The sequence below is a fragment of the Streptomyces sp. NPDC057136 genome (genome assembly GCF_042670885.1).
In the GTDB taxonomy this organism is placed as follows: domain Bacteria; phylum Actinomycetota; class Actinomycetes; order Streptomycetales; family Streptomycetaceae; genus Streptomyces.
On sequence record NZ_JBHUUV010000047.1, the window covers coordinates 1 to 47,858 of the forward strand.

Annotated in this window: 36 protein-coding genes and 12 pseudogenes; 18 read left to right on the top strand and 30 right to left on the bottom strand. The window is 66.9% G+C overall.

Features of this window, described 5'->3' with window-relative positions; genetic code table 11:
• Both ACFT7S_RS34240 and ACFT7S_RS34245 read left to right on the top strand, forming a co-directional pair.
• Positions 1–4,826 (top strand): annotated as a pseudogene (locus ACFT7S_RS34240) (RHS repeat-associated core domain-containing protein); the annotation flags it as partial.
• Positions 4,827–5,542: 716 nt separating this feature from the next.
• Positions 5,543–5,818 carry a hypothetical protein gene (locus ACFT7S_RS34245; protein WP_382738938.1) on the top strand — a complete coding sequence of 92 codons (276 nt, stop codon included), beginning with the start codon at positions 5,543–5,545 and terminating at the stop codon, positions 5,816–5,818.
• A gap of 288 nt (positions 5,819–6,106) precedes the next feature.
• Here ACFT7S_RS34245 and ACFT7S_RS34250 read toward each other — a convergent pair.
• Together ACFT7S_RS34250 and ACFT7S_RS34255 are read right to left on the bottom strand one after the other, a co-directional pair.
• Positions 6,107–6,822 (bottom strand): annotated as a pseudogene (locus ACFT7S_RS34250) (response regulator transcription factor).
• A 68-nt stretch (positions 6,823–6,890) separates the two neighbouring features.
• Positions 6,891–7,449, bottom strand: a pseudogene (locus ACFT7S_RS34255) (VanZ family protein).
• Between ACFT7S_RS34255 and ACFT7S_RS34260 the strand changes: the two are divergent.
• Entirely contained in the window at positions 7,394–7,828 is a 435-nt protein-coding gene (locus tag ACFT7S_RS34260) for a hypothetical protein (protein WP_382739031.1), read from the top strand. The pseudogene ACFT7S_RS34255 and the gene ACFT7S_RS34260 sit on opposite strands and share 56 nt — an antisense overlap.
• A gap of 86 nt (positions 7,829–7,914) precedes the next feature.
• Here the strand turns inward: ACFT7S_RS34260 and ACFT7S_RS34265 are convergent, their stop codons facing one another.
• The 11 genes and pseudogenes from ACFT7S_RS34265 to ACFT7S_RS34315 all read right to left on the bottom strand — a co-directional run bounded on the left by ACFT7S_RS34265 (position 7,915) and on the right by ACFT7S_RS34315 (position 17,161).
• Positions 7,915–8,037 (bottom strand): hypothetical protein, encoded by a 123-nt coding sequence (locus ACFT7S_RS34265; RefSeq protein ID WP_382738941.1) that lies wholly within the window; start codon positions 8,035–8,037, stop codon positions 7,915–7,917.
• Positions 8,038–8,162: 125 nt separating this feature from the next.
• Positions 8,163–8,882: a GntR family transcriptional regulator gene (locus ACFT7S_RS34270; RefSeq protein ID WP_382738943.1), complete on the bottom strand. Its 720-nt coding sequence runs from the start codon at positions 8,880–8,882 to the stop codon at positions 8,163–8,165.
• A gap of 138 nt (positions 8,883–9,020) precedes the next feature.
• Positions 9,021–9,872, bottom strand: a complete 852-nt coding sequence (locus ACFT7S_RS34275; protein ID WP_382738946.1) for a fumarylacetoacetate hydrolase family protein — start codon at positions 9,870–9,872, stop codon at positions 9,021–9,023.
• 67 nt (positions 9,873–9,939) lie between these two features.
• Positions 9,940–10,446, bottom strand: a complete 507-nt coding sequence (locus ACFT7S_RS34280) for an amidohydrolase family protein (protein WP_382738949.1) — start codon at positions 10,444–10,446, stop codon at positions 9,940–9,942.
• A pseudogene (locus tag ACFT7S_RS34285) lies at positions 10,370–10,870 on the bottom strand (fuconate dehydratase); the annotation flags it as partial. The pseudogene ACFT7S_RS34285 and the gene ACFT7S_RS34280, both read right to left, overlap by 77 nt.
• A 56-nt stretch (positions 10,871–10,926) precedes the next feature.
• A complete protein-coding gene (locus tag ACFT7S_RS34290) occupies positions 10,927–11,250 on the bottom strand; it encodes an L-rhamnose mutarotase (protein WP_382738952.1) in 324 nt (107 codons plus the stop codon).
• Positions 11,247–12,791 carry a sugar ABC transporter ATP-binding protein gene (locus ACFT7S_RS34295; RefSeq protein ID WP_382738955.1) on the bottom strand — a complete coding sequence of 515 codons (1,545 nt, stop codon included), beginning with the start codon at positions 12,789–12,791 and terminating at the stop codon, positions 11,247–11,249. Before ACFT7S_RS34295 ends, ACFT7S_RS34290 begins: the two co-directional genes overlap by 4 nt.
• A complete protein-coding gene (locus ACFT7S_RS34300; protein WP_382738957.1) occupies positions 12,788–13,864 on the bottom strand; it encodes an ABC transporter permease in 1,077 nt (358 codons plus the stop codon). Before ACFT7S_RS34300 ends, ACFT7S_RS34295 begins: the two co-directional genes overlap by 4 nt.
• Positions 13,861–14,943 carry an ABC transporter permease gene (locus tag ACFT7S_RS34305; RefSeq protein ID WP_382738960.1) on the bottom strand — a complete coding sequence of 361 codons (1,083 nt, stop codon included), beginning with the start codon at positions 14,941–14,943 and terminating at the stop codon, positions 13,861–13,863. The genes ACFT7S_RS34300 and ACFT7S_RS34305 overlap by 4 nt, the downstream gene beginning before the upstream one ends.
• Positions 14,940–16,028, bottom strand: a complete 1,089-nt coding sequence (locus tag ACFT7S_RS34310; protein WP_382738963.1) for a mandelate racemase/muconate lactonizing enzyme family protein — start codon at positions 16,026–16,028, stop codon at positions 14,940–14,942. The genes ACFT7S_RS34305 and ACFT7S_RS34310 overlap by 4 nt, the downstream gene beginning before the upstream one ends.
• A gap of 38 nt (positions 16,029–16,066) precedes the next feature.
• Positions 16,067–17,161: a sugar ABC transporter substrate-binding protein gene (locus ACFT7S_RS34315; RefSeq protein WP_382738966.1), complete on the bottom strand. Its 1,095-nt coding sequence runs from the start codon at positions 17,159–17,161 to the stop codon at positions 16,067–16,069.
• Positions 17,162–17,523: 362 nt separating this feature from the next.
• On the opposite strand from ACFT7S_RS34315, the gene ACFT7S_RS34320 reads away from it, so the two are divergent.
• On the top strand, positions 17,524–20,376 hold the full coding sequence (locus ACFT7S_RS34320; RefSeq protein WP_382738969.1) for a glycoside hydrolase N-terminal domain-containing protein: 2,853 nt from the start codon (positions 17,524–17,526) through the stop codon (positions 20,374–20,376).
• A gap of 87 nt (positions 20,377–20,463) precedes the next feature.
• Positions 20,464–21,192 (top strand): AIPR family protein, encoded by a 729-nt coding sequence (locus tag ACFT7S_RS34325; RefSeq protein ID WP_382738972.1) that lies wholly within the window; start codon positions 20,464–20,466, stop codon positions 21,190–21,192.
• 146 nt (positions 21,193–21,338) lie between these two features.
• On the opposite strand, the gene ACFT7S_RS34330 is transcribed toward ACFT7S_RS34325, so the two are convergent.
• Positions 21,339–22,501 (bottom strand): IS3 family transposase gene (locus ACFT7S_RS34330; RefSeq protein ID WP_382738975.1). Its coding sequence is split into 2 segments (ribosomal slippage): positions 21,339–22,214 and positions 22,217–22,501, totalling 1,161 coding nucleotides; the frame shifts between segments, so codons are not numbered across the junction.
• A 39-nt stretch (positions 22,502–22,540) separates the two neighbouring features.
• Positions 22,541–22,897, bottom strand: coding sequence for a hypothetical protein (locus ACFT7S_RS34335; protein ID WP_382739034.1), 357 nt, complete (start codon positions 22,895–22,897; stop codon positions 22,541–22,543).
• Positions 22,898–22,904: 7 nt separating this feature from the next.
• On the opposite strand from ACFT7S_RS34335, the pseudogene ACFT7S_RS34340 reads away from it, so the two are divergent.
• Positions 22,905–23,768 (top strand): annotated as a pseudogene (locus ACFT7S_RS34340) (IS630 family transposase); the annotation flags it as partial.
• A gap of 19 nt (positions 23,769–23,787) precedes the next feature.
• Here ACFT7S_RS34340 and ACFT7S_RS34345 read toward each other — a convergent pair.
• The 3 genes from ACFT7S_RS34345 to ACFT7S_RS34355 all read right to left on the bottom strand — a co-directional run bounded on the left by ACFT7S_RS34345 (position 23,788) and on the right by ACFT7S_RS34355 (position 26,028).
• A complete protein-coding gene (locus ACFT7S_RS34345; protein WP_382738978.1) occupies positions 23,788–24,177 on the bottom strand; it encodes a hypothetical protein in 390 nt (129 codons plus the stop codon).
• A gap of 221 nt (positions 24,178–24,398) precedes the next feature.
• Positions 24,399–25,181 carry a YihY/virulence factor BrkB family protein gene (locus ACFT7S_RS34350; RefSeq protein ID WP_382738981.1) on the bottom strand — a complete coding sequence of 261 codons (783 nt, stop codon included), beginning with the start codon at positions 25,179–25,181 and terminating at the stop codon, positions 24,399–24,401.
• A gap of 451 nt (positions 25,182–25,632) precedes the next feature.
• Positions 25,633–26,028: a VOC family protein gene (locus ACFT7S_RS34355; RefSeq protein WP_382738984.1), complete on the bottom strand. Its 396-nt coding sequence runs from the start codon at positions 26,026–26,028 to the stop codon at positions 25,633–25,635.
• 173 nt (positions 26,029–26,201) lie between these two features.
• Between ACFT7S_RS34355 and ACFT7S_RS34360 the strand changes: the two genes are divergently transcribed.
• On the top strand, positions 26,202–26,333 hold the full coding sequence (locus ACFT7S_RS34360) for a hypothetical protein (RefSeq protein ID WP_382738987.1): 132 nt from the start codon (positions 26,202–26,204) through the stop codon (positions 26,331–26,333).
• Positions 26,334–26,689: 356 nt separating this feature from the next.
• Positions 26,690–27,153 (top strand): annotated as a pseudogene (locus ACFT7S_RS34365) (IS5 family transposase); the annotation flags it as partial.
• Between the two features lie 97 nt (positions 27,154–27,250).
• Here ACFT7S_RS34365 and ACFT7S_RS34370 read toward each other — a convergent pair.
• The 4 genes and pseudogenes from ACFT7S_RS34370 to ACFT7S_RS34385 all read right to left on the bottom strand — a co-directional run bounded on the left by ACFT7S_RS34370 (position 27,251) and on the right by ACFT7S_RS34385 (position 31,886).
• A pseudogene (locus ACFT7S_RS34370) lies at positions 27,251–28,019 on the bottom strand (ATP-binding protein).
• Positions 28,020–28,077: 58 nt separating this feature from the next.
• Entirely contained in the window at positions 28,078–29,277 is a 1,200-nt protein-coding gene (locus ACFT7S_RS34375; RefSeq protein WP_382738990.1) for an IS21 family transposase, read from the bottom strand.
• A 150-nt stretch (positions 29,278–29,427) separates the two neighbouring features.
• Entirely contained in the window at positions 29,428–30,507 is a 1,080-nt protein-coding gene (locus tag ACFT7S_RS34380) for a hypothetical protein (protein ID WP_382738992.1), read from the bottom strand.
• 473 nt (positions 30,508–30,980) lie between these two features.
• Entirely contained in the window at positions 30,981–31,886 is a 906-nt protein-coding gene (locus tag ACFT7S_RS34385; protein ID WP_382738995.1) for an NADP-dependent oxidoreductase, read from the bottom strand.
• Between the two features lie 416 nt (positions 31,887–32,302).
• Here ACFT7S_RS34385 and ACFT7S_RS34390 point away from each other — a divergent pair, with 416 nt between their 5' ends.
• Positions 32,303–32,659 carry a MerR family transcriptional regulator gene (locus tag ACFT7S_RS34390; RefSeq protein ID WP_097289521.1) on the top strand — a complete coding sequence of 119 codons (357 nt, stop codon included), beginning with the start codon at positions 32,303–32,305 and terminating at the stop codon, positions 32,657–32,659.
• Positions 32,660–34,178: 1,519 nt separating this feature from the next.
• The gene (locus tag ACFT7S_RS34395) at positions 34,179–34,781 is read left to right on the top strand and encodes a hypothetical protein (protein WP_382738998.1); all 603 of its coding nucleotides are present in this window, start codon (positions 34,179–34,181) and stop codon (positions 34,779–34,781) included.
• A 44-nt stretch (positions 34,782–34,825) separates the two neighbouring features.
• On the opposite strand, the gene ACFT7S_RS34400 is transcribed toward ACFT7S_RS34395, so the two are convergent.
• Positions 34,826–35,494, bottom strand: a complete 669-nt coding sequence (locus ACFT7S_RS34400; RefSeq protein ID WP_382739001.1) for a hypothetical protein — start codon at positions 35,492–35,494, stop codon at positions 34,826–34,828.
• A 480-nt stretch (positions 35,495–35,974) separates the two neighbouring features.
• On the opposite strand from ACFT7S_RS34400, the pseudogene ACFT7S_RS34405 reads away from it, so the two are divergent.
• A pseudogene (locus ACFT7S_RS34405) lies at positions 35,975–36,815 on the top strand (IS5 family transposase).
• A 592-nt stretch (positions 36,816–37,407) separates the two neighbouring features.
• Here the strand turns inward: ACFT7S_RS34405 and tpg are convergent.
• Positions 37,408–37,698 (bottom strand): annotated as a pseudogene (tpg, locus tag ACFT7S_RS34410) (telomere-protecting terminal protein Tpg); the annotation flags it as partial.
• Between the two features lie 155 nt (positions 37,699–37,853).
• Between tpg and ACFT7S_RS34415 the strand changes: the two are divergent.
• Entirely contained in the window at positions 37,854–38,144 is a 291-nt protein-coding gene (locus tag ACFT7S_RS34415; RefSeq protein ID WP_382739037.1) for a hypothetical protein, read from the top strand.
• Here the strand turns inward: ACFT7S_RS34415 and ACFT7S_RS34420 are convergent.
• The 4 genes and pseudogenes from ACFT7S_RS34420 to ACFT7S_RS34435 form a co-directional block, all read right to left on the bottom strand.
• A pseudogene (locus tag ACFT7S_RS34420) lies at positions 38,118–38,265 on the bottom strand (IS5/IS1182 family transposase); the annotation flags it as partial. The gene ACFT7S_RS34415 and the pseudogene ACFT7S_RS34420 overlap by 27 nt on opposite strands.
• Positions 38,266–38,550: 285 nt before the next feature.
• Complete coding sequence (locus ACFT7S_RS34425) at positions 38,551–40,143, bottom strand: alpha/beta hydrolase (RefSeq protein WP_382739004.1); 1,593 nt, start codon at positions 40,141–40,143, stop codon at positions 38,551–38,553.
• Between the two features lie 130 nt (positions 40,144–40,273).
• On the bottom strand, positions 40,274–40,933 hold the full coding sequence (locus ACFT7S_RS34430; RefSeq protein ID WP_382739007.1) for a helix-turn-helix domain-containing protein: 660 nt from the start codon (positions 40,931–40,933) through the stop codon (positions 40,274–40,276).
• A 34-nt stretch (positions 40,934–40,967) separates the two neighbouring features.
• Positions 40,968–41,114: pseudogene (locus tag ACFT7S_RS34435) on the bottom strand (IS5/IS1182 family transposase); the annotation flags it as partial.
• 105 nt (positions 41,115–41,219) lie between these two features.
• On the opposite strand from ACFT7S_RS34435, the gene ACFT7S_RS34440 reads away from it, so the two are divergent.
• Positions 41,220–41,768, top strand: coding sequence for a hypothetical protein (locus ACFT7S_RS34440; RefSeq protein ID WP_382739010.1), 549 nt, complete (start codon positions 41,220–41,222; stop codon positions 41,766–41,768).
• A gap of 261 nt (positions 41,769–42,029) precedes the next feature.
• Here the strand turns inward: ACFT7S_RS34440 and ACFT7S_RS34445 are convergent, their stop codons facing one another.
• Positions 42,030–42,572: a DDE-type integrase/transposase/recombinase gene (locus tag ACFT7S_RS34445; protein ID WP_382739013.1), complete on the bottom strand. Its 543-nt coding sequence runs from the start codon at positions 42,570–42,572 to the stop codon at positions 42,030–42,032.
• Positions 42,573–42,733: 161 nt separating this feature from the next.
• Between ACFT7S_RS34445 and ACFT7S_RS34450 the strand changes: the two genes are divergently transcribed.
• The 4 genes from ACFT7S_RS34450 to ACFT7S_RS34465 all read left to right on the top strand — a co-directional run bounded on the left by ACFT7S_RS34450 (position 42,734) and on the right by ACFT7S_RS34465 (position 46,434).
• Positions 42,734–43,120, top strand: coding sequence for a hypothetical protein (locus ACFT7S_RS34450; RefSeq protein ID WP_382739016.1), 387 nt, complete (start codon positions 42,734–42,736; stop codon positions 43,118–43,120).
• Positions 43,121–43,280: 160 nt separating this feature from the next.
• Positions 43,281–44,090 (top strand): polysaccharide deacetylase family protein, encoded by an 810-nt coding sequence (locus tag ACFT7S_RS34455; RefSeq protein ID WP_382739019.1) that lies wholly within the window; start codon positions 43,281–43,283, stop codon positions 44,088–44,090.
• A gap of 173 nt (positions 44,091–44,263) precedes the next feature.
• Positions 44,264–45,346: a tetratricopeptide repeat protein gene (locus ACFT7S_RS34460; RefSeq protein WP_382739022.1), complete on the top strand. Its 1,083-nt coding sequence runs from the start codon at positions 44,264–44,266 to the stop codon at positions 45,344–45,346.
• Positions 45,343–46,434 (top strand): polyprenyl synthetase family protein, encoded by a 1,092-nt coding sequence (locus ACFT7S_RS34465; RefSeq protein WP_382739025.1) that lies wholly within the window; start codon positions 45,343–45,345, stop codon positions 46,432–46,434. The genes ACFT7S_RS34460 and ACFT7S_RS34465 overlap by 4 nt, the downstream gene beginning before the upstream one ends.
• Before the next feature lie 321 nt (positions 46,435–46,755).
• Here the strand turns inward: ACFT7S_RS34465 and ACFT7S_RS34470 are convergent, their stop codons facing one another.
• A complete protein-coding gene (locus tag ACFT7S_RS34470; RefSeq protein ID WP_382739028.1) occupies positions 46,756–47,136 on the bottom strand; it encodes a hypothetical protein in 381 nt (126 codons plus the stop codon).
• 282 nt (positions 47,137–47,418) lie between these two features.
• Here ACFT7S_RS34470 and ACFT7S_RS34475 point away from each other — a divergent pair.
• Positions 47,419–47,766, top strand: a pseudogene (locus tag ACFT7S_RS34475) (transposase); the annotation flags it as partial.
• Between the last annotated feature and the right edge of the window lie 92 nt (positions 47,767–47,858).

Genomic DNA, 47,858 nt, shown 5'->3' on the forward strand with positions numbered 1-47,858 from the left:
CGGCCCGGCACGACTGGAACGTCACCTCACTCGCACAGTCCTGGGTGAGCACCCCGACGTCCCAGAAGGGCGTCGCCATCAAGATGGCCAACGAGACCCTCCAGCAGGAACGCACCCTGTTCCTGTCCTCCGAAGGTGCCGAGCCCAAGCTCCACCCCAAGATCGTGGTCACCTACGTCGACTCGACCACCGAGTCCACGTACCACGCGCCGGGAACCCCGGCCCGGATGACGCCGAACTCCACGTACACGGTGGACTTCACCCTCACCAACAACACGGCCTCGGCATGGGCGGCCGGCGAGCGGGAGCTCTCCTACACCTGGAAGCTGCCTGACAGCACGGACGTCACCAACGGCGGCAACCAGATCGCCACGCCGGTCCCGGCGCTGGATCCGGGCGAGTCCGCCGCCCTCCGGGCGCAGGTGAAGACCCCGATCAACTCGGACTCCGGGAACAAGCGCACCGACTACGTGCTGGGCTGGGACGTCCGCAAAATTTCCGACGGCACCTGGCTGTCGGCCGGCGTCGGAGCCATCCCTTCCCTCAAGCAGAACGTCGCGGTCGAGGACCCCACCTCCAACTCACTCGGGATGGAGAAGTTCTACTCCTACAGCGGCAAGAACACCGGTGCCGGCTCGACGGTGATGAACAACCTCTCGTCCGGTAACAGCGTCTGGTCCTACAACGCGTTCACCAACCCCGGCCGCGGGCTCACCACGTTCGCCCGCTTCGCCTACAACTCCCTCGACACCTCCGACACCGTTCTCGGGGCGGGCTGGTCGGGGCAGGCCGCTGGGCCCATCCGGATGGGGGCGCCGCTGGACTTCCACCCGAACCCGCATCCGACCGAGGTCCGTCTGCCGGACGGGGACGGCACCACCCACGTCTTCAGCAAGCAGCCCGACGGCAGCTGGAAGGCCCCGGCCGGTGTCCACTACAAGCTGGAAGCCAAGCTCGGGCTGGACTGCACGCCGGACAAGGACCCCATCCCCGACGCCTGGACGATGACCCGTCCGGACGGCACGCGCTTCCTGTTCGGCTGCGACGGCTACATGACGTCGACCCTCGACAAGAACGGCAACGCGCAGACTTACACGTACGAGGAGCGCAAGTCCAACAACAAGCCGACCAAGTTCCTGACCTACATCACGGACCCGGTCGGCCGGCAGTCGCTCACCGTCGACTACTACAAGAAGGGTGACGCGTCCTACGAGTACATCAACGACTCGGGCGCGAAGGTCACCGGCTCGAACCTGAACAACTCCAAGATCTACGACCACGTGAAGTCCATGACGGACATCTCGGGCCGCAAGATCTCGTTCTACTACACCGACAAGGGCCTGCTCGGTCAGTTCACCGACGGTGTCGGTTCGAGCCAGCCGAAGCACTTCAAATTCACCTACGACGCCACCCAGGGCAACAAGAACGTCAAGCTGGTCAAGGCGACCGACCCCCGCGGCAACGGCACGTCGCTGGCCTACAACACCCCGCAGGCGGGTGACGACCCGAAGTTCCACTGGTGGACCAAGAGTGTCACCGACCGGCTGAACAACGCTTCGACGTATGCCTACAAGGCCAACGCCTCGAACACGAAGTTCATCGACGCCAAGGTCACGGACGCCGAAGGCCACGCCACCGACTACGTGGTCGACGACTTCGGCCGTCACATACAGATCACGAACGCGAAGTCCGAGACCACCAAGCTGAACTGGGACGCGGACAACAACGTCACGTACATCGAGGAGGCGAACGGAGCCAAGTCGGCCTACTGCTACGACCAGAAGACCGGCTACCCGCTGCGTGAGTGGAACGCCGAGACGACCAAGGGCTGGACGTCCGAGCAGCTGATCGCCACCTACTACTGCAACCCGGCCAACGCAGGCAGCCTGCCGGGCGCCGCCGCGTTCGACTACCTGACGCACGTGGACGGCTTCGTTGCGGACCTGTCGGCCAAGACGTCGCCGGAGGGCCGCAAGTGGGAGTTCGTCTATGACACCTTCGGCAACCTGAAGTCGGTCACCGACCCCAAGGGTGTCGCCACCGCCACGGTGGGCGACTACACCACCACGTACGAGTACAACGTCTACGGCCAGCAGACCAGGACCGTAGACGCCAACGGCAACCCGAGCGTGAACGCGGACTTCGAACCCAGCGGGTATCCGAAGACGATCACGGACGCGGAGAGCCACGCCACGAAGTTCGTCTACGACGAGCGGGGCCAGGTCACCTCGGTCACCGACGCGCTGGACAAGACCACGACGCAGACCTACGACACCTTCGGCCGACCGCTGGTCAGCAAGGTGCCGAAGGATCAGGCGGCGGGGGTCTTCATCACCACGCAGGCGCCCGACTACGACGCCAACGACAACGTCACCAGGTCCACCGACCCGGCGGGTGTGCCCACCACCGCGGTGTACGACGCAGGGGACCAGGTCAGGGAGTCCACGGGCCCGGACAACAACGTCATCGGCCGTAAGACCGCCTACACCTACGACAAGGTCGGCAACCTCAGGACGACGGCCGAGCCCAAGGGCGTGGCCACCACCGCGGACGCCACGGACTTCGTCACCACCAATCACTACGACGCCGCCTACCAGCTCACCAGCGTGGTGGACGCCAAGGGCGACAAGCTCTCCTACGAGTACGACAACGTCGGCAACATGGTGACGGTCGTCGACCCGAAGAAGAACGCCACCGCCGACACCACCGACTACACGTCCAAGACCACGTACGACCTCAACCACCGGGTCGTCAAGGGATTCGACTCGGCGGGCAAGTACACCACCACGGTGTACGACAAGGACTCGCTGGTGGTCGCGGCCACGGACAAGGAGCGCAACAAGACCGAGGTCCTCTACGACGAGCGTGCCATGCCCGTCGAGAAGAAGTCGCCCTACGACGGCACCACGGTCCGCAGCACCAAGATCGAGTACGACCAGGTCGGCAACCAGACCAAGGTCATCACCCCGCGCGGGGTGAACACCTCCAGCACCGAGGATTTCGCCCTCCGTACGGAGTACGACAAACTCGGCCGGGCAGTCAAGCAGTACCAGCCGTACGACCCGGCCGACGCCCGCTACAACAGCCCGAACGTCTACACCCAGACGGTGTTCGACGCGGTCGGCCAGGTGTCCAAGGTGTCGGCGCCGCCGTCGTCGGGCGAGTCGGCCCGCAACGAGACCGACTACACATACTTCGACAACGGCTGGGCCAGAACGTCCACCGACACGTGGGACATCCGGACCGCGTACGAGTACGACAACAACGGCCGCCAGACCAAGCGCACCCTGACCGGGGCGGGCGGATCGCCCTCGCGGACCATGACCACCGGCTACTGGTCGGATGGGTCCATGAAGACCCGTACGGACGCGCCTTCCGCGGGCGCGGACCGTAAGTCCTTCGCCTACGCCTACGACGCCAACGGCAACACCACGTCGATCGACGACACCTCTGTCGGTGCCGGGATCGACGCGTACACGATGACGTACACCGGCCTCAACCAGGTCGAGAAGGTCACCGAGGCGCTGGCCGGCGAGGCGAAGAAGACCACATCGTACGTCTACGACGTGAACGGCCAGCCGGACAGCGTGACGCATCCGGACCAGTACTCCCAGTTCACGTACGACCCGCGCGAGCTCGTCAATACGGTGAAGGTCGGCAAGTCGGCAACCGACGCCACGCCGGAACTGACCGAGTACACCTACACCGACCGCGGCAAGATGCTGCGGGAGACCAAGGCCAACAAGAACACGGTCGACTACACCTACTTCCTCGATGGGGCGCTCAAGAGCACCACGGAGAAGAAGTCCGCCGGCACGCTGGTCGCCTCGCACGCCTACACCTATGACGCCAACGGCAACAAGGCGCAGGACGTCGCGAAGAAGATGAACGCCGACAACCACTCGGCGTACCTCGACAGCACCAGCGACTTCACCTACGACCCGGCCGACCGGGTCGCAAAGCTCACCAAGACGGGTAACGGCGCCGGCACCGAGACCTACGTCCACGACAGCAACGCCAATGTCATCAGCCAGACGGTGAGGGGCGTCTCGACGACCTTCGACTACGACCGCAACCGGCTGACCAACGCGACCTCCGGCGGGACCACGGCGGCGTACAACTACGACGCCTACGGCCGACTGGACAACGTCACCTCCGGCGGCAAGACCGTGGAGGACAACACCTACGACGGCTTCGACCACGTCACGGAGCACACCAAGCTCCAGAAGGACGGCACGTCGAAGACGACGAAGTACACGTTCGATCCGCTGGACCGCAAGACGGCCAAGACCGAGGGCACCAAGACCACCGACTACAACTACCTCGGTACCGGTGGTGAGGTGCTCGACGAGCGAGTGGCCGGTGAGATCACCAAGTCCTATCAGTACAGCCCGTGGGGCAAGCGCCTGTCGCAGATCAAGCACAGCAGCGACGGCACCGAGGAGCTCGGGGTCTACGGCTACAACAGCCACACCGATGCCGAGATCCTCACGGACAGTGCGGGTGATGCCAAGGCGACGTACGGCTACACCGCCTACGGCAAGGATGACGAGGCCGAGTTCACCGGCATCGACAAGCCCGAGGCGACCCAGCCGGACAAGGAGGCGTACAACCCCTACCGCTTCAACTCCAAGCGGTGGGACGCCGGTTCGGGTACGTACGACATGGGCTTCCGGGACTACAACCCGGGCCTGAACCGCTTCACCACGCGGGACATGTACAACGGTGCCCTCGCCGACATGCGGCTCGGCAGCGACCCGTACACCGGTAACCGGTACGCCTTCTCGGGCGGCAACCCGGTCAGCAATGTCGAGCTCGACGGGCACTGCTTCGGAATCGACTGGTGCGAGAGCGCGGTCGACGCCACCGGGGACGCCATCGCGGATACCGCCAGCGGTATCTACATGGGCACCGGTGAAATCTTCTACGGCCTGGTGTCGAACGTTCCGGACACGGCGTCGTACGGTGGCTGGCTCGTCGATGGCGACTGCTGGAACGGCGGGGCCGGTGCGCCCGGTTGCGACTACGGCGCTACGTTCGACAACTGGGCTGCGGGTCAGGGCTACAACACAGACAAGTGGACGTACACCCTTCCCAGCATGGTGGCCGATCTGGTCGGCAGGAAGCCCTCCAGCATGCCGTCGCCGGGCGCCATGCCCAAGAAGAAGACGCCGCCTGCGCCCAAGCCCAGCACGCCGCCTGCGCCCAAGAAGGAGAAGTACGGCGACAGTGACGGCTACATCTCCCTCTTCAAGGCACCTCAGAGCGGGAAGGGAGCAGGCCAGTACAAGAACGGATACCAGGCGGCGGACTTTCCTTCTTCGGCTAAGGAGGAGGGTATGGCGTACTTCGGAAGGAAGCACAGCCTGGTGGAGGACAAGTACGCTCGGTACTACGGGGATGGTGTCATCGAAATTCGAATCCCCGAGGACGACTACAATCGCTACTTCAAGGGCTACGAGAAGCAGTATGAAGGTAGCGATGAAGTAGAAGTACCGATCCCTACCGCAATGTTCGGTCAGCTGAACTCGTACGAGAGGCTGTGGCACAGATGACAGGTGACGAATGGGCTGCCGCCAAGCGGAAGTTCCCCTACGGGTCCACGGTCAACGGCACCGTCGAAGAGATCGCGCCCTTCGGAATCTTCATTTCGGTGGAGGGTTTGCAACTGAGTGAGGCTTTCGCGGATGTGGCGGGAATGCATCACGGCGGCGTCGATGGTTATACGGTGATCTGGCCCGAGGTGGGTGATTCGGTCACCGGAGTCGTAGTCGAGCACACAGAACACAACCATCAGCTCAAACTTCATCTGAGGTAATCGAGCCGAAGGTCGCTGTTCATCAATCCGCACACCAAGAGGGGCCGCCTCCCAGATTCCGGGAGGCGGCCCTTCTCGACTCCAGCAGCGCTTCGCTATTCCTGCTGGCCAGCAGTCGATCCCTTGTGTAGTGGGCTGGCGTTCCATCAGTTGTGGGATCGGTGGAACCGTTACGGGCAGCTGAACAATCGCTGCCACGGGTCACCCTGGCCTGCACCGAACTTCCAGTCAACGATCTAGTGGGCATAGCTGAGGGTGAGTTTCAGTCGGGCGCTGAGCCCTGGGCGTCTACGCATGCGTACTGCCGGGGTCTGTGGTGCCCCTGCCGGGGGCGACGGTGTCCCTACCGGTGTCGATCCGGTAGCCGACGCCGGCACCGTGGCGATGATCCATGGTTCGCCGAGCCGTTTGCGCAGTGCGGAGACGGTGATGCGCACGGCGTTGGTGAGGGGGTCGGCGTTCTCGTCCCAGGCCCGTTCCAACAGCTCTTCGGAGCTGACGACTCCGCCCTCGGCGGCGACGAGTACTTCGAGCACTGCGAACTGTTTGCGGGTGAGCGCGACGTAGCGTCCGTCGCGGAAGACCTCGCGGCGGAAGGGGTCCAGCCGGAGGCCCGCGATCTCGCTGACCGGAGGGCGGGAGTACGCGCGTCTGCGGTCGAGTGCCCGCAGCCGCAGGACGAGCTCCCGCAGATCGAACGGTTTGGTGAGGTAGTCGTCGGCGCCGAGCCCGAACCCGGAAGCCTTGTCGTCGATCCGGTCGGCAGCGGTGAGCATGAGGATCGGGGTGCCGCTGCCGGAGGCGACGATACGCCGGGCGACCTCGTCGCCTGAGGGGCCGGGGATGTCGCGGTCGAGGACCGCGAGGTCGTAGGGGTTGACGCTGAGCAGTTCCAGGGCGGAGTCGCCGTCGCCGGCAATGTCGGCGGCGATCGCCTCCCGCCGCAGACCGTCGCGGACGGCTTCGGCCAGGTAGGGCTCATCCTCCACGATCAGTACGCGCATGTCCGAAGCTTAAGCAGCACAACATATCGCCGACGTATGCCAAGGCGTGTGCGCACCGGACACGCGACTCAGCCTGCCGGTGTCAGCGCGGCGCGAAGCCGGTCCGACGTCGCTTCCGCCGTACTGCGCCACCAGCGGCGCGACGCCAGCGCGGCCAGCACGGCGCCGGCGACGTTGACCAGTACACCGTCCACGGAGGACACCCGGTCCAGCCGCAGGACGTACTGTGCGGTTTCGACCAGGACCGAGCAGCCCGCCCCGAGCGCCAGGATCCGGGGCACGGACGCCAGCGCCGCGAACCGCATCGGGGCGAAGAACCCCAGCGCCGCGAAGATCAGCAGGTTGCCGACGATCCCGAGCGGCCCCATCGTGACCAGGTCCCGCAGCGGCACCAGGCTCACCCGGGCGGGAACGGTGCCGGCCCCGGCGCCCGGCATCATGGTCATCCACGGGAACGGCACCGTCCCGTGGACCATGCCCACCTCGGCCAGCGACATCCGCCACGCCGATGTGACGCCGGCGGCACGCCACAGCCCACACCACCAGCGCGGCCAACGGCAGCGCGACCAGCATGATGAGCACCACACCGTTGAACGTGTCGAAGCAGCCGTGCCACCGCCCGGCCATGCACCTCGGAGCGGACATCATGAGCGGCCGCCGCACGACGAACAGGGCGCTCGCCATGCCGAGGATCGCCAGGCTGAAGAGCACGATCCTGCGCGTGCGGCGGGGCGGTGCTGACAGGGATGCGTTGCGGTTCATGCCCCCATTGGAGACGGAGGGCCGTTGTGGTGGCGTATGCGATTTTCGATACGCCCGCGATACACGGAATCCCGGCATAAAGGAACTGGCGCAAGCTGGCAGTGAGATGGTCCCGCCGCTGGTGATCGCTCCAGCCCAGCTACTCCAGGTGCTGGACGACTCGTCCGCGAACATCGCACTGCCAAGCATCCAGGACGAGCTCGCCGTCACGCCCGCACATCTCCCCTGGACCGTGTACGCCTAAAGGCTGTCACGTATGGGGCGAGAGTGATCCCGTGAGGGCGAGATTGTGAAGTCGGGCGATGCCGAGCATGGGCTCGAACGACGACATCAGGGCTGCGCGGACGGAAAGGTCACCATCACCCCGAGGCGTTCGAGCAGCTTGACGGTGGCGATGGCCGTGGACGGATAAAGGGCGTCGTTGACGCAGGTGACAAACGGATCGGCGCGCATCGGAACCTCTCCTTCCAGTGGTTGAGGCGCGGGGCCGCCCCCAGGACCACGTGCCGGCAGACCTCCCTGCTCGGTGGGAGGGCAGTGAGGGTGCCGCGCGAGAGCCGTGGCTCCTCCACGACAGGTCAGCCCTTCGTCTCCTGGCTGAGCTGGCGCTCGAGGCTGTGCGTCAGGTGGTCCGCCATGGCTTCGGCGGCGCGCTCGGCCTTGCCGCGCAGGATGGCGCGTAGCACACGCTCGTGTTCCTCCAGCGTCGGGTCCTCGGTCGCCTTCGCGCTGGCGAGCCGGAAGACGTGCAGATGCGCGTGGAGGCGTTCCACCGCGTCGGCGAGCAGTGGCCGGTGCGAGGCCAGGGCGATCGCGTCGTGGAAGCGCTGGTCCAGAGCGGCGAAGTCACGGTAGTCCGCGTAGCGTCCGGTCGGCCCCGGATGCGCCCGCATCTCCTCCACTATCCGCTCGATGGAGTCGAGTTGTTCCTCGGTCGCGTTGACCGCGGCCAGTGCGGCTGCCCTCGGTTCGAGCAGGAGTCGCATCTCGAAGAGTTCCTCGAGGCCCTGGCGGGTCAGCAGTTCGGTCGCGCGGTATCCCGAGAGCGAACGCTTCACCACCAGACCGTCGGCCTCGAGTCGGGCCAGCGCTTCGCGCACCGGGGTGGGCGACACGCCCAGGGTGCGTGAGAGGGCCTCGATGCCGACGCGGGCACCGGGTGCGATCCCGTGGTCCATGACCATGGCCTTGATGGTTTCGTAGACGCTGTCGGAGAGGACCTGACGGGCAGGAGGCGCGTCTCGTGGCTTCTCGTCCGGCTCCCCTGCCCCGGCCGCGGAAGGGTCGTGCTGGGGCATCCGCTCTCCTGTGGCTCGGGGTTTGTGAGGACATCGGTAGTTTAGCGAGAGGGCGGCGGCGCCCGGGGCAGCCTCTGGCGCGAGGCGCCCCGGAGGCCCGTCGGACACGGTCGGACTCCGTCGAACACGTGACATCGATCAGGCCTGATCGAGCGTCTGTCGCTGTGTCCCGAGACCGTCGATCTCGAGTTCCACCACGTCCCCGGCGCGGAGGTAGGGAGTGCCGGGGAGCCCCAGTGCAACTCCCGCCGGAGTACCGGTGTTCACTATGTCTCCGGGCTCGAGGACCATGTACTGGCTGAGGTACCAGACGATGTGGGCGACGCTGAAGACCATGTTCTTGGTGGTGCCGTTCTGTCGCTGCACGCCGTTGACGCTCAGGCGCAGCCCCAGGTCCTGGGGGTCGTCGATCCGGTCACGGGGGACCAGCCACGGGCCCAGCGGGTTGAACGTCTCGCAGGACTTTCCCAGGTCCCACTGCGGGGAGAGCTCGAGCTGATACGCGCGTTCCGAGACGTCGTTGCTGATCGTGTAGCCCGCTATGGCAGTGAGAGCGGCGTCCGGGCTGTCCAGGTAGCGTGCCCGTGCACCGATGACCACGGCCAGTTCCACCTCCCAGTCGGTCTTCTCCGATCCGCGCGGGACGAGGACGGTGTCATACGGGCCCACGACGGTGTCGGCCGCTTTCATGAAGACGACGGGCCGCTCGGGAGCGTTCGCACCCGTCTCCTCGGCGTGGTCACGGTAGTTGAGCCCGATGCAGACAACCTTGCCGGGTCGGGCGACGGGTGCCCCTACGCGCAGTCCGCCGCCGTCGAGCATCGGCAGGTCGCCTGCGGCCAGCGCCCGCTCGGTGCGTGCGATCCCGCCCGAGGCCAGGAACGCGCCGTCGATGTCGGTGGTCAGCGGCGCGAGATCGTACAGTCGGCCGTCGTCCGCGAGGACCGCCGGACGTTCACTGCCGACCGGGCCGAGGCGCATGAGCTTCATGGGGTGGTTCCTTTCTTGGTGCGCTTTCGCGTGGAGCGCTCCTGTGCTGTGCCTGGGGTGGGGACTGCTACGGCAACGTCAGCCGATAGGCTTCGCGGGCTGTGCCCCCGAGAACGCATGCCTGTTCGTAGGGGTCGAGTCGAGTGGTGAGCCCACATGCGGTGCCCAACACGGTGGCGTAGTCGGCCGCCAGGGTGCACACGGGCCAGTCCGATCCGAACATCACCCGCTCAGGGCCAAAGGCGTCGAGAACCGTGTCGGCGAAGGGGCGCAGGTCTTCGATTCTCCAGTGCTTCCAGTCCGCCTCGGTGACCAGACCCGACAGCTTGCAGAAGACGTTCGGTCCAACAGCGAGGTCACGCAGGTGCGAGGCCCACGGTTCGGCTTCCATCTTCGCGATGGCCGGCTTGCCCGCGTGGTCGAGTACGAATCTGAGGCCGGGCAGACGGCGGGCCGCCGCAGCGGCTGCGGGCAGCTGGTGGGGAAGGACGACCAGCGAGCGCGTCCTGCTCGGTGAGCGCGTCCGCGATGTACCGGAAGTCCACCTGGCCGACCAGCCACTCGGGATCCGCATCGGCGAGCAGCTGCCACAGCGGCTTGCCCTGACGCTTGGCCGCCAGGTCCCAGACGGCGTTGACGAGGGCGTCCACCGCCATGTGCATGACACCCTTCTCGGGTCCGAGCCAGCACAGTTGGCTGTCACCGATCAGGTCACGACTGATCGCACCGGGATCGGTGCACAGCTCGTCGACGGAACGGCCGATGTGCGGGCGCAGTGCTTCGATCGCCGCCACCTGCACCTCGTTGCCGCGGCCGATGGTGAAGGCGAAGCCGTGGCCTGCCAGGTCGTCGGCAGCGTCGGTACGCAGGGTCAGATACGCCGCGGAGTAGTCGGGATCGGGGTTCATCGCGTCCGAGCCGTCCAGCTCCCGGGAGGTCGGGAAGCGGATGTCATAGGTGTCCAGAGCGACGATCCGCGCAGTGGCCTCTGCAGACAACGGAAGTCCTGTTCGGTAGGGAGTACGGGGGGAGGCGAGGGACGGACTCCGGACGGTCACTCCATGAGGAACACTTGCTCCATCGATGCCCAGCGCTGTCCTGGCACCGCCTCCTCGACGGGCTCCTGGCACGGATCGGTGAGCCGCCACCAGGCTTGCGTCGCCTCGTCGGCGGCCATGCGGGCCGAGTCCGCCGCCAGATCCTCGCCGTGGTACTCGAAGTAGCCGAACAACCGGTCGCCGAGAAGGTGGATGGAGTAGTTGGCGATGTGGCAGGCCTGGAGCCGGTCCAGCACCGGCTGCGGAACGTCGCGGTGCAGATCGCGGTACTCGTCGATCTTCTCCGGACGGACCTGGATCACTTGTGCCACGCGCTTCATCCGGCGTCCGTCTTCGCGGTCACGGCCGAGATCGCCCGGTCGTGGATGATGCGGATGATGTCGCCGCTCATCCTCTCGTAGTCGCGGTCGTTCGCGACCTCGCCGCGGATGCGGTGGTCGGCCATCACCACGACACGGTCGGCCAGTGTGATCATCTCGGTGAGGTCACTGCTGATCAGCACGATGGGCAGGCCCTCGCCGGCCAGCCCCCACAGGAGCTCGTGGAACGCGTGCTTGGTACGGACGTCGACGCCCACGGTGGGCTCGTCGACGATGAGCAGACGGGTGTCGGCCGCGAGCCACTTCGCCAGGCTCACCTTCTGCTGGTTGCCTCCGGACAGCTCGCCGGCGTTCTGCCCGAGCCCCGAGACGCGGATGCCCAGGCGGTCGACGAGATCCTGCGCCACGTCCCGCTCCTGTCGGGCGGAGACGTAACCGAGTGCCTTGGCCAACTTCCGCCACACCGTCACGGTGATGTTCCGGTGGACGGGCTGCTCGAGGAAGACGCCTTCTTCCTTACGGTTCTCGGTCAGATAGCCGATGCCGTACTCGTGGAGCGCCTGACGTGGGGAGCTGATCCGGGCCGGGTTGCCGTGCACCCGGATCTCACCGCCGGTCACCCGGTCGAGACCGAGCACCGCCTTGACGAGTTCGCTGCGCCCGGCGCCGACCAGACCGTACAGGCCGACGATCTCACCGGGCCGTACGTCGAGGGAGATGCCCTCGTGCCCGTCGGCAGTGGAGAGCCGGTCGAGCGAGAGCACCGGGGCGGCGGTGGCGTCGACCGTGCGGGGTTCCATCGCGGTCGCGGCGTGCGCGCGGCCCACCATCATGCTGACCACGTCATCGTGGGTGTGGTCGGCCAGGGACGAGGATTCGAGCACGGACTTGCCGTCGCGGAGCACGGTGACGGTGTCACAGAGGGCGAAGACCTCCTCGAGCTTGTGGCTCACGAAGACTACGCAGGTTCCCCTGGCGGTCAGCCGCCGGACGACCTCGAACAGACGCTCCGCCTCCTGCGGGGAGAGGGAGGCGGTCGGCTCGTCGAGGAGCAGCACCTTGCTTTCGGTGTACAGGGCCTTCGCGATCTCCACGAGCTGCTGCTGTGCCACGGACAGTTCACGAACCGGCATGTGCGGATCGATGTCCAGGCCCAGTTCTCCCAGGCAGTTGAGTGCGGGAGCCGTCATCGCGTCCCGGTCCACGAACCCGCGGCGCGACGGCGGGTCCTGAAGCGTGATGTTCTCCGCGACCGAGAAGCCGGGGATGAGGTTTCGTTCCTGGTGGACGACGCCGATACCGGTGCGGGTGGCCTCCAGGGGGGAGCGCAGGTGCACATCATCGCCAAGCCAGGTCAGACGCCCGCCCTCGGGCGCGTGCACGCCGGTCAGGACCTTGATCAGGGTGGACTTCCCCGCGCCGTTCTCACCGAGCAGGGCGTGCACCGAGCCTGCCGTCAGGCGAAGCCCGACGCCGTCCAGGGCCCGTACTCCGGGGAAGATCTTGACGATGTCCTGGCATTCCAGGAGAACGTTGCTCATCGCGCACCTCCCGCGCTCGGCAGGGCTGTGTCCGCCTTGCCGCCGGTACCCACTGGCGCCGGCGGAGTACGTCCTTGAGCCTTGCCCTTCTTCTCAAGATGTGACTGATGTACGCGCCCACCGAGCACGGTGCCCAGCACGACCAGGCCGATGAGGAAGTTGACCCAGCTCGGGTCGAGTGAGTACTGAGCCCGGGCCGAGTCGATCAGCCGCATTACGAAGGCCGCCAGCACGGTGCCGAACACCGCGACGGAACCGCCGGTGAGAGCGACACCGCCAATGATCGGCGCTGCGAAACTCGGCAGCAGCCAGTCGCCGCCGACGCTGCGGTTGACGCCCGGCAGCGACGCCGTCGCGACCACCGCGGCCACGCCGACCAACAGGCCCGAGACGGTGTGGGCGAGGACGATCTGCCGGTCGGTGGAGATGCCGGACAGTCTGGCCGCCAACGGGTTGCCGCCGGCAGCAAGCAGGCGGCGGCCCGCTGTGGTGCGGTACATGAACGCCGCGAGCAGGGCGGCCGAGGCGAGTGCGACCACGAACACCAGTGGAATGTTCAGCGGGGCGACCCGGCCGAGATCCCTGAGCGTCTCGGAGTAGCCGTCGATCGTGCGGGTGCCGGACAGCCGGTACTGCGCCCCCAGCAGAATGGTCATCGTGCCGAGCGTGACGATGAACCCGTTGATCTGCGTCGCCACGATGAACAGGCCGGTCACCAGACCGACGAAGGTCGCCGTCAGCACACCCACCAGCACGGCGACGGGGGCCGGGACGCCGCTGTCGGCCATCAGCACGCCCATCAGGCAAGCGCTGAAGCCGCCGAGGGCGCCGACCGCCAGGTTGAGCTGTCCTACGCACAGAGCGACCATCTGGGCGAGGCCTATGAGGATCGGCGTGGCCAGGTACTGCAGGAAGGTGCGCACGGAGGGACCGCTGAAGAACGAGCCCGACGAGGTCACGCCGAGGGCGATGTAGCCGGCCACAGCGACGCACAGCAGGGTCATCGTCGTCGAGCGGGAGAATCGGCGCAGAGCCGCACCGGTCGTCACTCCCCCATCGTTGATCGTGATCATGTGGAGCGCACCACCTTGCGATAGGACACGACGGTGCGCACGCGGTCGGCCGACAGGGCCAGCAGCAGAACGCAGCCGAGGTAGATGTTCAGACTCTCGAGGCCGACGCCCAGCAGGTCGAGGCCCTTGCGGATGACGCCGACCAAGGACGTTCCCAGCAGCGCGCCGATCACCGAGACGACACCGCCGGTGAGCAGGGTCCCGCCGAGCACCGCGCCAAGGAACGAAGGCAGCATGAAGTCGTCACCGATGGACGCGCGGAACGTTCCGGTGCCGACGGCGGCCATGAAGCCGGCGAGCGCGGCAAGCAGTCCGGAAAGGGCGTGCGCAAGGATGACGCGGCGGCCCGTGGGAATGCCGGACAGCTCTGCCGCCGCCGGGTTCGCGCCGGTAAGCAGCAGTTCCCGCCCAAGACGGGTGCAGCCGTACAGGAAGCCGAGGCCGGCCATCGCGAGCACAGTGAACTGGATCATCTGCGGTATCGCAGGGGAACCGCACACGGGCCCGACGCAGATGTCGCCCAGCGAGGCCGAACGCAGTTCGGAGAGCCCGGCCGGTCTGGTCGTGAAGGCGGCGTTCTCGGTCAGAGCCGAGTACATCAACGACACCAGCCCCAGCAGTGCGAAGTCCATGGCAAGCGTCACCACGAAGGCGCTCACACCCGTGCGGGCGATGATCCAGCCGGTCACGGCTCCGATACCGGCGCCGGCGACCAGGCACAGCAGCAGGCCGAGCGGAAGTGGGAGGCCCAGCCGGTCATAACCGAACCCTGCGAAGAGGGCGCCGAAGGCGGCCATCCGGCCGACGGCCAGATTCATGTGTCCGACGGAGAGGACCACCATCTGCGCGAGGGCCACGACGGTGAGCGTCGCGATGTCGCGCAGCAGCGGGAACAGTACGAGCCGCTCGTCGAAGAAGGCGGGGCGCAGGACACCGAACAGGGCGCACAGGGCGACGATAAGCACGAGCAGGCCGAGCCGCTGGTTCACCCAGAACGGAGTCTTGTGCGCCGTGCGCGGCGAAGTGGGCGGCTCTGCGGTGGCTATGTCGTCCTCGGGGGGAGCGACGGGTGTACTCACGACACCCTCCGATTGTCGATGGCGTCCATGTCCCAGTCGATGCCGATACCCGGCTCGTCGGGGGCGAGGGCCACGCCGTCGCGGACCGTCATTTCGGACCGCGTCACCGCACGCAACTGCGGGATGTACTCGACGAACTTCCCGTTGGGCACGGCAGCGACGAGGCTGACGTGCAGTTCCATCAGGAAGTGCGGACAGACCATGACGTTGTGGCTCTCCGCCATGTGCGCGACCTTCAGCCACGGAGTGATGCCGCCGATACGAGCCGCGTCGACCTGCACGATGGAAGCGGCGCCCGCCTCGAGGTAGTTGCGGAACTGCATGATCGAGTACATCGACTCGCCGACGGCCACGGGAATCCTCGTGGACCTCGCCAGGCGGGCGTGGCCACTGAGGTCGTCGGCCGGCATGGGCTCCTCGAGCCAGTACGGGTCGTAGGGCTCCAGCGCAGCCGCCAGCTGGAGCGCCGAGGAGATGGTCTGCGACTGGTTGGCGTCCGTCATGATGTGCAACGACGGGCCCACCGCCTCGCGCACGGCGCGCAGTCGCTCCGCGTCTTCGAAGACGTGCGGCTTGCCCACCTTGATCTTGACGCCCGCCCATCCGGCCTGCTGGGCCGCAAGCGCCGACTTGACCAGATCGTCGGTGCCCAGGTGGAGCCAGCCACCCTCGGTGTCGTACACCGGCACCTCGCGGCGATGGCCGCCCGCCAGCCGCCACAGGGGTTCGCCCGCGCGCTTGCATCGCAGGTCCCAGACAGCGGTGTCCACGGCGGCGAGCGCGAGGGAGGTGATGGCCCCGGTGGTGGTCGCCCGGGTCGTGGCGAACAGTCGTTGCCACAGGGCCTCGACGTTGCGTGCGTCCTCACCCACGAGGAGGGGCAGCAGATGCTCCTGGAGCAGAGAGAGGACGGAGGTCCCCCCGGTGCCGATCGTGTACGCGTAGCCGGTTCCCTGGAGACCGTCCGCGGTGGTGATCTGGACCAGGATCGTCTCCTGCTTGACGAAGGCCTGCACCGCGTCGGTGCGGTCCGTCTCCACGGCGATGTCGGCCAGCAGGGCCGTGGCGGTCGTGATGATGCTCATCGTGCGAGGTCCGGTTTCTGTAGTGCCGGGCAGCAGTGTCAGTTGCAGTCGAGAAGCTCGCCGGCGAACTGCGTCTTGAGCTGCTTGGTCTTCGCTTTCCGGTCGCCGTCGTACGTCGTTGCGTTCTCCTTGGTGACGACGAAGGAGCCGGAGTCCACGATCACGCCGGGCTTGCGCATGGTGCACTGCTTCGTCTGCAGGAGCGCGAGCGCCCACGCTCCGAGGTCTGCCTGCCCCACCGGGTTCTGCACAACGGTCGCCGCGACGGAACCCTTGCGGATCGAGTCGAGGATCTTGGCATCGTCGTCGATGGCAACCACCTTCGCCGCCGATCCCGAACTGTTGACCGCATCGGCGGCGGCGACCGCGGGGTTGTAGGCGGTGGCGACGATGCCCTGGATCTGGTTGCCCTTGGCCGCGAGCAGGTCGGACACCGCCTTCTGGGCGGTCTGGAGGTCCTTGTCGATATCGGTGATGGTCTGGAGCAGCTTGACCTTGCCTCCGGACTCGCTCACCGCCTTGGCGACGCCCTTCATCCGCAGCTGTGTGTTCGCGTCGACGTTGTTGCCGGTGAGGTGGACCAGCGTGCCCTTGCCGCCCATGGCTTCGATCGCCGCCTGAGCCGCCTTGTACGCGGCGAGCTCGACGTCCGTCGACAGGCAGAAATCGGCCTCGTTCCTGCCGCCGGCGGGACACGATGCCAGCGAAGCCACCGCGAAACCCTGCGACTTGAGATCCGCGAACGTGGTGTTGATGTCCGTCGGCGAGACCCCGAACACCCCGAACGCGTTGTACCCACGCGCGCCGAGGGTGAAGAGCAGGTTGTTCTGCTTCTGCTGGTCCCACTCGGCGGTCTCGTCGAAGGTCACGTCCCCGAGGCCGTACGACTTCTTGGCGGCGGCTCCGGCTGTCTTCCACGGCTGGAAGTAGGGGTGGGCGCCACCGGGCACGAGTGCCACCTTGGTGCCGGACGCGTCCGCGAGCTCCGCCGTGCCGGCACCGCTCTTGCCCGACGCCTGGGTACGGTCACCCATCGGTTCGTCCGAGGACTTCACGGTGCACGCCGCGGAGCCCGCCATGAGAACGACCACGGCGAGAATCCCCGGCAGCGCAGCTCTGGTTCGGAGGACCATCTCCTCCACCTCCTGAAAATCAAATAGGAAATTGATGAGCCGATACTCAGCGAACGATGCCGCCACGTCAAGAGTTTGCTCGACGACTCTTCCTCAAGGTGCGCATCACTCCCCCTCCCCCAAGAACTTACGCAAGGTCAGGGGCAGGTGGAGCGCAACTCTACGAAGCGGGGGCGGCGGCGATGACTCCCTCTGGGCGCAGCGTCCGGGATGCTGACGGTCACCAGATCTGGACCAGATCATATAGGAAATCTCTGCGCAAGTCATTGACAGCGCTTCTCCGTGCCACTGAACTTCTGCCCCAGGCGACGTCCTGCTGCCGTCGGATCCCGAGTACTGCCCTCACAAGGAGCCGCACGCCCATGTCCCGTCATTCATCTGCCCTGCCACCCGCCGAAGACCCCGGCGGAATGACTCGCCGCGGTGTACTGCGCACCGCGGCATCGCTGGGTGCGCTGTTCGCACTGTCCTCGTTGCCGGAGTTCTCCACGAGTGCTGCCGCTGTGCCACGAGCGGCCACGCTGTCGCTGGTGCCGGAGAGCGACGCCGTGACCCTCTGGTATTCCAAGCCGGGCGCCGAGAACCGGATCATCGAGGAGGGGCTGCCCATCGGGAACGGCCGCCTGGGTGCTCTCGTCACCGGCGACCCGTCCCGTGACGTGATGATCCTGTCGGATGCGACACTCTGGACGGGGCATGCCAACGACGCCCTCCAGTCGGACGGGCAATTCCCTTACGAAACGGGGAACTTCGGTACGTTCGGGATGCTGGCCAAGGCGTTCCTCGACATCCCCGCGCACACGACCGGGGCGATCAGCGGCTACCGCCGCACGCTGGACATGAGCAACGGCCTGGTCACCGCGTCCTACAAGCTCCGTGGCGTGACGTACCGGCGCGAGGTGTTCTCCAGCCACCCGGACGACGTGATCGTCGTGCGGCTGACGCAGAGCGGCGGTGGTTCGTACACCGGGTCGATGACCCTGGCGGGAACGCGCAGCGAGAGCGTGACGGCCAACGCGGGCGCCGCGGAGGCGTCGTTCGCGACGGCACTGCCCAACTCCCTGAAGTACGCGACGTTGGTGAAGGCTGCCGGCAAGGGCGGCTCTGTTTCGGCGTCCGGCACCAAGGTGACGTTCAGCAACTGCACCGAGGTGGTGCTGATCATCTCGGGCGGCACCAACTACAAAGCCGACGCGTCCATCGCGTACAAGGACACCTCGCTCGTTCCCCTGGACGTGGCCCGTACCAAGGCGTCGCAGGCGGCGGCGGTCGCCGGTACGGCACTGCTGGCCACACACGCGTCCGATTTCCAGCGTCTCGACCGGCGGACGACGGTCAAGCTGGGCACCTCGTCCGCCGCACAGCGGGCGATGGACACGCCCGCACGGCTGGCCGCCCGTGCGGCGACCGGTTCCGCACCCGACCCGGAACTGGAGACGTCCTACCTGCAGTACGGCCGCTATCTGACCATCTGCGGCTCCCGCGACAGTCTCCCCACCAACCTGCAGGGCCTCTGGCTCGACAGCAACACCCCGGCCTGGATGGCCGACTACCACAGCGACATCAACGTCCAGATGAACTACTGGCTGCCGGACCGGGTGGGCCTGTCCGAGTGCTTCGACGCGTTCACCGACTACTGCGTCGCTCAGCTGCCCGGTTGGCAGGCAACCACCAAGAACCTCTTCCAGGACTCCCGCAACCGGTTCCGCAACACCTCCGGCAAGGTGGCCGGCTGGACCATGGGGATCTCCACGAACATCTGGGGCGGCAACGGCTGGTGGTGGCACCCGGCCGGCAACGCCTGGATGTGCAACTCCCTGTACGAGCACTACGAGTACACCCTGGACATCGCCCACCTCGCCAAGATCTATCCCCTGCTCAAGGGCGCCTGCGAGTTCTGGGAGTCACGGCTGATCACCATGACCGTGCCCGACCCGGCGACCGGAGGCACGCGCCAGGTCCTGGTCGACGACCACGACTGGTCACCCGAACACGGCCCGCAGGACGCCCGCGGCATCGCTTACGCACAGGAACTCGTCTGGCAGTTGTTCGAGAACTACCGGGCCGCAGCCTCGGCCCTCGGCACGGACGGCGCGTATGCCTCGACCGTCGCGGGGCTTCAGAACCGGCTGTACATGCCCGAGGTCAGCGCCACCAGCGGCTGGCTCGAGGAGTGGATGAGCGACGACAATCTGGGCGAGACCACCCACCGCCACTTGTCACCACTCATCGGTCTCTTTCCCGGCGACCGCATCGCCCTAGATCACTCTCCGGCGGCCCTCATCTCGGGCGCCACCAAGCTGCTCGAAGCGCGCGGCATGGCTAGCTTCGGCTGGGCCAGCGCCTGGCGGTCCATGTGCTGGGCCAAGCTGAAGCATGCGGACAAGGCGTACCAGCTCGTCCTGGACGTGCTGAGGCCGTCGGTGAACTTCAGCAACGGCAGCGCGATCAACATGTTCGACATGTACAGCTTTGGGAGCAGCTCGGTCTTCCAGATCGACGCCAACTACGGCGCGTCGGTGGCCATGATCGAGATGCTGGTGCAGTCCCGTCCCGGACGGGTCGAGCTCCTCCCGGCCTTGCCCAAGGCGTGGGCAACCGGCTCCGTCAGCGGGATCGGCGTACGCGGCGGCTTCACGCTCGGCATGCGCTGGAAGGCCGGCCAGGTCACGAGTGCCACGCTGCGTGGAGCCGCGGGCAGGACCACCACGGTCGTGTTCGGTACCTGGAGCAGCAAGGTCACCATCCCGTCCGCCGGGTCCGTGACCGTCGCGCCGCCTGCGCAGCACACCGTTTTTCAGCTGGTCAACCGTAAGACGGGCAAGGCGCTTGACGTACCCGGCGCCTCGACGGCCAATGGCACAGGCTTGATCCAGTACACCCCGAGCTCCGCGGCGAATCAGCAGTTCCGGTTCATCCCGGTCGGAGGCGGCCTGTACGAGATCTACACCACCCACAGCAGCACACCCCTGACCTTGTCCGTGTGGGGTGGCACGACGGACGCCGGAGCAAAGATCACACAGTGGACGCCCGAGCACACCACCAGCCACCAGTGGAAGATCACGGACACCGGTGACGGCTACGTCACCATCACCTGCGTCCGCGGCGGCAAGGCCCTCGGCGTCACCGGGGACTCCACGGCGAACGGGGCAACGATCGAGCAGCAGACGCCCAACGGAGGCACCGGCCAGCAGTGGCGTCGCGTCGGCGCGTAATCCGGTTCCTGCCCTGGCCAGGTGACCAGGCCAGGGCGGGAACCGACGTAACGGCCACCGGTCCGGGCGACGCCTTTGCTCGCTCCGATGGGAACGGCATCCCTGCTGGTCAAAATCGTGGTGGCCCCGGAACACGGCACCACTCGTGACCGGATCATCCGAGCCACCAACAGCCAAACACAGCTCCCCGCTGGCGCTCTGCGGGCCACCGAGTCCATCCAGAAGGACATTGAGGAAAGCCTCACCCACTCCGGTGGCTATCACTACGAGCGCCGGGCAAGCTACTACCGCAACCTCGGATTCCCTCTCGACCAAGTCGTTAGCATGGCCCGCCTGGCCAGGGAATTTACCGCCTTCGCGCTGCGGGAACCACACACCGCGCTCAGGCACTCAGAAGCCCTACTACTGGACGACAAGCATTACAGCCAGATCTTCTCGCCCCGGAACGACCTGGACATCTACCGTCTCTCCCTGGATGTGCACGTGCGGCTCCGCCGCTTCCTGTCCCAGTACTCCCAAGACCGGCCCCTGCTCGGCAAGACCGTTGAGAACTGGTTATATCCCCTGGCATGCGTCTCCGCGTACACGCTCACCCGGCTGCGTCAGCCCACTACCCGGGATCTGCTCAACATCGATCTGGCCCACCTCAGCAACGACCTCATGGAACGCATGGCTGGAGCCCTCGACCAAAACTTCAAAGCAGCCCTCCGGCAGAACAAGGCCGGAGGCGTTGACCGCATCGCCCGCAGTCCCGACTTCACCACGAAACTCCGCCAGTCCGTCATCTCCCAAAGCCGCTTCCACATCGAACGCTAACGACCCCGTGCACGATAAGCGTTGACGCCTTCCCGCGGCTGGATCCATCCTGGTCACAGCCTCGCCCCTTGACAGCAGGCTCCGCTGGCGCGCTCGAATGCTTATCGTGCACGAGGGTCTGATGCAGGGTTGGGTGACAGGTTCGGTCACGCGGCCTGGCGGGCCGGTGTGGTCATGACGGATTCGAATTCGACGGGGGTCAGTCGGCCGAGTGAGGTTTGTCTGCGTCGTCGGTGGTAGGTCTTCTCGATCCAGGTCACAATGGCGATCCGCAGTTCCTGGCGGGTGGCCCACGTGCGGCGGTCGAGGACGTTCTTCTGCAGCAGGCTGAAGAAGGACTCCATGGCCGCGTTGTCGCCGGCCGCTCCGACCCGCCCTATCGAGCCGACGATCTGGTGATGGTCGAGTGCGCGGACGAACTTCCGGGACCGGAACTGCGACCCGCGATCGCTGTGCAGGACGCACCCGGCGACACTGTCACGCCGGGCAACAGCGTTGTCCAGGGCGGCGACGGCCAGGCGGGACTTCATCCGCGCGTCGATCGAGTAGCCCACGATCCTCTTGCTGAAGACGTCCTTGATCGCGCAGAGATACAGCTTCCCTTCCGCTGTGGGATGTTCGGTGATGTCGGTGAGCCACAGCCTGTTCGGACCATCTGCGGTGAAGTCGCGGCGGACGAGGTCGTCGTGCACTGGCGGACCTGCCTTCTTGACCCTGCCGCGCTTCTTACCGAAAACACTCCACCAGCGGTTGTCCCGGCAGATCCGCCACGCGGTCCGGTCCGCCATGCCGGCTCCGGTGACTCGTGCTTCGTCGGCCAGGAAGCGGTAACCGAACTCCGAGTCCTCGCGGTGGGCGTCGAACAAGGCGTTTGCGCGATACGCCTCCTCGACCGCGGTGTCGGCCACCGGCTTGTCGAGCCAGCGATAGTAGGGCTGTCTGGCGAGCTTGAGGACCCGGCACGTGACCGTGACGGGAACCCCGTCCACGGCCAGCTCTCTCACGAGCGGGGAGATCCTTTTCCCGGCAGATATGCCTGCGACAGGTAGGCCGCCGCCCGGCGCAGGACCTCGTTCTCCTGCTCCAGCAGCTTGATCCGCCGACGTGCTTCCCGCAGTTCCGTGCTCTCCTGACTGGTCGTACCGGGCTTTGCCTCGGCGTCGATGTCCGCCCGGCGCATCCACTTCCACAGCGTCATCGCGTGGACTCCGAAGTCGGCGGTCACCTGCTCGATCGTCACGCCCGGGCCGCGGTTCCTCGCGACCCGTACGACATCCTCGCGGAACTCTTCCGGATATGGCTTGGGCACAGCGACATCCTTCCCACCTGCCCTACAGGGCAAGCCAGTTCAGATGTCACCCAACCCTGCATCAGACCCGGCTGCTGTGGTGAGCCGCTCGGTGACGACGGTGGTCAGTTCATCGAGCCGGCCGTGGACTTCGCGCAGCGCCCGCTGCGACAGTCCCAGATCGATCAACCCGGTCGCACCGGTGTCACCCGCGGGTGACACCGTGGTCAGGACACCGGCTGCGCCGATCGCCCGGCTCAGCCCTTCGGCCGACTCCGCGATGTCGATCAGCCGGTACGCGTGCGCCCTGCTGATCCCGAGTTCGGCTTGCGCGTACTCACCCCACCTGCCGCTATACCCAAGCGGTATCCACACCCGCGCCCGGCGCGCGTTCCGTACCCGCTGTGCCAGGACCACTGCGGCCCGCCAACTCGGTCCTGAGGACGAGGACTTCGTGGTTCAGACGGCAACCACCCGCCCGACCAAGCTCGCCCAGCCCTTCACCCGCTGGTCGATCCGTAAGCTCGCCGCATACCTCCGCAGAGTCCACGGGCGGGTGATCCGCATCGGTCGCGAGGCCCTGCGCTGCCTGCTCGCCCGACGCGGTGTCACTTTCCAGCGGACCAAGACCTGGAAGGAGTCCTCCGATCCTGACCGCGATGCCAAGCTGGACCGGATCGAGCACGTCATGGACCATTTCCCTGACCACGTTTTCGCGTTCGACGAGTTCGGGCCGCTCGGCATACGCCCGACCGGCGGATCCTGCTGGGCCGAGCAGGGCTGGCCCGACCGGGTCCCGGCGACCTACCACCGCACCCACGGCGTGACTTACTTCCACGGCTGCTACTCCATCGGCGACGACACCCTCTGGGGTGTCAACCGCCGCCGCAAGGGCACCACCAACAGCCTGGCCGCACTCAGGTCCATCCGCGCCGCCCGCCCCGACGGCGCCCCGATTTACGTGATCCTGGACAACCTCTCCGCCCACAAGGGCGCCAAGATCCGCCGGTGGGCGTGGAAGAACAAAGTCGAGCTGTGCTTCACCCCGACGAACGCCTCCTGGGCCAATCCGATCGAGGCGCACTTCGGGCCGCTGCGGCAGTTCACCCTGGCCAACTCGAACCACCCCAACCACACCGTTCAGACCCGCGAGCTGCACCGCCATCTGCGCTGGCGCAATGCCAACGCCCGCCATCCCGACCTCCTGGCCGCCCAACGCCGCGAACGAGCCCGCATCCGCAGCGAGAAGGGCCTCCGCTGGGGCGGCCGACCGTTGGCCGCGGCCTGAGGCTTCCCGCCACGACGGCCTACTCGGCCATCTCCTCGGGAGAAAGACGAGTGATCTTCTTTCCCGCTTCGGTCTCGACCAGGGTCAGAGCGCCAATCCAGTTCCCGTCTTCGGGATACTCCCAGTTGGCCGCGTTTTCGAGAATCGCCGGAAGCTGATCACGAGGCACCAGCTCGCCGGGCTGGAACCCGCTCTCCCCGGCGGGGGAGGTCCACGGCGCGAGTCGGCAGACCTCGATCCACCCACGATCGATGAGAGCGAGCAAGATTCCCGCCAGCTCGTTGACCGGTCGGGACTGGTCGGCTTCGTCGAGATCGCCCCAGACACCAGCCAGGATGTCGATCTCATAGGAATTGACCATGAAGGCTTCTTCAGACTTGGTCAATGTGTCCCACTCTTGCTTGCTCACTCAGCAATCGTCGCAGAACCGGGGGCACGACAGGCTCCCCACACCGCTGACCAGACCATCCCAACTCGGAGCTCACCCCGACCGCCCGAACCCGGTGAACCATCCCGGTCACAGCACTAGCGACACTGTCGGCATTCTCCAGTCGGACCCCCTTGATGCCCCTTGGTCGAACCGCCCAGCCATCGGGTTTCCCTGGGGCGTGAGAGAGGTGCAGGTTCTTATCAGCGGTGGATCTTGGCTAGTTCGGCGTTGAACTGGGCACCGATGAGCAGGGCGAGGTTGGACAGCCAGACCCACACCAGGAAGACGACGATCCCGGCGAGGGAGCCGTACAGCCGATTGTAGGTGCCGACCTGCGAGGCATAGAGGGCGAAGCCGGCGGAGGCGGCGAGCCACAGAATTATGGCCAGAGCGTCTCCCAGAAGTCTTTGCCGCACGCCGCGCGTCTGGGCCGGGCCCGAGCGGAACAACACCAGCACCAGGACGGCGACCAGGCCCAGCAGGAGTGGCCACTTCAGTACGTTCCATGCGGTGCCGGCCATGCGGTCCATGCCCACGAGCCGACCGAGGGCGGGGGCCGCTTCGGCGGTCAGGATGAGCACCAGGGCGCTGCTGACCAGGAGCGCGAGCAATACCAGAGCGGTGATCACCAGTCGTGGTGCTGTCCTCCATGCGGGGCGGAGGTCCTCGACGCCGTGCATGGCGTGCAGGGCTCGGCGGAAGACTCCCAGGTAGCTGGAAGAAGACCACAGAGCGCCGATCGTGCCGAAGACCGCCAGAACCCAGGCAGCTGTGCGCTGGTCGGCCATGCTCCTGAGCGTGCTGTGCATTACCGGGCGTGACTCGGCCGGGACAACAGCGATCACATTGCTGATGAGGTTCTCTGTGGCCGAGGCGCCGGCGATCCCGATCAGCGAGACCGTGACCAGGAGGGTTGGGAAAAGCGCGAGCACCGCGTAATAAGTGAGCGCGGCGGCGCAGTCCGTCACATTGTCGTTCCACACCGATGCTGGTGTCCGCCGCAGCGCGGTGCCGATGTCATGCCGGCCGGGCAGGTTACGCGCATACGTCGTGGCGGCATGCGGTGTGCAGGAGGCGGTGCTCCGGAGCTGGCCGATGGGGTGCAGCCAGCACCGTCCGGCTTCAGCGCAGGTGTCGGCGAATTGCTCACCGCGCTGCCTTCCACTCGTACCCAAGGTCCACCGCTCTTGTACGTAGGTTCTCCGATGCGCCGCTGACCAACGTTACGGGCACGGTGAGCCGCATCGCGCTCTCGTGGAGGCCTGGTAGGGGTTACCGAACACGGCGCTTGCCGTTGCCCCTGCGCCCCAGGCGCAGACCGAGGAGGAGGAAGTCGGTGACAAACACGATCACGCCGATGATAAGCAGGTAGAACAGTGAGGTCTTCTCGGCAACGTGATGGTTGCGGAGTGTGACGGGGTGCCCGCTCGCGGCCTAGTTCTGCGGTGCCAGGGTGCGCAGGACACAGAACTCGTTGCCCTCGGGGTCTGCCATGACCACCCAGTTTCGGTCTGAGCCCTGGCCCACATCCGTCTTGGTGGCGCCGAGGCCGAGCAATCTGGTCACCTCGTCCTCGGTGCTGCCGTCGATCGGGCTGGCGTCGAGGTGAAGCCGGTTCTTCACGGTCTTGCCCTCGGGCACCTGGATGAACAGCAGGGTGGGCGGCATCTGGCGGGCCCGAACATCCTCGACGGTAGGCACCCAGGAGCCGATCTCGACCTTGCCCTCGCTCCGGTCGATCACCTTGAAGTCCAGGACCTCGCACCAGAAGGCCGCGAGCCTCTCCGGATCGTGGCAGTCAACGGCCAACTCGGTGAACCTACTTGTCATGACTCTCCCAGATAGTTTGGACGGGGCTCAGGGTATGCCGCCCGTCCGACGGATCCGAGAGCTTCCTGATTAGGGACATCAGACGGGCTTGACCCGGCATCAGATACGCGAGAAGCCCCTGGTAGGAACAGGTCTGCGAAGAACAGGTTCCGGGTACCGAGAGGCTTCACGCGTTGACCAGTATCACCTACACCGGCGTGCTCGATGTCAGCCGGGTCACTGCTGAGGCCCTCGCGAAGCTGCTGCTCGAACACCGCGAGCGTCTCGGGACCCGCAAGGGCACCCGCACCCTAGAGCCTGTCTGACAAATGATCACCATCGGGCCGCCTCGAAACTTGATCAATGACCTTGCTGTGGTGGTGCCGAGCCAGCGATGCTGGGCCGGTGCCAGGACAGCGGAAGAGGAAACGCCAGCAGCAGGCGGCAATTCGCACCAGCCCCGGCGCGGGTCACTGGCAGGTGATCTTCGAGACCCAGGACGAGTCGGAGTGGCGTGCTCACCTACGTCGTCTGCGTGCCGGGCCGGAGCGGGTCGACTGGGAGACGACTCGGGTGGACACCCTCTGCGGGCGCCTGGTGAAAGCGACCACATACCGGTTGAGTTTGTTCGTGCCCGACCCCTCGTACGATTCCGACCGTGACCAGCCCGATCATTGATCTCGTGGCGAGTCGCGGTGAGTTGACGGATACGGCGTGGGAGCGGATAGCGCCGTTGTTGCCGGGTGTTGACGGGCAGGGTCGTCCGTGGCGGGATCACCGTCAGGTGATCAACGGGGTGTTGTGGCGGTTGCGGACGGGTGCTCCGTGGCGTGACCTGCCGGACCGCTTTGGGCCGTGGCAGACGGTGTATGAGCGGTTCGCGCGCTGGGAGGCGGACGGTACCTGGGCCCGCTTGCTTGAGGAGGTCCAGGTGCGGGACGACTCGGTCGGGTCGGTGGAGTGGACGGTGTCGGTCGACTCCACAGTCAACCGGGCCCATCAGCACGCAGCAGGTGCCCGTAAAAGGGGGTGGCGGCGGGGGACGAACTGGAAGATCCGGCACGTACGGCGGCTGGCCAGGCACTCGGCCGGTCCCGCGGCGGGCTGACCACCAAGGTTCATCTTGCGTGTGACGGCCGGGGTGTCAGCGGCCATTGAGATGCCCAGGTGAGTGGCCGCTGGTGTCCAGGCTGATGGCCATTAGAAGCCCAGGCGTGTGGCCAGTGGTGTTCCCGTCTGGAGGTCAGTTCAAGGGGACCACTCCCTTCCCGGCGAGGGCCTCGGCGAGGCGATGCGAGTCGCCCGTGGTGGTCACGAGGTGAGCGTGGTGCATGAGGCGGTCGGTGCTCGCGCCCGCGAGGGTCTTCGGCATGATCGTGTCGAAGCCCGAAGGATGGATATTGCTGGTCACCGCGATGCTGCGACGTTCGTAAGCGGCGTCGATGATCCTGTAGAACGCTTCGGCGGCGTCCCCGTCGACCGGCAGCAGGCCAATGTCATCAATGACGATCAAATCGGCCCGGCAGATCCGGGCGACGGTGAGGGCGGTGGACCCGTCGACCTTCGACTTCCCGATAGTGGTGCTCAGCGTCTCCAGGTTGAACCAGGACACCCGCAGGTCTTTCTCGATCGCGGCCTGGGCGAGTCCCTCGGTGAAGTGACTTTTCCCTGCCGCTCGGCCCGGCGATCACCAAGTTCTCAGCACGGCCAATCCATTCCAAGGTGACCAGGGAGTTCTGGGTGGGCTCGGAGATGGTGGAGTCCTCAGCCCGCCAGGAGCCCAGGGTCTTGCCGGTGGGGAAGTTCGCCGAGTGCCGTAGACGCCGGGTGGCCGCGTCGCGTCCAGTGACCTCCTCGGCTATCAGCAGCCGCAGGACCTCGGCGGGGTCCCAGCGTTGTGCGCGGGCGGTGGCCAGGACGTCAGGGGCTGCTTTGCGCATGTAGGGCAGGCGCATGCGGCGCATGAGCTTGTCGAGCTCTTCGGGGATGGCGGGCGAGTTGGGGAAACTCATGAAGGCGCCGATCTCTTGGTGGCTTGCGGTCAGGATGCTGCGCGAGCAGGGGGGCGGGTCAGCGGCCCAGGGCCTGCCAGCCGATGGTTCCGTTCTGGACGGAGTGAACTTCGTCCGCGCGGACGACCTCGCCCGCGGGCTTGCTGTCCGCGATGTGGCCCAGGATCGAGAGCAGGTCGGCGTCGGCGAAGCGCCCGGCCGTGGCTGCAAGTCCCAGGGCCTGGTCGACTTTGTCGTTGCCCAGGACGGTGGTCAGCTCAACCGCGCGGGCCATCTTGGCGCGGATGCGGGTGGCGCCGGCGGGTCCGGCTTCCTTGAGCCAGCGGCCAGCTCCGGGGCCTATGCCGACGAACGCGATCTCGGCTTCCGACCGCGGTTGCAGTCTGGGCTGGTGGACGGCGCGGCCGTCGGGGTGGTCGGGGTAGTGCGCGTCGGTGATCTGCGGAACACCTGGGGTGGAGAGCTGGTGGCGCCAGATTTCCGACAGGTCCCCGGAGTTGGTGCGGGCGGTGATGGACAGTTCCTCACCGACCACCCGGCACCACACGCGGGTGCCGGTATAGCCGGGCGGGGTCGAGTAGCGCACCGAGTTGAAGCTGATCGTGCGGTCCGAGCCGACCAGCCGCTCCTCGCCGAGCGCGAGCGCGAGCGGCTCGACAGGCAAGACATGCAACGTGGTGCGTTCGATGTCCAGGCGGTCGGCGGGTATCTGTCCGGTCGCCCGGTGGCGTCGGGAGTTCACCGTGTCACACCAGGTGCGGCAGGCGTCGGCGAGCTCGGCGAAGGAGTCGTAGGCGGGGAGCAGGTTTGCGTCCGTGGGCACCAGGTCGGCCTTCGCGATACGGACCGTTGCCTCTGCGCCGCCCTTTGATTCCGGGTCGTACGGCACGCAACTGACCACTTGGCAGCCGTAATGCCGGCCGGCGGCAACCATCTGCGGATGCCGCACTGGGATCCCGGCGATGTGCTCGACGGTGACCGTCTTCGCGTTGTCGGTCAGCGCATAAGTCGGTGACCCGCCGATCCGGCGCAAGGTCGTGTCCAGACAGGCCACCAGTGTGCCCAACGTGCAATCCCAGACCGGGATCACCACCCGGAACTGCGACCACGACAGCCATGCGCAGAACAGCCAGGTCCGACGCCCACCGATGCGGGGGCCCTCTCCCCAGTCGAACTGCAGCCAGCGGCCCGGCTCGGGAACCCACGGCCGGTAGGTGCGGCGCTTGCCCGCCTTCCACGCCATCTTCGCCGAGTTCACCGCCCGCCTCGTCGAGCGTGCGCTGCCCAGGTAGCCCATCGTCACTAGTGCCGCATCAGGCAGCGTTCGCCCTGTCGGCGATCGCGAAGAGGGGACAAGAAAGCGGCCTCGCCCCTGTGCACAGGGGCGAGGCCGTCCGGTTCACTCGTCTCAGCCGTTGGCCTTGGCGAGGCAGTCCCGGTAGGCGTCACGGGCCGGACGCACGGACTTGTCCGCCTCCGCCTTATCCGCGATAGCAGTATCCACGTCGCCCTTGCGTGCCTCGACGTCTCCAGCCTTCGTCGCCTTCCGGGCCTTCTCGGCCACGGTGCGCAGGTCGGTGACCCCTTCCTTCATGAGCTCCACGACACCGCTACTCGCTGCGCCGTCAGCCTTGGCCGTGTCGCTGGCCTTATCGAGCGCGTCAGCCATAGCCACGGCCGCGTCTGCAGTCCCTGTTGCGTCGTGACGCTCTACCGCATCCTTCAGGTTCTTGAGCTCCGGCAACAACACATCGGGGTACTTCCCGCGCGTCATGTTGTGGAAGAAGCCGTGCTCGGCCTCGCCCCGCTTCTGTGCCTCGTCGAGTGTGGCCCGGTCGGCCTTGGCCTCGTCGAGCGCCACCTCGGCAGCGCGGATCTTGGGGTCAGCGTCCTCCTGCTTGTCCTGCGCGTCGAGGTAGGCGACGTTCTCGGTCGTGCACGCCGGAACTTCGGCAGCGACTGCCTGGGAGGGAGCGAGGACGGCCATGGCGGAGGCGGCCAGAAGGACGGCCTTGGTAGTAGTGCTGATCTTCACGAATTTGGTCCCATGATCGGTGATCAGATTGCGAATGATCAACGATGCGTCGCTGCCGGTGATGCGCACGCCGGGGGAAGAACGTTCGTTCGCGGACTCCCTGCGGCGGCTCCCGGTGCGGCGCCAACCATGGCCTGGTCCGAACTGCGAGAAGCCCCTCGCCCGTCGCACCAGGGCAAACGTTGCCGGTTGCGGCACTAGCTTCTCGTGGACCACATCGGCGCGGATCGTCGCCTTCGACTGCTCAACCCATTCCTCGACCTTCTCCAGGAACGTGTCGATCATCTTCGGCCGCGGCTCTCGTTCATAGGGATTGCGCCCGCTGGCACGGGCTTCGACGTACCGCTTGACCGTCTTCGGGTCGTGTCTCGCCAAGGTCGCCGCTGACCAGACGGTCCCGGTCAGGTCATACGCCTCAAGGATTTCCATGATCTCTTTGTCGGACTTCGTCACATGTCCTCTAGGCTTCACAGTTTCGCGATCACTCCTGCGTGATCATGAGCACCATTACGGGTCTGCCGCGTAGACACAGGCGTCCACGCGGCAGACCCGTAACCGTGAGAGCAGGGCGTCGTCGCGCGTGCACATGCACGGCACTTCACCGTTCGTGCGGTGTCAGTTGAAGTCGGCGCGGTGCTCCTCGCACCACTGGCGGAAGGTGCGCGGTGCGGTGAGCGGTTAGAACCCGTATTCGAACCCCTCTCACGGGGCTGCTGAAGCTGGATGAGGCTAGTGCCCCTTGGACGACGGCTCATGTGCCACGTGCGGTGCCCGAGTGGGGGCGGCCTGCTTGACGAGGCGCCATGGAGATCGGCCCGCTCCGGACCGCCCGCTCGCCGGTAGCGATCGAGGGCACGCTCGCCACGCAGGCCCGCACGTTGCGAGTTACCTACCTCGTGGGCCTGTTCAGATAAAGATCGGCCTGTTCAGATGCAGATCACGATCTTTCCTCGGGTGCGTCCGCGCTCGGCGTGCGCGTGGGCGTCGGCGACCCGCTCCAGGGGGTAGGCCTGTTCGATACGGGGTGTGTAGCGGCCTTGCTGGCCCAGTTCCGCGGCCGCGGACAGGAGGGTGGAATCGTTCTCCGCGTTGACCACATGCGTGCCCAGGCGCTGCCCGCCCGCATGGTCGGCGACCGTCGCGACGCGCGTCGGGTCACCTGTGATCGCGACGAGGTCGTCCAGCGATCCGGAGGCCGCGGTGTCGAGCGCTGTGTCGACTCCGCGCGGGGCGAGAGCGGACAGACGCTGCGCGAGGCCGGGGCCGTAGGTGGTGGGAACGGCGCCGAGTGCGGTGAGGAACTCGTGGTTGCGTTCACTGGCTGTCCCGATCACAGTGGCACCTTGCGCTACCGCGATCTCGACCGCCGCGCTGCCCACGCCACCGGCGGCGCCCTCGACGAGAAGGGTACGCCCCGCGAGGGAGCCGAGCGCGTTCAGGCCGCGCATCGCGGTCACGGACGCGAGACCGGCGCCCGCGGCCTGCTCGTCGTTCCACGTGTCGGGGGCGTGGGCCCAAGCCGAGAGGATGACCAACTCCGCGGTTGCGCCGGTGACACCGCCCAGCCCGAAGACGCGGTCGCCGATGCTCACCCCCTGCACTCCGTCACCGATCTCGTCGACCACCCCGGCGGCGTCGCGCCCGGGAATGGCGGGTAGCTCCAGGGGAATCAGCTGCTGCAGGGCGCCGGCGCGCAGCTTCCAGTCGATGGGATTGACACTGGCCGCCGCGACGCGGACACGGATCTCACCAACTCCGGGGTGCGGGTCGGGGGCCTGCTCGATCACCAGGCTCTCCGCTCCGCCGTATTCGTGGAACCGGGCTGCGCGCATAATGGTCTGCCTTACTTTGACGGGCCGGAATGACGTGTTCATCCGACGCTCGTCACTCTAGAACCTGACGTTGACGTGAGGTGCAAGCCGCAACTGCCGCCCGGCCGGAGGAGGGCAGGCGCGGATGCCGAGCGGGCGGGGGTGAGCGTGGGGGCCTGCGCCACTACGCGGGATCACGCCGCCCGTCACGGTCGACACCCGTGTGCCCTCGGGCGGGCTCGGCGATCCCGGCACGACGCGAGGACTGCCGTGCGTACGTGAACCGCGTGAACGCCCTCGGGTCCGCCACCGGGTCATGATCAATCTCGGCGCCCGCAACGGTTCAATCGGCCCCCAGGGCTGCCCCTGGAGCCGGTACTGCTAGCCTAAACCTGACGTCAACGTGAGGTACGAGCGGGAAGGGAGTGACCTGCGTCATGCGCATCGGACAGCTTGCCAGGCGGTCAGGGGTCAGCGTGCGGGCCCTGCGCTACTACGAGGAACAGCGGCTCCTGGAATCGGCGCGGACGCCCGGTGGGCAGCGTGACTATCCCGACGAAGCCCTGGAGCGGGTCCAGCTCATCCAGGACCTCTTCGCGGCCGGCCTCTCCAGCCGTACCGTCGTCGAACTCCTGCCGTGCGTGAGCACCGGCGTCGCGACCCCCGCCATGCTCGACCAGCTCATCATCGAACGCGACCGCATCGCCGCACGCATCCAGGACCTGACCCGGGCCAAGACCAAACTCGGCCGCGTGATCGAGAATGTGACCGCGGCGAACGTGGCGCAGGACTGATCAACCCGTCGCGAGGGGTGGGGCCCCGGCCTATCCGGCATCTACCGGGCACTGGCCGGCCACGGGAAGCCCCAGGCGTATCCGGAGGCCGTCGAAACAGCGTTCGCCGCTCTCGCTGCCCCGGACAACGTCCACGAGCGGATAGCAAGGGTCCGGGCGGCCTGCGGATGGATCGACCACGCCATCGATACCGGAGAGGTGGACATGTGACTTCCTGTGGCCATCAGCCTGGATTCGTATGGCCGCTTACCTGGACTTCGCCATGGCCACTCTCACGGGGCTTGCCCAAGGCTAGTCCTTAGCCTTTCGTGAAGTCCTCCAAGCCGCTGAGACGGCTCACGATCTCCGGAAACCCCCCGCAGGCGTGCCAGCTCCTCGTCGGCGAACACCTGCGTAGCCAAGAACGACCTCCCGCGAGCCTGCAGATTCCCAGCTCAGATGCCTACTCAGCCGTATCCGCCCGATTTTCGGCGAGTACTACGGAGACCCCGAGACGGCCGACGACTTGACTGGTGCAGAGAAGGCTGCTGTGGTACCTCGACCAACCTTGAGACAAGGCATCCGAGGCCGAAGCTGCTGCTTTGGTCGGATGGCTCCGTAGGGCTCCCAATCCACAGCGCCGCCGTAGCACCCCTGATTCCCCGCCCCCTGGTTCGCTGAATCCGCGTACGGGCAAGCGCTACCTCCAGGCCGGGTACGCACCCAGCACGATCAACCATGCGCTGACCGTGGTCAGCGGCTTCTACGACTTTCATCGGCACTACGGACGTGGTCCGACGACCAATCCGGTGCCGGTGTCCCTTGCCCGCCGCCGGTCCCTTGCTCATCGGAGTCCGCTGGAGCCCACGCAGCCGTTCCGCCGGTCCCGGCTGCGCCAACGGGTCCCGAAAGTCGGACGGAGGGCGATCCCGGATGAGTTGTGGGACGAGTTCTTCGCAGCCATGAACCACGACCGTGACCGGGCCGCTATCTGAACGCGCGGGTGGAGGATCTGTTCGACGCCCTCCCGGCGCACTACAACCGCCCTAAGGCGGTACGAAGCATCGCACCGGGTTACGACCCTGATGACTTCACGGCGGTGTTTGGTGCCTAGCCGCCACAGCCCCGACACCTACACGACGCGCAACCGCCGGACGCTCTATCTGGAGGGGGAACGCCAGGAGACTCCACAAAGCCGGTTTTCCGGTGCCTTACTGAAGGCCGCACCAGCACCGAGGCCGCAGAACCCACCGGCCCCCTTCGGTGACCTGTCCCGCGCGACGCTGGAAGAGATCCGGGAGATCGCCAGGGGAGCGCTGAAGGGCCACTCGGACCGCTCCAACGCGGACAAACGACGGCGGGGGATGACGAGGCTGCTCAGCCACCTGGAGACGCTGCCCGGAGCGACCTGGCAAGAGCGCTGGGAGGCGAGCGGCTGTTTCGCGCCAACAAGTTCGTTCGGTACTCCGAGCCCTTTCGAGAGATCCAGAACGACCTGGCCCTGGACCGCTTCTTCGAGGCCGTCGACAGCCACCCCACGATGGGGCACGTCCACAAGGCACGGGCGAAGTTCGATCTCACCTGTGCGCTGACGACCCAGGGCATCGCACTTGAGGACCTGTTCCCTCCTGCCCTCCTGCACTACTCGCTTGAGTGCAAGCGCCTCGGCGTGACCCATGGCGCGAACAAGAATCACAACCGCTTCGCGGCTCTGGGAGCCTGGCAGATCCTTCACGGCATGGGGCACTTCCCGCCCGAGACACCGCCGACTCTCCGGACGTTCGTCTACAGCGACCAGCGCACGATCGAAGAACTGGTGGACCGCTACGCGATCCGAAACCGCGCCGTCCGTCAGCTGCTCATCGACTACTTGACCAGGCGGCGAGCCGAAACGGACTACGTCACCATCGAGGGTCTTGCCCGAAACCTCTCGAAGCACTTCTGGGCGAAGATCGAGGAGCCCAGCCCCGGGCACCCCGATCTCGTTCTGGGCCAGGACCTGTACGACCAGTGGAGAGCCGAACTGCAGACGTGCAGCACCGGACGTGGCAAGGAGCCGAGGAAGAGAAGGGACGCCGCAAGGCTGGCACAACGGGGTGTAGTTGATCTCGAGTTGCCCCGCCCCCGTTCCGGTCGGGACTGAAGTGGTTGGCCGTGCTTCTGGGCCAGTACGGCCAATGCCCCCGATCAGGGTCGGCTGGGCACGAGGTCAGGCGGTGTCAGTTGCCGGTCCGGGGCCTCGTAGTGGTCGGCGGGGCGGTAAGCGCGCTCCTGTGATCGGTCGGGGAAGCGGGCGCAGGGACTGCGACCAAAGCCGGTGACCTCCTTGAAGTCTGCATCCCAGTCGATCGACAGCTGGTAGCCGTCTTTGCTGGCGATCACACCGAAGTGCTGCTTGTTGATGGATTCGCTCCAGTCGACTTCCCAGCCATTTGCCGCGAGATGGTGCTCCAGGCGGCCGAAGGCGGCCCGCACCCCGGAGCCGTCTTTCCTGACGGCGGTCCAGCTGTGATGGATGTTGTAGACACCGTCAAGAGGCTCGTCCTCCATCGCTTCCAGGCCATCGGGGTAACACTCGCCCGTCGAAGCGGAGTTGCTGGAATGGTGTTTGGCGGGGTCCTCCGGACCGGACCGCGGCTTCAGCACGGGCCCGAGATCCAGTACACGGTAGGCGTCCTGGTTGTGGGCCGCGATCCGCCGCAACATTTCCGGCGGCGGCTCTCTGCCGTAGCTCTCCGGCCAGCCGTACATCGCGTACCAGGCGCCGCCGAACAGCACCACCAGTGGTGTGACCAAAAGGACGATGATCCGGCGCTGTCTGCGGCTGGGCGCGGGGGCGGACTCGGGTGCAGTCATGGACGTCACCGTAGGCAGCCCTACGCCGATACGAATCCGTGCGGATACTCACATCGGCCCTGCCTCCCTGGGTAGCCATACCTGGGCGGTCAGGGCGAGGCCGTCGACGCAAGCATCCGGACAGTGAGAGAGGCCAGGCTGTTCTCTCGTGGCAGGCAGCGGCCCATTGAGTAGTGAGTCAGCCTGCCTCGACGGGCGTCGAGACGAGTGGCTTCTGCTCTGTCTCCTCGTCGTCATCCACCTCATTGAGTGAAGTGCAGAGAAGCTCCATCAAGGCGAAGGGGTTCGTGCTCGACTCGTGGGCCGCTGCCGAGTTCGGGACCGCGGCATTCCGCCGCGCCATCGGCTACCACTTCGGTGAACTGTCCCGCGCGAATAAGAGGGCGCGCGGATAGGCGCGGTCGGGTAGACCCGGCAGTGGGCAGGCACAGGTCGAGGTGATCATGGAGTTGCGACGCTCTGTGACCATCGGAGAGACCTGTGCCTGTGCTGCCATCATGGCTGACCGAACCGCTGTGGAACCAATTCGCGGCACTGCTGCCGAAGCGGCCGGTCTATCACCCGGATCATCCCCTGGGGTGCCATCGTCCCCGGATCAGCGACCGGGCCGTCTTCGACAAGCTGCTGCAACTGCTCCGGTTCGGTTGCTCCTACGAGGCGATCGCAGACACGACGTGTTCCGCCAGTACGATCCGCAGCCGTCGCGACGAATGGATCCGGCTCGGAGTGTTCAGCCGATTCAAGCAGATCGCACTGGAGTCCTACGACCGGATTGTCGGCCTCGTCCTCGATCAGACAGCGATCGACGGCGCCATCACCAAGGCCCCCGGCGGCGGCGAGGTCGCCGGCCGTTCCCCGGTCGACCGGGGCAAGCAGGGACTGAAACGCTCCGGCATGACCGATGGGTACGGCATCCCGCTGGGACGGGTCCTGACCGGAGCCAACCGCCACGGCTCCCCACTGCTGGCCCCTACCCTGGACCTCCTGGACGATCTTGGCCCACTGCCGATGAGATCACCGTGCACTTGGACGCGGATACGACTCCGCCGCCACCCGTGCCGAACTTGACGAACGCGGCCTGCATGGCAGGATCGCGCACAAAGGCGAGAAGGCCCCGATCCAGGCCAGCCAGCGATGGCACGTCGAACGCACCCACGCCTGGCAGAACAGTTTCCAACGCCTCGCCCGCTGCTACGAACGCCGCGCCGTCGTCATCGACGCCTTCTTCGACCTCGCAGACACGGTCATCACCGTCCGCGGCCTCATCCGCCGCTCCTGGAAAACCCACCGCTGGGACGAGCGGCCTTCTCGATGCCCGTGACCGCCATCGCGGCCGACATCGGAAGGCGTACGAGCGAGAATGGGCGCCACCATGGATGACGAGACCCCACGACGCAGGTGGCGATTCACCCTGCCCTGGGGAATCCTCGACGTGTTCGCCGACGGCCCCGCCCCCTTGACGCTACAACCCACCGCCGCAGTCCTCGCTCACCTGGAAGACCGCTTCCGTCCAGCACTGCTCCGCCCGCACCGATGGCCGGACTGCGCCTACGCAGCAGTTTGGCCTACAAACCGACCGATGCCTGAGCCTGCCGAAACATCTGCCGAACCGGGCTTGCAGGGGTTGGAAGGCGTCGTCCTCGCAGAGATCCAGCCCCTGGCCTGCCACGTCTGCACGGCACGCTTCCAAGTGGTCTATCCAGACCCGGGCATCCCGTTCTTCGGTCGGCACCTGGCAGCACACCAACTGATCCGCGGATGCACCGTCTGCAGCAGCGACTTCGCAACCTCCCGGATCCAGGCTCTCGCCCTGCTACCGACCCCGTAACGGCCATCCTGTCACTATCCGTCACCGCGGCACGAAATACAGACCCCAATTCACCGCCCCCGGCTTCACCAATTCGCGTGAGTTCTTAGTGGCAATTATCGTGCTTCGGCTCACCGAGGAAGGTGTGCCCGTCCTCCACGAGGAGCCCGCCCGCCCGGCGGCCGCCGTCCCTGAAGTAGGTCTCCTGGAGTCCTTCGGCGGCGATGTCCTTCAGCTGTTGGTCAGCGGCTCCCTGGTCACGGGCTTCGAAGAGGCGGGCAGCGTAGGTGGGCGGGAGCGCAACGGTGAGGTGGCGTAGGCGTGCGTCGTCGGTGGAGCCGGGGGCGGCGGTGTAGCCGAAGCGGGCGCGGGTGTCAATGACGATGCCGTGGGTGGTGGGACTTTCTGCGTTGACCGGTTCGCTCGTTGGTAGTGGATTCGGGGTCGCTACGTTCGCTTACCGAGTTTGGTAAGCCTCTACGCCACTGCGGCGTGTGAGGAAGGGCGCCCGGTGGCGGGTGGTCGTACACGATCCTGTGGCCGGATGGGTCGGTGAATGAGGAGTCCGACAGCTTCCTGCGGATGTACGACGGCAGCGGACCCAGAAGACCTACGCCTACCATCTGGTCGATCATCTGCGGTGGCGTGTGCGGGGAGGGGCTGCGGCCCGAGGTGGTCACGCTGTTGGATCTGCACCGGTACATGGGGGCTATGGGTTCGAAGGTGCAGATGCCGTTCGGGCAGCCCTGGCGGATGCCGCCGAAGCGTCCGTATGGCACGTCGGCAATCTCCTGCCTGGCGGCCTGCCTGAAGGGCTTCTGCGGCGCAGGTACACCAGCGTGACCAGGGCACGCTGGTGCGGACGCAGCTTGCACCTGCGGTCACCCTCACTAAGGACGATCAGCATCGTCACCGTCTCCAAGAGTGCGTGCGGCAGGTCGACTGAGGCAGGATAGGTAACCAACGAGGCCCCTCGGGTAGTGAGTTCAGACGTCAGGCATCTGTCTCAACACCCCAGGGGCCTCGCCCGTTCTGCCCCCACTTCCCGTCACCCGATCGGTGGCCACTCTGAAAGAGCTCACTGACTCGGCGGACGACCCGCTTCGCGGCCGTGGCCGACCCGTTCAGCGTCACCATGGACGGTCCCGTCCGCCTGGATCGAGGAGGACGTCCGGAGCCTGGTCAAACGGGCGACGGCGAGCGCGCCACGCCCCTGACGCCCTCGCGCCGCGCCGGGCCATGGCCCGGCCTATCCGTCGGCCCGTGTCGTCGGGGCGAAGGGCGGAGTGTCCTGTTCACACGTGGCGCCGACAGGCGGGAGAACACCGCTGAGGAAGTAGCGGACCGCGTGTCGGTTGACGCAGGTGCTCGGGTTGTCCAGTGCGGTGTGACCGTACCCCTTGAGGGTGAGCAGGCGGGCGTCCGCGAGTTCCCGGGCCATGGCCTGACCTCCCCGGTACGGGGTGGCGGGGTCGTAGGTCGGATTGACGACCAGAACGGGGTGAGCGGTGGGCCGGTCCCAGGGACCGACGTAACTCGCGGCAGCTACCGCCGGCCATGTCGCACACGGCTCGTTGGCCCAGGCCCACCAGTGCCCGAGATCCCCCGACCGAGCCGTGCTCAGCCTGTCGAGTGCGGCATACCGTTGCGGGTCACGGGGGTTGGGGCTCTCCGTGCACAACACACCGAGGGGCTGTTCGAAGCCGGGATACGGCAGGGGACCCGGAGGCGTCGGCGGTTCTTGGGGTGCGCGGCCCTCCCACAGGGCCTGCAGCGTCTCCGCGGTGTGGTTCCAGCCCGGGTGGACCGTGTACAGCCCGCCCCGTACCTCGCTCACGGTTCTCGCGTAGGTCCAGGACCCCACGGGCCGCACCGTGAGTCTGCGCATCAGCGCGGTGAACTTAGCGCGGGTGGCCGCCGGGTCTCCCGCGGAGAATGCACAGCGGCCGGCCGGCGCGCTCGCGCACAGTTCGAGGAACTGTCCAAGGGTGTCGCCCGAGCCCAGATCCGACTCCAGGCGCAGGAAGGTGCTCAGCCTAGGCTCTCTCCTCGAACCGCCGTTCATCCAGGCGTGCGGATCGACGTTCCCGTCCAGCACAAGGCGCCCGGCTCGGTTCGGGAACAGGTTCGCGTACGTCGCCCCCAGGAAGGTGCCGTAGGAGATGCCCCAGTAGCGGAGGTACTTCTCCCCCACCGCGTGGCGCAGCCGGTCGAGGTCCCGGGCGACGTCGGCGGTCGAGATGTGCCGCAGCAGCTCCGGGTCCCGCCGCTCGCAGCGCCGGCCGAGGTCGGCGTACGCCGTGATGTATGCCCTGCGCTGCTCCCCGCCCACGGGGAACGGAGGAACACGTGCGTGCCACGCGGTGGCCTCTTCCGCGCTGTCGAAACACCGCACGGGGGTGCTCTGTCCGACGCCGCGCGGGTCCCAGCTGATGATGTCGAACCGTTCCCGCAACTGGGCGGGGAACTTCTCGTACAGCTCGGGCAGCCCTACGGTTCCCGCGCCGCCGGGCCCACCGGGGTTGAAGAACAGCGACTGGGTCCCAGCCCCGGTCCGCTGTCCTGGGGCGGTGGCCCGGTGCCTGATAACCGCCAGGTCGATGGTGCGCGACCACGGGCGGTCGTAGTCCAGCGGCACCTTGGCCGTGGCGCACTCGAATCCCCGCTGTGCTTCACCTCGGCAGGGCTCCCACCACAGCGCTGAGCCCCCGTCGCCCACGGGGGCTCCCCCGTGGGACGGCTCTGTCACGCCCGTGCCGGACACGACGGCGGTGGACAGGAGCAGCACCCCCGCCGCGCACACGGCACTGCGGCGTCGCCAACTCGTCGTGAGTCCTGGCATCGGCAGACCTTCCTCATGGGGTGGCTCATGTCCAGGCGCCATCCGTCGGCAGGCCCACGCCCATCCCACTGGCCCCCCGCGTGCCGGGCAACAGACGGCTGTCCGAACGGGTGGCGGTGGGGTGTGTGCTCTACCGCGCCCGGAGTTCCGTGGACCCGTTACCCCGGCCTCTCGTCCTCGACGTCATGACGAACCGCCAGCTCTCGCGACAGGGCGAAGTACTGGTGTTCCTCGGCGGCGGTGATGGTTTCGACGTCGGCGAACCCATGCTTGGCAAGCCGACTGAGGACGCCGTCCACCAGCAGGTCGGGAAGACCTTGTCGATGAACAACGGGTCCGTGGACAGCTTGAACGTCTGCGACCGGTGCGGTGCCAAGGCGAAAGCCCGCCAGATCCGCGAGATCGCCGACTGGGACATTCCCGTGGCCGCCGCCATCGACCTCGCTGACCAGTGCGTCGCGTTCTTCGGCGTCTCCTCCAGCGTCTTGATGATCACTCTCTCGACATCCGCGTCGGTAATCTTCCGCGGGACGCCCGGCCGGGGTTCGTCGCTCATGCCGTCCAGGCCCCGGTCGAGGAAGCGCCGCCGCCAGGTGCGGACCGTTTCCGGTGCGATCCGCAGCCGACGCGAGACCTCCATGATCGAGTGCCCTTCGGCGCACTCGAGAACGATCCGCGACCGCGGAGCGAGAGCCTGAGCGGTCGACCGCCTACGCACCCACCCCTCAAGCACCTCTCGCTGAGCAGCAGTTATCGACAGCGGCGGAATCTTCGGTCCAGGACGACTCATACCCAACCAACGACGAATCTCCGACTCAGGTCACTAGGGGCAGCGCCCACGGCCGTCTCCGCCGCACCTCGTCGGCACTCTCGCGGCGCAGCGCGGTCACCAATTCGTCGAAGGCGCGCGGGTTCAGCCCGGTGAATGGGGCTATCCAGGAGGGTTCCGATGCCGTGACTACACCAGCCACGGCCAAGATCATCCCATGGCACGTTCACCTGCCTGATCTGGAGGCGCTGGTCACGACTCTGCCACCGCGAGATCACTCACGCTGTCGCCCGGGTACGGTCTGCACGTGATCTACCTGATAGGCGGCCCGCCACGGGTGGGCAAGAGCACCCTCGCATGGATGCTGCTGGACCGGGACGGCATCCCGGGGTGCCCGACCGACGCTCTGGTTTCGATGCTGCAGCGCGCTGCGCCCCAGCACGGCGTGCGGCACGGTACGCATCCGGACAAGGCCGTACGGGCGCAGGCCTTCCTCGTCGAGTTCATCCGTGCCACAGCGGAGGGCCTCGACGACTCCGATCCCCTGGACGGCTATGTGGTCGAGGGCGACATCGTCACGCCGGCGGCGGCCACAGCCGCCGCCGGTCTCGGGATGCCACTGAGCTGCATCTTCCTCGGAAACACGGAGCTGACCACCGAACACTTGAGGGCCGCCCCGGACTGGCTCGATGGAGCCGATGACACCACCTACCGGGAGATCGCCGCGTGGGTCCGGGAACAGAGCACTGCCCTACGTGAAGCCTGTGCGGCCAGCGGGCACGTCTACATCGAGTTGGGGGCCGGCTACACGCAGGGCCTCGAGAGAGCCTACTCGGCACTGGTGGAGAGGGCCTGACCGTCCCCGTCGGCGCCCCGAAGATCTGCTCAAGGAATTGCGGGACGCCGCCTAAGCGGCTTTGGTGAAGTTGCTGCTGATCCATTGATGGGTGCGCGTTGACGGTTCAGGGCTTGGTCGACTGCGGTGCCGATCGCTTCGTTGGTGGTGTGGACGCGCTCTGGGTAGTCCTCGTACTTCGCTGAGCGCCACACCCGCTAGATGTCGTTCAGTTCGGGACCGCGGGGCGGGTGTCAATCCCCTCGGACTTTGGAGTCCTTCTTATGCAGCAAGTCCCGCGGTGGGTCCGGCCCAGTATTCGCGTTCGTAGTCGATCGGGCTTTTGAAGCCGCACACACTGTGTAACCGACGGGTGTTGTAGAAGTCGGTGATCCTGACGCGGGCATCGGCCCGTGTGGTGAAGGCTTTCCGGTGGACGTATTCGACCTTCAGGACGCTGTTGAACGCCTCGCTCACGGCGTTGTCGAAGCACGAGCCGACTAGGGCGGCCACGACCAGGTCCGCTTCATGGTGGGCGCCCATCGTGTAGCCGAGCAGGCGGCTTGAGAACAGATCGATGACCGTGGCCAGATAGATCCTGCCCTCACCGGTGACGATCTCGGTCATGTCTCCCACCCAGACCTGATCGGGCTCGTCGGCGGTGAAGTCGCGTTTCACGAAGTCCGGCGCGGCCGGCCGTCTGCTCTGCCGGGTCAGGCCCCGGCGTCGCCTGACCGTGCGTCCGGCCAGGCCAAGCCCGGCCATGACCTTCGCGACCGTGTTCACCGAGAGCCGCAAGCCGGCCCGGACCAGTTCGACGAACACCTTCGTGAGCCGTAGGTACCGCCGGACTTCTCAAAGACGGCGCGGATCGCCTCCTCCAGTTGCCGTCTGCGCAGTTCACGCCCCGGTGGGCCCGGCCTTGCGCCACTTGTAGAACCAGGACTCGCTCACGCCCAGGGCGCGACAAGCAACGGCGTGCGGGGATGTTGCTGGATCGCGCTGGCCAGAGCTCAACTGAAGCGGGCAACCGACTGGTTGTTCCCGCCCCGCCCTGGCTCGCGCCGGCCTCGGATTCGTTGTTCGTACGGGCACCCGCGGGCGGTGAACGCTGGAACTCGGTCGAGCGACGACAAATCAGCTGGCGCATAACGGGCGGTCTGGGCTATCCCTGCAGCGTCCTGCTGGAGCGCCGCAGCGAACAGGGGACGTGGTCCCCCGCCGCCGTGCTGGCCGTGCAAGTGGATCCGCGCGCACTCGGGGCTTCCGTCGTGGTACCGGAGCTGCCCTCGGGCCCGTACCGCGTGCGCATCACCTCGCCGGAGCTGCCCTACGACGTCTGCAGTCCGCCCCTGACCATCAGCCTCAGCTGACTCCTGGCGGGGCCGGATTTATTCGCAGCGCAGACGCGGGGCGGTAGTCGCCACTGGGGCATGGACGGACCGCCTTCGTGCCCACAGCCGCCGCGGCTGCCCTGCGCCTGCGCCCACGCCCCGGTCGACGGAGCTGCTGGGATTCCCCGCCGATGCCCGCGTGCTCATCGTCAACAACGACGACTTCGGGATGTATCACGCGATCAACGCCGCGGTCATTCACTCAATCGAGGAGGGCATCGCGAGTTCGTGCAGCCTGATGGTGCTGAGCCCCTGGGCACGGCACGCCATGCACCTGCTCCGCGAGCGGCCGGAGGTCCCGTTCGGCATCCATCTCACCCTGGTCTGCGACACGACCCACTTCCGGTGGGAGCCGCTGTCCGAGAAGGCGGCCGTGCCGTCGCTGCTCGACGACGAAACGGGCACGCTGTTCGCGCCCGCCGGGATTCCGCAACTCCTCGCCGGGGCCCGTCTCAACGAGATTGAGCTCGAATTCCGCGCGCAGATCGACGCCGTGGTGGCCGCCGGGCTGGCGCCGTCCCACCTGGACTGGCACTGCCTGGCCGACGGCGGACGCGACGACATCCTCGACCTGACCGTGGCGCTGGCCGGGGAGTACGGGTTTGCGGTACGGGCCTGGGGCGAGGCGGGCCGTCACAAGCTGCGACAGCGGGGCCTGCCGGTCATCGACAATGACGTCCTGGACAGCTTCAACCTCGACATCGAAGGCAAGCCCGCCCGGTACGCACAGCTGCTGCGCGACCTGCCGGCCGGGCTCAGCGAGTGGGCCATTCACCCCGGTCTTGGCAATGAGGAGTCGCAGGCAATCGATCCTGAGGGCTGGCTCGTACGCCGGACGGACTACGAGTTCCTGACATCGCCGACGGCTCGCGAACTTCTCCAGCAGGAGGGGATCGTGGTGACCGACTACAGGGCTGCCCAACGGGCCTGGGTGACCCAGGGACGATAAAACACACGCGGGCGGGCAACCCTGGGCGGGCGGAAGCCGTCTTGATCCACAGCAAGAACTCCGAGCGCCAGGGATCGGAAACCAGACAGCTATACATGGCCTGTATACACCAGGTGTATACACATGACGTATAGCTGACGCGGTGCTTCCCTGGCCGCGCACGAAAGGCTCCCATGCACAGCAAGGCATTCGCGCCCGAGTACCAAGGCGCCCTCACCGCACTGTCGGTGAACTCCTCCCTGACGGACGTACTGGCACAAGGCACCCGGCACTTGAGAGCGGCCGAAGCGTCCGGCTCACAGCAGGAGGTGGCGCGGTCCGGGCTCGCTGTGGCCGAGGCGCACCGCAGACTGGGCAACATCCAGGAAGCCGATCAGGCATGGAAGGCCAGTTACCGGGCTGCGCGATCGGCAGGTGACCTCGGGGCCATGGCCTGGGCCTTGTGGAGCGGTGGAACGCTCGCCAGGCAGCGGGGTGCGCTGGCGCTGGCCTACCGGCTGCTGGGGCTCGCCGCCGACATGGGCAAGCGCGGAGGTGACGTCGTGGCCCGCGGCTACTCGCTGGCCGGCCTGGCCGAAACCGGGCGCATACAGGGCGACTACCAGGCCGTCGCCGCACTCCACGAGCAACTGCTCGCTGAGGCACGCAAGCGCGGCGAGGCGCGCCACACCGTGTGGGCGCTGGAGGGCATCGCGCAGATTCACCGCAACACCGGCTCGTACGACACGGCCTTCGCGATGTTCGAGGAGGCGGCTCAGACGGCCGGGAAGGCGGACGACCGGCGGGGGCGGGCGTGGGCCCTGCGGGGCATGGCCGACATCGTTTCCCTGCGGGACGACAAACCGGAACGCGCCCTTGCCCTGCTCGCCGAGGCGGAACTCACCTGCCGCGAGATGAAGTTGTCCAGCGCGCTCGCCTACAACCACAAGATGCGCGCCAATGTCCTCTATCGCGCCCGCCGTTACGAGGAAGCCCGTCAGGTTTACGAGGAAGCACTCGCGGAGTTCCGGGCCATGAGCGAGCCGCGGGGCACGGCCCTGGCGCGGCTCGGACTGGCCAAGGCACGCGCCCGGCTCGGCCGCGACCATGCCGAAACCGCAGCCGAGCTGAGCGAGTTGCGCCGTACGCTCGACCGGATCGGCTTGCGCCACGCTCGGGACATGGTCGACAAGGCGCATGCCGAACTCGGCGTACTTCCGCTTGCCGACGCGTCGGAGAAGTCGGAGAAGTCGGAGAAGGAAGACGACGAGCGATGACGCTGCCGACAACAGCCCGGGCGACCGCACCGCAGATCCTCGCGCGCTGCCGCGAACTTGTGCGGCCGGCCCTTAGAGAAGCGGTACAGCGCCTTCACCCGTGGCCGGCCGAGATGGCGGCGTTCTCGCTGGGGTGGAGCGAGTTGGGCGGGAGGGCCGTTCCCGGCCATGGGAGCGGGAGCGGCAGTGGAGCCGGCTCCGGCCCCGGTTCGCACGGCAAGGGAGTGCGCCAGGCGCTCACCTTGCTCTGCGCCGAGGCCGCGGGCGCGTCCGGGGAAGGAGCGGTCGTCGGCGCGGTCGCCGTCGAGCTGATCCACACGTTCTCGCTCCTGCACGACGACATCATGGACGGCGACGAAACGCGCCGGCAGCGCGCGAGTGTGTGGAAGGCGTACGGCACCGGTCCCGCGGTCCTGGCGGGAGACGCGCTCTTCGCCCTGGCCGTGGAGACGCTGGCCGACTCCCGGAACGTACACAGCGGGAAAGCGGTGCGGCACCTCGCCGGGACGCTGAACGACCTGGTGCGCGGTCAAGCCGAGGACCTGATGTTCGAGTCCCGGCCATGGGCCGGACCGGACGCGGTGTCCCCGCAGGAGTACCGGTCCATGGCGGGGCACAAGACCGGTTCACTGCTCGGCTGCGCCGCGGCCCTGGGCGCGGTTCTCGCCGGCGCGCCGAGCTCCACGGTCGACGCCCTCGCCCAAGCGGGCCGGCATCTCGGGGTGGCTTTCCAAGCCGTGGACGACCTGCTGGGAATCTGGGGAGACCCTCAAGTGACGGGCAAACCGGTCCACAGCGATCTGCGCCGGTTGAAGAAGACGTACCCCGTCCTGGCGGCCCTGGCCACGGAAGGGCCTGCCGCCCGGCACCTCGTGGGGCTCCTGACCTCGGCCGACCCACTCGACGACGCCGCCGCCCGCCGGGCTGCCGGACTCATCGACGAGGCGGGCGGGCGGGCCGCCACCCTGATCGAAGCTCATCACCACCTGGACCGTGCGCGCCGCTGCCTGGAGAGCGTGCCGTTGGCCCCGGCGGCGGTCGACGACATCCTCACGCTCCTGCCGTACCTCGTCGACCGCAGAATGTGACGGATCAGCGGCTGGAGACCTGCGAGTCGACTTCCAGCAGCCTGCGCGCCGCCTCCTGGGCATGGTCTGCCGCAGCACTGTCCCCGGAGACCGCGGCTGTGGTGATTGCGCCCTCCACGAGGAGGAGGGCGTGCGCCGGCCAGGTGCGCCCTTGAAGACACGGGCCACGTGCGCGGAAGCGTTGTCCAGAACGACGGTGCACGGCCGTACCCGGGTGAAGCCCGCGGGAGGACCGAGACCGCTTAGCTTGTGCGCGGGGAGGCTGCTGGCGGATCGGATCTGCCCCGCGGGCACCGCGGCTGTATCTCTCCGGGGCTGTCGCTACGTGGCACCCGCCACTGTCAGGACCGCGACCGGCAGGAGAAGAATCCACTGCGGCAGCCGGAGCAGTGGCTTCGGCCAGCCGACCGACAGCGTGACGACCAGGAAAGCGATTGCGTACGCTACGAAGTGCGCAGCCACGAACCACGCCATCAGGCCGGTCGCTGACGTAACGTCCGCCAGCGCGAGGTAGACCAAGGCGGCTGCGGAGAGCACCAGGTCGACGCTCACCATGTGCCACACGGCATGAAGGACGCGCTTGGGTTCGTCTGCGAGTCCGCAGGACAGCAGCGGGCGCACCACATCCCGGTGCCCGCCGACGATGTGCGCTGCGGCCACACCGAACGCGGTGATGCCCGCTGCGAGAAGCCAGCCGTTCATCGGATCTCGATTCCTTTGGCTATGACAGCAGCCAGCCGGCCGACCAACTGACGGTCGGGGTGTTCCCCGACCAGACCGACGTGGAAGAACACGGCTCCTGCCAGCGTGTCCAGGACTAGTACTCCAGCCGGACTTCTCCATTGCTGGTCAGCGGCTTGAGTGTGGGGAGTGTAGCGGGGTGGGATTAGGGGCTGGGCGGCCTTGGCGGAGCGCCCCGCGAACGTGTGGCCACGCCGCATGTAGTGACAGCGGACCGAGCAGTCCGTAGGCGTGATCAATGATGTGCCCACGAGTGCCTGGGGCCATGAACTCGAGAATCTGTTCCTCCGGGCCGGAGCCTGCTTCGCCCGGATCGAACCCCGACGCCGGATGCGGGACTACGTGCGCGGACTGCTGGGCCCGGTGGGCCGCAAGAACGGCTGGCAACTCGCTGAGTACGCCGGCCATGCCACCCCGGACGGACTCCAGCACTTGCTGTCCCACAGTCGCTGGGACGCCGACCGTCTCCGCGATGACCTGCAGACCTATGCAGCAGAGCTGCTCGGTGTGCTGATCATTGACGACACCGGCTTCGTCAAGAAGGGCACCACCTCGGCCGGGGTGCAACGGCAATATTCCGGGACCGCGGGGGCCTGTGTCTGAATAACTGTCAGAGTTGATCTGTGCAGGTGTCGTCGTGTGACGGTAGGCGGGCTTGTAGTTGGGCGAGGACGGTCCCGAGG

Bases quoted from the DNA above. Each gene is read 5' to 3' on its own strand.
- ACFT7S_RS34260 (WP_382739031.1), top strand. From the start codon at position 7,394: ATGATGAGCACCACACCGTTGAACGTGTCGAAGCAGCCGTGCCACCGC.
- ACFT7S_RS34265 (WP_382738941.1), bottom strand. From the start codon at position 8,037: ATGCGCGCCGATCCGTTTGTCACCTGCGTCAACGACGCCCTTTATCCG.
- ACFT7S_RS34270 (WP_382738943.1), bottom strand. From the start codon at position 8,882: ATGCCCCAGCACGACCCTTCCGCGGCCGGGGCAGGGGAGCCGGACGAG.
- ACFT7S_RS34275 (WP_382738946.1), bottom strand. From the start codon at position 9,872: ATGAAGCTCATGCGCCTCGGCCCGGTCGGCAGTGAACGTCCGGCGGTC.
- ACFT7S_RS34280 (WP_382738949.1), bottom strand. From the start codon at position 10,446: ATGCGGATCCCGAGTGGCTGGTCGGCCAGGTGGACTTCCGGTACATCG.
- ACFT7S_RS34290 (WP_382738952.1), bottom strand. From the start codon at position 11,250: ATGAAGCGCGTGGCACAAGTGATCCAGGTCCGTCCGGAGAAGATCGAC.
- ACFT7S_RS34295 (WP_382738955.1), bottom strand. From the start codon at position 12,791: ATGAGCAACGTTCTCCTGGAATGCCAGGACATCGTCAAGATCTTCCCC.
- ACFT7S_RS34300 (WP_382738957.1), bottom strand. From the start codon at position 13,864: ATGATCACGATCAACGATGGGGGAGTGACGACCGGTGCGGCTCTGCGC.
- ACFT7S_RS34310 (WP_382738963.1), bottom strand. From the start codon at position 16,028: ATGAGCATCATCACGACCGCCACGGCCCTGCTGGCCGACATCGCCGTG.
- ACFT7S_RS34315 (WP_382738966.1), bottom strand. From the start codon at position 17,161: ATGGTCCTCCGAACCAGAGCTGCGCTGCCGGGGATTCTCGCCGTGGTC.
- ACFT7S_RS34320 (WP_382738969.1), top strand. From the start codon at position 17,524: ATGTCCCGTCATTCATCTGCCCTGCCACCCGCCGAAGACCCCGGCGGA.
- ACFT7S_RS34325 (WP_382738972.1), top strand. From the start codon at position 20,464: ATGGGAACGGCATCCCTGCTGGTCAAAATCGTGGTGGCCCCGGAACAC.
- ACFT7S_RS34355 (WP_382738984.1), bottom strand. From the start codon at position 26,028: ATGACAAGTAGGTTCACCGAGTTGGCCGTTGACTGCCACGATCCGGAG.
- ACFT7S_RS34385 (WP_382738995.1), bottom strand. From the start codon at position 31,886: ATGCGCGCAGCCCGGTTCCACGAATACGGCGGAGCGGAGAGCCTGGTG.
- ACFT7S_RS34390 (WP_097289521.1), top strand. From the start codon at position 32,303: ATGCGCATCGGACAGCTTGCCAGGCGGTCAGGGGTCAGCGTGCGGGCC.
- ACFT7S_RS34395 (WP_382738998.1), top strand. From the start codon at position 34,179: ATGGGGCACGTCCACAAGGCACGGGCGAAGTTCGATCTCACCTGTGCG.
- ACFT7S_RS34400 (WP_382739001.1), bottom strand. From the start codon at position 35,494: ATGACTGCACCCGAGTCCGCCCCCGCGCCCAGCCGCAGACAGCGCCGG.
- ACFT7S_RS34425 (WP_382739004.1), bottom strand. From the start codon at position 40,143: ATGCCAGGACTCACGACGAGTTGGCGACGCCGCAGTGCCGTGTGCGCG.
- ACFT7S_RS34430 (WP_382739007.1), bottom strand. From the start codon at position 40,933: ATGAGTCGTCCTGGACCGAAGATTCCGCCGCTGTCGATAACTGCTGCT.
- ACFT7S_RS34450 (WP_382739016.1), top strand. From the start codon at position 42,734: ATGTTGCTGGATCGCGCTGGCCAGAGCTCAACTGAAGCGGGCAACCGA.
- ACFT7S_RS34460 (WP_382739022.1), top strand. From the start codon at position 44,264: ATGCACAGCAAGGCATTCGCGCCCGAGTACCAAGGCGCCCTCACCGCA.
- ACFT7S_RS34465 (WP_382739025.1), top strand. From the start codon at position 45,343: ATGACGCTGCCGACAACAGCCCGGGCGACCGCACCGCAGATCCTCGCG.
- ACFT7S_RS34470 (WP_382739028.1), bottom strand. From the start codon at position 47,136: ATGAACGGCTGGCTTCTCGCAGCGGGCATCACCGCGTTCGGTGTGGCC.